At 39.6% G+C, this 54,261-nt stretch carries 49 protein-coding genes and 1 pseudogene; 25 read left to right on the top strand and 25 right to left on the bottom strand.

What is annotated here, in order from left to right; genetic code table 11:
• Positions 1 to 770 precede the first annotated feature (770 nt).
• The gene (locus tag DYI81_RS15250; protein ID WP_117008005.1) at positions 771 to 1,070 is read right to left on the bottom strand and encodes a hypothetical protein; all 300 of its coding nucleotides are present in this window, start codon (positions 1,068 to 1,070) and stop codon (positions 771 to 773) included.
• A gap of 213 nt (positions 1,071 to 1,283) precedes the next feature.
• On the opposite strand from DYI81_RS15250, the gene DYI81_RS15245 reads away from it, so the two are divergent.
• Positions 1,284 to 1,919: a DUF6198 family protein gene (locus tag DYI81_RS15245; RefSeq protein WP_117008004.1), complete on the top strand. Its 636-nt coding sequence runs from the start codon at positions 1,284 to 1,286 to the stop codon at positions 1,917 to 1,919.
• A gap of 436 nt (positions 1,920 to 2,355) precedes the next feature.
• On the opposite strand, the gene tyrS is transcribed toward DYI81_RS15245, so the two are convergent.
• Positions 2,356 to 3,588 carry a tyrosine--tRNA ligase gene (gene tyrS, locus DYI81_RS15240; protein ID WP_171356371.1) on the bottom strand — a complete coding sequence of 411 codons (1,233 nt, stop codon included), beginning with the start codon at positions 3,586 to 3,588 and terminating at the stop codon, positions 2,356 to 2,358.
• A 63-nt stretch (positions 3,589 to 3,651) separates the two neighbouring features.
• Between tyrS and DYI81_RS15235 the strand changes: the two genes are divergently transcribed.
• A complete protein-coding gene (locus tag DYI81_RS15235) occupies positions 3,652 to 4,779 on the top strand; it encodes an anhydro-N-acetylmuramic acid kinase (RefSeq protein ID WP_106986164.1) in 1,128 nt (375 codons plus the stop codon).
• Between the two features lie 61 nt (positions 4,780 to 4,840).
• Here DYI81_RS15235 and DYI81_RS15230 read toward each other — a convergent pair whose 3' ends face one another.
• The 4 genes from DYI81_RS15230 to DYI81_RS15215 form a co-directional block, all read right to left on the bottom strand.
• Positions 4,841 to 6,121 carry a lytic murein transglycosylase gene (locus tag DYI81_RS15230; RefSeq protein WP_106986165.1) on the bottom strand — a complete coding sequence of 427 codons (1,281 nt, stop codon included), beginning with the start codon at positions 6,119 to 6,121 and terminating at the stop codon, positions 4,841 to 4,843.
• Positions 6,122 to 6,774: 653 nt separating this feature from the next.
• Positions 6,775 to 7,896 (bottom strand): 5-(carboxyamino)imidazole ribonucleotide synthase, encoded by a 1,122-nt coding sequence (locus DYI81_RS15225; protein ID WP_117008003.1) that lies wholly within the window; start codon positions 7,894 to 7,896, stop codon positions 6,775 to 6,777.
• 27 nt (positions 7,897 to 7,923) lie between these two features.
• Positions 7,924 to 8,436 (bottom strand): 5-(carboxyamino)imidazole ribonucleotide mutase, encoded by a 513-nt coding sequence (purE, locus tag DYI81_RS15220; RefSeq protein WP_106986167.1) that lies wholly within the window; start codon positions 8,434 to 8,436, stop codon positions 7,924 to 7,926.
• A 193-nt stretch (positions 8,437 to 8,629) separates the two neighbouring features.
• Positions 8,630 to 8,971 (bottom strand): DMT family protein, encoded by a 342-nt coding sequence (locus DYI81_RS15215; RefSeq protein ID WP_106986168.1) that lies wholly within the window; start codon positions 8,969 to 8,971, stop codon positions 8,630 to 8,632.
• Positions 8,972 to 9,214: 243 nt separating this feature from the next.
• Between DYI81_RS15215 and mpl the strand changes: the two genes are divergently transcribed.
• Positions 9,215 to 10,579, top strand: a complete 1,365-nt coding sequence (gene mpl / locus DYI81_RS15210) for a UDP-N-acetylmuramate:L-alanyl-gamma-D-glutamyl-meso-diaminopimelate ligase (RefSeq protein ID WP_117008002.1) — start codon at positions 9,215 to 9,217, stop codon at positions 10,577 to 10,579.
• Positions 10,580 to 10,653: 74 nt separating this feature from the next.
• Here the strand turns inward: mpl and DYI81_RS15205 are convergent, their stop codons facing one another.
• Positions 10,654 to 11,124, bottom strand: coding sequence for a BLUF domain-containing protein (locus DYI81_RS15205; protein ID WP_117008001.1), 471 nt, complete (start codon positions 11,122 to 11,124; stop codon positions 10,654 to 10,656).
• Positions 11,125 to 11,329: 205 nt separating this feature from the next.
• Between DYI81_RS15205 and DYI81_RS15200 the strand changes: the two genes are divergently transcribed.
• A complete protein-coding gene (locus DYI81_RS15200; protein WP_106986171.1) occupies positions 11,330 to 11,677 on the top strand; it encodes a hypothetical protein in 348 nt (115 codons plus the stop codon).
• A gap of 91 nt (positions 11,678 to 11,768) precedes the next feature.
• Here the strand turns inward: DYI81_RS15200 and DYI81_RS15195 are convergent, their stop codons facing one another.
• Entirely contained in the window at positions 11,769 to 12,053 is a 285-nt protein-coding gene (locus tag DYI81_RS15195) for a GNAT family N-acetyltransferase (RefSeq protein ID WP_106986172.1), read from the bottom strand.
• A gap of 410 nt (positions 12,054 to 12,463) precedes the next feature.
• The gene (locus tag DYI81_RS15190; protein WP_106986173.1) at positions 12,464 to 12,745 is read right to left on the bottom strand and encodes a GNAT family N-acetyltransferase; all 282 of its coding nucleotides are present in this window, start codon (positions 12,743 to 12,745) and stop codon (positions 12,464 to 12,466) included.
• 148 nt (positions 12,746 to 12,893) lie between these two features.
• Here DYI81_RS15190 and DYI81_RS15185 point away from each other — a divergent pair, with 148 nt between their 5' ends.
• From DYI81_RS15185 to DYI81_RS15165, 5 genes are all read left to right on the top strand, one after another.
• Complete coding sequence (locus DYI81_RS15185; protein ID WP_117008000.1) at positions 12,894 to 14,075, top strand: sugar transporter; 1,182 nt, start codon at positions 12,894 to 12,896, stop codon at positions 14,073 to 14,075.
• Between the two features lie 331 nt (positions 14,076 to 14,406).
• Entirely contained in the window at positions 14,407 to 15,372 is a 966-nt protein-coding gene (locus DYI81_RS15180; protein ID WP_117007999.1) for a TerC family protein, read from the top strand.
• Positions 15,373 to 15,584: 212 nt separating this feature from the next.
• On the top strand, positions 15,585 to 16,901 hold the full coding sequence (guaD, locus tag DYI81_RS15175) for a guanine deaminase (RefSeq protein ID WP_117007998.1): 1,317 nt from the start codon (positions 15,585 to 15,587) through the stop codon (positions 16,899 to 16,901).
• A gap of 215 nt (positions 16,902 to 17,116) precedes the next feature.
• Positions 17,117 to 17,644, top strand: coding sequence for a hypoxanthine phosphoribosyltransferase (gene hpt / locus DYI81_RS15170; RefSeq protein ID WP_117007997.1), 528 nt, complete (start codon positions 17,117 to 17,119; stop codon positions 17,642 to 17,644).
• A 178-nt stretch (positions 17,645 to 17,822) separates the two neighbouring features.
• Positions 17,823 to 18,080: a GlsB/YeaQ/YmgE family stress response membrane protein gene (locus DYI81_RS15165; protein WP_106986178.1), complete on the top strand. Its 258-nt coding sequence runs from the start codon at positions 17,823 to 17,825 to the stop codon at positions 18,078 to 18,080.
• Positions 18,081 to 18,159: 79 nt separating this feature from the next.
• Here the strand turns inward: DYI81_RS15165 and DYI81_RS15160 are convergent, their stop codons facing one another.
• The gene (locus DYI81_RS15160) at positions 18,160 to 18,861 is read right to left on the bottom strand and encodes a DsbC family protein (RefSeq protein ID WP_106986179.1); all 702 of its coding nucleotides are present in this window, start codon (positions 18,859 to 18,861) and stop codon (positions 18,160 to 18,162) included.
• 234 nt (positions 18,862 to 19,095) lie between these two features.
• Here DYI81_RS15160 and DYI81_RS15155 point away from each other — a divergent pair, with 234 nt between their 5' ends.
• The 3 genes from DYI81_RS15155 (at position 19,096) to DYI81_RS15145 (ending at position 21,847) form a co-directional block, all read left to right on the top strand.
• Positions 19,096 to 19,362, top strand: coding sequence for a metal/formaldehyde-sensitive transcriptional repressor (locus DYI81_RS15155; protein WP_106986180.1), 267 nt, complete (start codon positions 19,096 to 19,098; stop codon positions 19,360 to 19,362).
• A 121-nt stretch (positions 19,363 to 19,483) separates the two neighbouring features.
• Entirely contained in the window at positions 19,484 to 20,668 is a 1,185-nt protein-coding gene (locus DYI81_RS15150; RefSeq protein ID WP_117007996.1) for an MFS transporter, read from the top strand.
• Positions 20,669 to 21,205: 537 nt separating this feature from the next.
• Positions 21,206 to 21,847, top strand: a complete 642-nt coding sequence (locus DYI81_RS15145) for a hypothetical protein (protein ID WP_117007995.1) — start codon at positions 21,206 to 21,208, stop codon at positions 21,845 to 21,847.
• A gap of 494 nt (positions 21,848 to 22,341) precedes the next feature.
• Here DYI81_RS15145 and DYI81_RS15140 read toward each other — a convergent pair whose 3' ends face one another.
• The 8 genes from DYI81_RS15140 to rpmH all read right to left on the bottom strand — a co-directional run bounded on the left by DYI81_RS15140 (position 22,342) and on the right by rpmH (position 31,147).
• Positions 22,342 to 24,777 carry a DUF3987 domain-containing protein gene (locus DYI81_RS15140; protein WP_117007994.1) on the bottom strand — a complete coding sequence of 812 codons (2,436 nt, stop codon included), beginning with the start codon at positions 24,775 to 24,777 and terminating at the stop codon, positions 22,342 to 22,344.
• Positions 24,778 to 24,888: 111 nt separating this feature from the next.
• A complete protein-coding gene (locus DYI81_RS15135; RefSeq protein ID WP_117007993.1) occupies positions 24,889 to 25,122 on the bottom strand; it encodes an AlpA family transcriptional regulator in 234 nt (77 codons plus the stop codon).
• Positions 25,123 to 25,594: 472 nt separating this feature from the next.
• Positions 25,595 to 26,830 carry a tyrosine-type recombinase/integrase gene (locus DYI81_RS15130; RefSeq protein ID WP_117007992.1) on the bottom strand — a complete coding sequence of 412 codons (1,236 nt, stop codon included), beginning with the start codon at positions 26,828 to 26,830 and terminating at the stop codon, positions 25,595 to 25,597.
• Between the two features lie 205 nt (positions 26,831 to 27,035).
• On the bottom strand, positions 27,036 to 28,391 hold the full coding sequence (gene mnmE / locus DYI81_RS15125; RefSeq protein WP_106986182.1) for a tRNA uridine-5-carboxymethylaminomethyl(34) synthesis GTPase MnmE: 1,356 nt from the start codon (positions 28,389 to 28,391) through the stop codon (positions 27,036 to 27,038).
• A gap of 93 nt (positions 28,392 to 28,484) precedes the next feature.
• Positions 28,485 to 30,251: a membrane protein insertase YidC gene (gene yidC, locus DYI81_RS15120; RefSeq protein ID WP_106986183.1), complete on the bottom strand. Its 1,767-nt coding sequence runs from the start codon at positions 30,249 to 30,251 to the stop codon at positions 28,485 to 28,487.
• Positions 30,252 to 30,256: 5 nt separating this feature from the next.
• Positions 30,257 to 30,577 (bottom strand): membrane protein insertion efficiency factor YidD, encoded by a 321-nt coding sequence (yidD, locus tag DYI81_RS15115; protein WP_106986184.1) that lies wholly within the window; start codon positions 30,575 to 30,577, stop codon positions 30,257 to 30,259.
• Positions 30,578 to 30,586: 9 nt separating this feature from the next.
• On the bottom strand, positions 30,587 to 30,982 hold the full coding sequence (gene rnpA, locus DYI81_RS15110) for a ribonuclease P protein component (protein ID WP_106986185.1): 396 nt from the start codon (positions 30,980 to 30,982) through the stop codon (positions 30,587 to 30,589).
• Positions 30,983 to 31,012: 30 nt separating this feature from the next.
• Complete coding sequence (rpmH, locus tag DYI81_RS15105; RefSeq protein WP_000831329.1) at positions 31,013 to 31,147, bottom strand: 50S ribosomal protein L34; 135 nt, start codon at positions 31,145 to 31,147, stop codon at positions 31,013 to 31,015.
• Between the two features lie 660 nt (positions 31,148 to 31,807).
• Here rpmH and dnaA point away from each other — a divergent pair.
• The 5 genes from dnaA (at position 31,808) to DYI81_RS15080 (ending at position 38,602) form a co-directional block, all read left to right on the top strand.
• Positions 31,808 to 33,187 (top strand): chromosomal replication initiator protein DnaA, encoded by a 1,380-nt coding sequence (gene dnaA / locus DYI81_RS15100; protein ID WP_117007991.1) that lies wholly within the window; start codon positions 31,808 to 31,810, stop codon positions 33,185 to 33,187.
• A 112-nt stretch (positions 33,188 to 33,299) separates the two neighbouring features.
• On the top strand, positions 33,300 to 34,448 hold the full coding sequence (gene dnaN / locus DYI81_RS15095) for a DNA polymerase III subunit beta (RefSeq protein ID WP_106986187.1): 1,149 nt from the start codon (positions 33,300 to 33,302) through the stop codon (positions 34,446 to 34,448).
• 24 nt (positions 34,449 to 34,472) lie between these two features.
• On the top strand, positions 34,473 to 35,555 hold the full coding sequence (gene recF / locus DYI81_RS15090; protein WP_106986188.1) for a DNA replication/repair protein RecF: 1,083 nt from the start codon (positions 34,473 to 34,475) through the stop codon (positions 35,553 to 35,555).
• 48 nt (positions 35,556 to 35,603) lie between these two features.
• Positions 35,604 to 38,072 (top strand): DNA topoisomerase (ATP-hydrolyzing) subunit B, encoded by a 2,469-nt coding sequence (gyrB, locus tag DYI81_RS15085; protein ID WP_117007990.1) that lies wholly within the window; start codon positions 35,604 to 35,606, stop codon positions 38,070 to 38,072.
• A 167-nt stretch (positions 38,073 to 38,239) separates the two neighbouring features.
• A complete protein-coding gene (locus DYI81_RS15080) occupies positions 38,240 to 38,602 on the top strand; it encodes a hypothetical protein (protein ID WP_106986190.1) in 363 nt (120 codons plus the stop codon).
• A 431-nt stretch (positions 38,603 to 39,033) separates the two neighbouring features.
• Here DYI81_RS15080 and DYI81_RS15075 read toward each other — a convergent pair whose 3' ends face one another.
• On the bottom strand, positions 39,034 to 40,971 hold the full coding sequence (locus tag DYI81_RS15075) for an ATP-binding cassette domain-containing protein (RefSeq protein WP_106986191.1): 1,938 nt from the start codon (positions 40,969 to 40,971) through the stop codon (positions 39,034 to 39,036).
• On the opposite strand from DYI81_RS15075, the gene DYI81_RS15070 reads away from it, so the two are divergent.
• The 5 genes and pseudogenes from DYI81_RS15070 (at position 40,970) to erpA (ending at position 45,190) form a co-directional block, all read left to right on the top strand.
• Positions 40,970 to 41,158, top strand: a complete 189-nt coding sequence (locus tag DYI81_RS15070; RefSeq protein ID WP_117007989.1) for a hypothetical protein — start codon at positions 40,970 to 40,972, stop codon at positions 41,156 to 41,158. The two genes, DYI81_RS15075 and DYI81_RS15070, sit on opposite strands and share 2 nt — an antisense overlap.
• Positions 41,159 to 41,202: 44 nt before the next feature.
• Positions 41,203 to 42,234, top strand: a pseudogene (locus tag DYI81_RS15065) (putative solute-binding protein).
• 249 nt (positions 42,235 to 42,483) lie between these two features.
• Positions 42,484 to 43,494 (top strand): putative solute-binding protein, encoded by a 1,011-nt coding sequence (locus DYI81_RS15060; protein WP_117007988.1) that lies wholly within the window; start codon positions 42,484 to 42,486, stop codon positions 43,492 to 43,494.
• Between the two features lie 272 nt (positions 43,495 to 43,766).
• Complete coding sequence (locus DYI81_RS15055) at positions 43,767 to 44,732, top strand: putative solute-binding protein (protein WP_162368849.1); 966 nt, start codon at positions 43,767 to 43,769, stop codon at positions 44,730 to 44,732.
• Positions 44,733 to 44,854: 122 nt separating this feature from the next.
• Positions 44,855 to 45,190, top strand: coding sequence for an iron-sulfur cluster insertion protein ErpA (erpA, locus tag DYI81_RS15050; protein ID WP_106986194.1), 336 nt, complete (start codon positions 44,855 to 44,857; stop codon positions 45,188 to 45,190).
• A 58-nt stretch (positions 45,191 to 45,248) separates the two neighbouring features.
• On the opposite strand, the gene DYI81_RS15045 is transcribed toward erpA, so the two are convergent.
• From DYI81_RS15045 to grpE, 4 genes are all read right to left on the bottom strand, one after another.
• Complete coding sequence (locus tag DYI81_RS15045; protein ID WP_162368850.1) at positions 45,249 to 45,632, bottom strand: hypothetical protein; 384 nt, start codon at positions 45,630 to 45,632, stop codon at positions 45,249 to 45,251.
• 103 nt (positions 45,633 to 45,735) lie between these two features.
• Positions 45,736 to 46,647: a matrixin family metalloprotease gene (locus DYI81_RS15040; protein ID WP_106986196.1), complete on the bottom strand. Its 912-nt coding sequence runs from the start codon at positions 46,645 to 46,647 to the stop codon at positions 45,736 to 45,738.
• 170 nt (positions 46,648 to 46,817) lie between these two features.
• Entirely contained in the window at positions 46,818 to 48,764 is a 1,947-nt protein-coding gene (gene dnaK / locus DYI81_RS15035) for a molecular chaperone DnaK (protein WP_106986197.1), read from the bottom strand.
• A 155-nt stretch (positions 48,765 to 48,919) separates the two neighbouring features.
• Positions 48,920 to 49,459 carry a nucleotide exchange factor GrpE gene (gene grpE, locus DYI81_RS15030; protein WP_106986201.1) on the bottom strand — a complete coding sequence of 180 codons (540 nt, stop codon included), beginning with the start codon at positions 49,457 to 49,459 and terminating at the stop codon, positions 48,920 to 48,922.
• An 804-nt stretch (positions 49,460 to 50,263) separates the two neighbouring features.
• On the opposite strand from grpE, the gene DYI81_RS15025 reads away from it, so the two are divergent.
• Positions 50,264 to 50,497: a hypothetical protein gene (locus tag DYI81_RS15025; RefSeq protein WP_106986198.1), complete on the top strand. Its 234-nt coding sequence runs from the start codon at positions 50,264 to 50,266 to the stop codon at positions 50,495 to 50,497.
• A 300-nt stretch (positions 50,498 to 50,797) separates the two neighbouring features.
• Here DYI81_RS15025 and DYI81_RS15020 read toward each other — a convergent pair whose 3' ends face one another.
• Positions 50,798 to 51,283: a hypothetical protein gene (locus DYI81_RS15020; protein WP_106986199.1), complete on the bottom strand. Its 486-nt coding sequence runs from the start codon at positions 51,281 to 51,283 to the stop codon at positions 50,798 to 50,800.
• 197 nt (positions 51,284 to 51,480) lie between these two features.
• Here DYI81_RS15020 and DYI81_RS15015 point away from each other — a divergent pair, with 197 nt between their 5' ends.
• Positions 51,481 to 52,554: an alpha/beta hydrolase gene (locus tag DYI81_RS15015; RefSeq protein ID WP_106986200.1), complete on the top strand. Its 1,074-nt coding sequence runs from the start codon at positions 51,481 to 51,483 to the stop codon at positions 52,552 to 52,554.
• Between the two features lie 25 nt (positions 52,555 to 52,579).
• On the opposite strand, the gene DYI81_RS15010 is transcribed toward DYI81_RS15015, so the two are convergent.
• Entirely contained in the window at positions 52,580 to 53,251 is a 672-nt protein-coding gene (locus DYI81_RS15010) for an acetoacetate decarboxylase family protein (RefSeq protein ID WP_106986202.1), read from the bottom strand.
• A 91-nt stretch (positions 53,252 to 53,342) separates the two neighbouring features.
• Here DYI81_RS15010 and DYI81_RS15005 point away from each other — a divergent pair, with 91 nt between their 5' ends.
• Positions 53,343 to 53,915: a peptidylprolyl isomerase gene (locus DYI81_RS15005; RefSeq protein ID WP_106986203.1), complete on the top strand. Its 573-nt coding sequence runs from the start codon at positions 53,343 to 53,345 to the stop codon at positions 53,913 to 53,915.
• The last annotated feature ends 346 nt before the right edge of the window (positions 53,916 to 54,261 follow it).

Genomic DNA, 54,261 nt, shown 5'->3' with positions numbered 1-54,261 from the left:
TCTACCAATTATCAATGAAAATATATTCGATTGATCAACCAGTAAAAATCCACACAAGTTGTTCTTCATAATCTCTTAATGATCTTTCTAACACCTCGTCAGTGCTAGAAGCTGGACTTTGATATACTTAACAACTCAGCGTCTAGCTTCGTTCGTTTCCGTCTATCTCGTCGGTATGGGATGCATTCTAGACCATTTCGAAATCATTGCAAGTACTAATTAACGATATATTTCACGTATGTACTTTTTTTCTACAGAAATGATAAAAAAAGCGCTTTTTTATCTATTTTTTAACCATTTTTATTTAAAAAAAACCTTTTATTAGGATTTTATTTTTCAAATTATCCATTTCACGCAAAATCATATTCGAGCTAATTTAGCCATAAAATGTATAAGTGATCAAAAAGACATCACATCCAACTATCAGAACGAGTTTTATATCTTCCCACGTGCTTCATAACATCAAATATTCAATCCATTTCAAGTTTTCACTAGACTAAAAACGCTTTGTTTAAATATTTTGAAGACATTGTGCTTTCAAGTCCTATTTTTAAAGCTCATATTTATTCTTCCCACAAATTTAATTTGCCACTCAATCTATACATCACATCCTTAATGCATCTATTCACGTATAGATATTTTTTAGGCTTGATTTGCATCTTATTCAGCTAACTTGATAGCAATAGACATTAAAAAAACAAAAGCATTTTAACGCCCATGTAGCCAAAACGCGTGAATCACCCTTTCTTCTTTATGCCTTCTGACTGACTCTATGTAGTCATCAAACATCGCTCAGCGACCGGTCGCTTACATACATGCGCCATCACTTCCAATACCGTCTGATGCTTGCCTTGATAATCCTCAGCACAAAACATCATTTTTGCCCGCATGGGTAAACGCTCATGAATAAAAGCAAACAGCTGATAATGCGCGCCAACATCCATATTTAAGAAAATTTCCTCTATTTGCTTATATTGCGCCTGTTTGACCATTTCTGGCTGATATTGAAATAAACAGCGCAGAACAGCATCAATCTGCTCATCATTATTGTCTGTATTGTAATAAGCCATATCTCTCCCACTTTTATTGTTTATTTATCTATAAAATGCTTTAGCGTCTACATCAGTGCTTTAAATTATCCTACATTCTAAAGTGCAGACCGAATGTACAATCATCATATATAACAATGATTAGATAAAAACTGCCACGTTTTTATCCTTAAGGCGCATAGAGACGATTTATTTTTTTACATAGACTGGCTTTTATTTTTTGAACCCCGACTTATGCCTGCGCATTTCATTCCCCGTTTGATCCTGCTACTGAGTGGCCTTGCGCTAATGGCATTTGGTGTCACGATTTCTATTCACTCTAATCTAGGCACATCGCCCATTTCATCTATCCCTTATAGCTATAGCTTCATCTTTAATATGAGTATTGGCACATTAACCGTACTGATGCATATCGTAATGATTCTGCTTCAAATGGCTTTGCTGGGTAAACAGTTTCAATGGCACCAATGGCTACAACTTCCTGTAGGCATTATTTTTGGTGCGTTTATTGATGTGTTAATGTGGGCGACACAAGGCTGGTCTATGCATGTTTATGCGCTACAAATTAGCGCCTGCTTGTTCAGTTGCTTAATTACTGCCATTGGTGTCTGCCTTGTCGTGAAAGCAAATTTGGTGTTTTTGGCAGGCGAAGGCTTATATGCAGCTGTCTCTAAGCGTTTTGGCTTTGAGTTTGGTCGCTGTAAAACCTATGGCGATATTGTATTGGTCCTGATCGCAGTAATTAGCGCTTGGTCTGTGCTAGGTGAAATTATTGGAGTTCGCGAAGGCACAATCATTAGTGCGCTAGCAGTCGGCAGTCTGGTGAAACGAATGCTACCGAAGCTCAGTTTTATAAAATTTAATCTATAATAAAAAAATAACCATAAAATCCTCAGCAAGTCTGGGGATTTTTTAAAGATTAAAAATTAAGCGTGTAGAAATTTAAGAAAATAAAAAGGAAGAGATCTCTCCCAAAATCCCTCCCTCGGAGTTGAATCTTTATTCGATCCATCGTGTAGTTATTATAGTTATTCTCTAGTATTTAAAAAAAAGTCCCTTGGGGAAGAGACTGATAAATTGTGGAGTAATTATTATCTATACCCTCTAGATATGGTAAAAATCTCTAGATGAATAAATACTATACATAAGGTATATAAAATGCAAGTGATATGGAAAAATTTAATTGTTGTTTTTATAAGGTTTTTTTGAATTTGCTTATCTAGTTTACTAATATGAATATTCAATAAAAAAAGCAGGCCGAAGCCTGCTTTTTAATTCAATCACTTATACGAACTTAAGCGCGTTATCAGTCTACAAATATCACTTTAGCAATGGCCTTTTTGCTCGATTGAACGATTAAAGTCACGTTTTCTTTCACAGAAAAAGAGGCGTCTACTTCTTTCCAATCCACTTTTACAGCACCACGTGCAACTGCATCTTTGGCTTGCGCAGCATTTTTAACTAGGCCCGCTGCACGCAAAATAGATGCAATAAACATTTCGCCACCAAATTCTGCACGAGACACAGTCACTTCTGGCGTACCTTCAGGTAATTCACCCTCAGTAATTAAATTACCCGCACCTTTATGTGCGCTGGCTGCAGCTTCGCTACCATGGAAACGTTCAACCAATTCCAATGCAAGAATCTTTTTCACTTCTTGTGGATTACGGCCTTCAGCAACTTCTTTTAATAATTGCTGAATTTCTTCAATTGATTTGAAACTTAAAAGATCAAAGTAACGTTCAATCAAAGCATCTGGCATTGAAAGTACTTTTTGGTACATCGCGCCTGGTGCATCAAACACAGCAATATAGTTGCCTAAAGATTTAGACATCTTATTCACGCCGTCTAGACCTTCAAGAATAGGCACCGTAATGCAGACTTGTGCTTCTTGGTCATAACGACCTTGCAATGTACGACCCATTAATAAGTTAAAGGTCTGATCCGTACCACCTAGCTCAACGTCTGCTTGCAATGCAACAGAGTCATAACCTTGTACCAATGGATACAAAAATTCATGAATGGCAATCGGTTGATGGCTGTTATAACGCTTAGTAAAGTCATCACGTTCTAACATACGTGCCACTGTTTGCTGTGAAGCAAGCTGAATTAAATCGGCAGCAGTCTTTTGACCAAACCATTCAGAGTTGAAAACCACTTTGGTTTTTGCTGGATCAAGAATTTTAAATACTTGTTCTTGATAAGTTTTTGCATTTTCCAAAACTTTTTCACGTGACAACGGTGGGCGCGTTGCGCTTTTACCTGTTGGGTCACCAATCATCGCGGTATAGTCACCAATCAAGAAGTAAACTTCGTGACCTAAATCTTGAAATACTTTTAATTTATTAATTAAAACTGTATGACCTAAATGCAAATCAGGCGCTGTAGGGTCAAAACCCGCCTTAATTTTTAAAGGACGATTTTGTTTTAACTTCTTCAGAAGGTCTTCTTCAGAAATAATTTCGTGAGTGCCTCGTTGGATGAGGGCAAGTTGTTCTTCAGCCGGCAGGAAATTTGACATCTCAAAACCCAAATACATCAGTTATTCAATTTGTGCGATATACTAACACTTTTTCAGCACTTTGCAGGCTTAAGAATAATCATGACCGCGATCTATATTGGAGTAATGACGGGCACCAGCATGGATGGCGTCGATATTGCCGCTGCTTCTTTTGATCCCTTGCAACTACATGCCACACTCACCCTTGAGTTTGATCCCGATTTACGTGATGAACTGATGGCGCTCACCTTACCAAGTGACAACGAAATTGATCGCATGGGGAAAGCAGATGTCGCTTTGGCCACCATGATTGGTGAAGGCATTAATCGCTTAATTGCAGAAAATAATTTAGATAAAACACAAATTAAAGCCATTGGCTCACACGGACAAACCATTCGTCACCGCCCTGAACATGGTTTTACCCTACAAATTGGCGACCCCAATATCATCAGTGAAATTACGCAACTCCCTGTTATTTCTGATTTTCGTCGCCGTGATATGGCTGCCGGTGGCCAAGGCGCGCCATTAGTCCCTGCCTTTCACCAAGATGTTTTCCAACACAATAGCATTCATCGTGTGATTTTAAATTTAGGCGGCATTGCGAACGTCAGCCTTCTACCCGCAGGTAATCCAGATGGCGTGTATGGCTTTGATACTGGTCCTGCAAATATTTTAATGGACGCTTGGTGCCATCGTTATACGGGTCAAGCTTATGATGAAAATGGCAATTGGGCGGCCTATGGTACGCCTATTCGTAGCCTACTCGATCGACTTCAAGCACACGACTTCTTTGCCAAAGAACCACCAAAAAGCACAGGCCGTGAAGACTTCAACTTAGAGTGGTTAGACGAACAAGTTGCTGATTGGCGTAGCGATCTTGAATATGATGAATTAGAAGATACACCTGAAAATATTCAAGCAACCTTAATGAAGCTCACCACCCGTGCAATTAAAAAAGCGATTTACCGCTCAGACATGCCTACAGGTGAAGTCTATGTATGTGGAGGTGGCGCGTATAACTCACATTTACTTGAGCAATTACGCTGGCGTTTACGCAAACACCAATGGACAGTACAAAGCACAGCCGATCTTGGTTTAAGCCCAACATGGGTAGAAGCAACTGCCTTTGCATGGCTGGCGATGCGCTTTGTTCAGCAACAATCTGGCAACCTTCCCGCTGTGACGGGTGCAAAAGGCTATCGCGTACTGGGTACAATTACCGCGGTATAAAAGCCAAAATATGGCATAAAAAAGCCTGCTGATGCAGGCTTTTTAAGTTAATGCGAAAAACTCATTTTAAAATGAATTTTGCGTTTTCAGTTCGAAATGCTTTTAAAACCACTTGCCCAGCACGACCCGTCGGACTTAAACCCAACTTCATTTGTTCTTGGCGAATCGCCTGACGGGTTTTATCACCAATTAAGCCATCCACATTGCCAATGTCATAGCCTTTATTGAGCAAATATTGCTGTATTTCACGGCGCTCTGCTCGTGAAGTCCCTGCATCATCTGTTGGCCATGCAGTACTAAACGAACCTTTACCCTGTAAACGATCTGACAAATGTGCAATTGCTAAGGCATAACTTTCAGCTGCGTTATAACTATAAATAGCATCGAAGTTTTTAAAGACTAAAAACAGCGGGCCATTTTCACCTGCTGGCATCATTAAACCGGCTTGTGAGCTTTCAGTTAGGTTGCCTTGAATGAGCGGTGAACCGTCTGCGCGTAATACACCACGATTGACCCACGATGCCAATGATTTTTTATTGCGTCGGCCTTCGCCCCCTAAATAAGTTCCTGCTGGCACTTTAACTTCAAAGCCCCAAGGTTGCCCTGTTTGCCAACCGCGCTTACTCAAAAAATTCGCTGTAGATGCTAAGGCATCAGGCACACTGGAGACCAAATCACGTCGACCATCGCCATCAAAATCAACAGCAAGCTCATCATAAGTGGATGGCATAAATTGCGTATGACCAAAAGCACCCGCCCATGAACCCTTTAATTGGTCTTCACGAACATCACCACGTTGTAATAAACGCAGTGTAGTAAAGAACTCGCCACGGAAAAATCCCTGACGACGCCCCTCACAACTTAAAGTGCCTAAAGCCTGTAATAAAGGATAAGAACCCGCTATTTGTCCAAAATTGCTTTCTACGCCCCACACAGCAACCACAGTTTCAGCAGGAACACCGTAAGCGCTCGCCACTCGGTTTAATACATCTTTATGTTGCTGAAGCTTTTGCAGTCCAACCTGTACACGCTCATCGTCAACCAATCCAGATAAATAATCCCAAATTGGCGTTGAAAACTCTGGCTGGTAATTGAGTTTTTCTAAAACTGAATAATCTGGACTTAAATTTTGAGTATAGCGGTCATAAGTATTACCAGATACGCCACTCGCAAGGGCTTGCCCACGTAATTGGCTCAAACATGCTTGAAAATTTTGAGTTTGGGCTGGAGATTGAAATTCAGTTGAAGCTGTAACGACTTTTTGCCCATTAATAATTAATTCAGCATGCGCTGTCGTCAATGCAAACAATGTGCTGGTACACAATAAAATGAAAGAACGCATATCCGCCTTATTTTTCTGGATTTGTATTTAATTCTTAGCTTAACACCAGATGATGTATTTTTATGAGGGAATACGTAACTTTTGAATTCATTTTTAAATTTAAAGTAAAGTTTCGATTTTAAATTCAAAAAACTTCCCCACAGATCAGACTTAATGTTTTTAAATTCAAAACACCAAAACAAAAATGAATTTAAATTTATTTTTAATAAATTTTTTTAAATTCAAACTTTTATCCACAAGCCATTTAATCACAAGATTTTGATAAATATATTATTTTTAAATGCATTAAACATGCTTTTGTTTTGAATTTAAACTGCAATAAATTTAAATTCAAAACTTTGAATTTAAAAGTAGTGTTTTAAATTTGAATTTGTTTTTGAATTTAAATTCATTGTTGATATTTTGAATTCAAACTTAGCTTTTATTGTTCAATGCGTCTGAATAAAGAGGCAAGTTCGCTAAACAGTCTTTCAATTAAGTCGCACAGCAAGATGCCAATATATATAGCAAATAGGTGAATTTATAATCAATTGCTTTACCAGCAAAACCGACCAAAGGCCTGTCTGCGTAAAAGAGGCGCAATGATGCCCGAAGTTAAGGTATAAAAAAAGCGACCACTGACGTGATCGCTTTTTTTTACAGCAACTGTACGTTTAGATGCTCATATCTTCGCTAAGCGCTAAAGGATTCGGTAAAATCTTCGCCAATTGACGGCATAAAGTGGTCAATTCAGCGCTGTCATTGGGCATTAAGGTAATATGGCCAATCTTACGACCTTCACGCTCTGACTTATTATAAAGGTGTAAATGCGCACCTTCTAAAGCCAAAACATCTTCAGATTTTGGATGTTGACCAATAATGTTCACCATTACAGTCGGACGAACCACAGCCGTTGAACCTAAAGGTAAACCTGCAACAGCACGAATATGGTTTTCAAATTGAGAGCATACTGAGCCTTCAATTGACCAGTGACCTGAGTTATGCACGCGTGGTGCCATCTCATTGGCATACAAGCCTTTGTCAGTCACGAACAGTTCAAGTGTTAATACACCGACATAATTCAAATGATTGAGCAGGCGAGTGATGTAGTCTTGCGCCACAGGCTGTAAATCAACACTGTTGGGTGCTGGAACAATCGAATGCGACAAAATGCCATTATGATGATGGTTTTCAGCCAAAGGCCAAGTACGTACATCACCATCTTGGCCACGCACCGCAATAATTGACACTTCACGAGAGAAAGTCACAAAGCTTTCTGCAATGAGTTCACCCGCAGGGCCAAGCTCAACCCACGCTTGCGCAATTTGATCTGCAGTGCGCAATACAAATTGGCCTTTGCCATCATAGCCGCCACGTGATGTTTTGAGTACGATAGGTAAACCCAATTCAGCCACAGCAAGGTTTAAACCCTCAAGTGAAGTCACGGCTTTATACGGCGCAACTGGAATTGAAAGTTCATCAAATAAAGCTTTTTCAGACAAGCGATGTTGTGCAATTGCCAAGGCTTGACGTGGTGGGTGCAACGTTTTGCTTTTCGTTAGAACATCGACATCCGTTAATGGCGTATTTTCAAACTCAAGACTAAATACATCTGCACTGGCGATAAACTCTTGCAAGCCATTTTCTGCTTTGGTCGAAAATACTGGACCAAGCGCTGCCGATGGGCAATCTGTACTTGCTTCAAAAAAGGTGCATTGCACATTCAGTGGTAGGGCTGCTTGCGCCATCATACGACCCAACTGGCCACCACCAAAAATACCAATGGTTTTATCCATGATATAACTCCCGTATTAAGCTTGCTCTTAGTTCTGACCAGGAATGTTTTTGCTCGCAACTTTTTCAGTTTGAGCCGCACGGAAATCTACAACATTTTTTGCAATTTCAGGACGTGTTAAACCTAAAATTTGCGCTGCCATGATTGCAGCATTGGTTGCGCCAGCAGGACCAATCGCCAATGTACCCACTGCAATACCTGCAGGCATTTGTACAATCGAAAGCAATGAATCAACGCCGTTCAAAATTGAAGACTTCACTGGAACACCCAGTACTGGAAGATCAGTTTTGGCTGCACACATACCTGGCAAATGTGCAGCACCACCAGCACCCGCAATAATTACTTGAATACCGCGATCACGGGCTTGCTCTGCATATTCAAAAAGACGGTCTGGCGTACGGTGCGCAGATACCACTTCCGCTTCAAATGGGACGCCAAGTTGCTTAAGCATATTGGCAGTGTGTTCGAGAGTTGCCCAATCTGATTGAGAACCCATGATAATTCCAACGAGAGGTGTGTCTTGTGAAGCGGCCGCATTCATTGCAATGTTTCCAGAGATTAGTTAAGAGAGATAAATCTCGACTAGAGCCAAGCTTTAATAAGAGCCCCATATTATAGACTGAATTTTCAGCTCACCAAAATCTTAGAGTCAAACTAAGCGCAGATTTTTATTATTTTTTTATCAAGCTTGGCAAAACTTAAATAAAAATAGGGCAGTAGCCCTATGATTTAAATTATTGGCTACGAAAGACAAAATACACACAGCCCAATAGACACAAGCCAGCCCACACATAATCGAGTTTAAATGGCTGTTTAAACAGAAAAATCATAAAAGGTACAAAGACCAGTAAAGTCACAACTTCTTGGGTAATTTTCATTTCCCCCATAGACCAACCTTGTTGGGCAAGGTAGCGCGTTGCAGGAATCATAAAACTATATTCTGCTAAGGCAATGATCCAACTTAATAATATAGCCTTCCATAGAGGCGCATCGTGCGGTAAAAACTTTAAATGACCATACCAAGCCAAAGTCATAAAACAGTTCGCAACAATCAATAATATAAAGGGCAGATACATTGGCTCAAATGTCTAGCAATAAGTGTGGCCATTTTACGTTTTTTCTCACAAAATTTTTAACCTGTTACTATTTTTTTATAACACAAAAAAAAGCGCAAAATCACGCAAGAATATTCTATGTCCAGTGACAAGAAAAACTATCTTTTCCCCAAGAGCCTTGCTATCGTTGCTTTCACATCAAATTAATCACGACAACAGCACCAATAATACGTGATGTGTCTATAAAAGCAGTGGAGTGAGCGTATGCATCTGCATATTTTAGGTATTTGCGGCACCTTTATGGGTTCTTTGGCGCTACTGGCGCGAGACCTTGGCCATAAGGTGACGGGTTCAGATCAAAACGTTTACCCTCCAATGTCGACCCAGCTAGAAAATGCAGGCATTACTTTAATTCAAGGCTATGACCGTAGCCAGCTACAACCACAACCTGATCTTGTAATTGTGGGCAATGCCATGAAACGTGGCATTGATGTTGTGGAATACATGCTCAATGAAGGCATGCCTTATATTTCTGGCCCGCAGTTCCTCGCAGACTATGTCTTAAAAGGTAAACACGTGCTGGGCGTAGCAGGGACGCATGGCAAAACCACAACAACGACGATGCTGGCATGGGTACTCGATCAAGCGGGTCTTGAACCAGGCTTTCTGATTGGTGGTGTGCCTTTGGGCTTTAGCGAAAGTGCACGCTTAGGCGCTGGGAAATACTTCTGTGTAGAAGCAGATGAATACGATTCAGCGTTTTTTGATAAACGCTCTAAGTTTGTGCATTACCATCCAAAAACAGCGATTCTGAATAACCTTGAATTTGACCATGCTGATATCTTTGATGATTTAGCCGCGATTCAAAAACAGTTCCATCATTTGGTCCGTACTATTCCAACTGAAGGTCGCATTATTGCGCCAATTACAGAAAGCAATATTGACGAAGTATTAGCACAGGGATGCTGGACGCCAGTCGTACGTACCTCTTTAGATGCAAATGAAAAAGCAGAACTTTATGCTGAGCAACTCTCTGCTGATGGTTCACATTTTAAAGTGCTACAGCACGGCACAGTCAAAGGCGAAGTGAAATGGAACATGACAGGCCAACACTCTGTAGCCAATGCCTTAGCAACGATTGCAGCAGCAGAGCACGTCGGTGTATCCATTGAAACTGCCTGCGAAGCACTGTCCAATTTTGGCGGTGTAAAACGCCGTATGGAATTGCTTGGTACCGTACGTGGCATTGAAGTTTATGATGACTTTGCACATCACCCAACAGCAATTGACACAACCCTAGAAGGTGCACGCAAACGCCTAGGCGAACGTAAGCTCTGGGCGATTATTGAACCACGCTCAAACACCATGCGTATGGGCAGTCATAAAGATGGCTTAGCACATTCAGCACGACTGGCCGATGAAGTTATTTGGTATCAACCTGAAGGTTTAGATTGGGACTTAGAGCCTGTCATTCAGGCTTCACCGAATAAAGCGATGGTTGCGCGCACATTGGATGAAATCATTCAAAAAGTGACTACAGAAGCAGGCGAGGGTGATGCTGTGGTGATTATGTCGAATGGTGGTTTTGGTGGTCTGCATCAAAAATTAATTACGGCCTTAACAACCTAATCTAAAACATGGTGTAGCCGTTTTAAAGAAGCCCGTGAAGCGGGCTTTTTTTTATTTTTAGATATCTAAATCGATTAAAGATAAGGTTTATATCCTCGTGTGCGGTAACCTTGCATGCGTTTGAGTTTCGGCTCGCTATTCTGTAACCTTAGTAATAATTCTAAAAATACAGGAATTTGTTCTGTCTTCAGTTCATGTGGTAAAAATGCATTCAATCCGAACCTTTTGAACAGCGTTCCGATCGAACTATGTTTATTTACATATTTCATAGACCATTCAGAAAAATGAAGCCGATCAATCACACGATTTTCAAAACGGATGAGATTTGTGTGGCGAGGATCGCTCGCAATTTTAGCGTAGACTTTTTCTAAAATTTCCGCCTCTGCTTCAAGACATTGGAAGAATCTACCTTCCGCATAGTACAGTACCCCATAGATTGCATGTGCCTGATTAAAATTTCGAGCAGAAACTAAAATATCACTCAGATCCTCAAGTAAATCCTTTTGATTCTCCTGACGAGTACTGGCATAGCACAGCTGCATCATAAGTTTAATCCTTAACTGAGCGCGAAGCGCTTCGATTTTTAAAATTCTAATTTGTTTATTTTTTAATCAAATGTAATTTTATACTTACGTCCATTTATGCCAACTACATCTCAATTTTGCAAACAACTTTAGATAAAATAGGCTCAATATTACACACTGGTCTTTGCTGGTGCTTTTACCTCAAAAACAATAAAAGAGGTTATCTATGCTCCCCAACATCTTTAAAACATTTGGATTAATAACAATTGCAGGCATTTTGGTACTGGTTTTTCATCATTTAGGCCTCAATGAACTGCTAAATGTCCTTATTACTTCGATTGCACTCGGTGCATTACTTCGTTATTTCATTGGCCAACGTGGCTATTTGATTGCAACAGTTGCAGGCTTCAGCGCAGTGCTGTTTTATCACAGCGCATTTGATCTGCTTCAAATGATGTTAGCGAGCATACTACTGGGCTACAGCGCAATTGATATGTTGCAATGCTATACTCAATCTCGTAAATCACAACGTCGCTTGCCACTGAGCCCTGACCGTGAGTTTTTAAATTATTAACTGTCGCGGAATAATTTTTATTACGTATATCGAGTGTTGCAACATTTTATGAAGCACCTCTATAAAACCCAGCGCTACTTCCAGAAGCTGTTTAAGCACGCAAATCCGCAAGGCTTTTGTCGCGTTTAAACATCACATCAACATAAGAGCACGCTGGAATAATTTTCAAATGCTTTTCACGCGCATAATTAACCAGACTATCGAGCATTTCACGGGCAGCGCCCTGACCACGTAATGAATGATCCACCCATGTATGATTGGCAACAATTTTATGTTCGTCATTCCATATATAGCTAATTTCTGCGACACGCTCGCCGTCTTCATTTAACTTGAAAAATTCACCCTGCTGACCATTGTCTTGATGCTGAAGCTGCATTGTTATACTCCTGAATGCCGTCCAAATGACATTTTTAAATAAATGAATTAATCGACTAAACCATTAAAAAACGTTAAAAAATACCTGATTTCAGTGATATCAAATCTGACTAATTTTCTCTAAATTCATTAACTAAAGCTGTTCTTTTTTTGTTTTGATATTTTTTGGGGATTTCAATGGATTTATATCTTGCTACTGTAGGATTTCTTATACTGATTGCAATCTTACTGGCTGTATCAATGTACCGCTCACGCTTTTAAGTGAAATGCCTGCGTGAATGCAACAGGCATTTTGCGACCTCATTGATGTGTCAGACTGAATAATAATGTTCAGTTTTATCCGTTTATCTGTCTATTTTTCAAAGACAGTCAACGCTATCAGCTACGTTCAGATCACTGAGACTGCGTGGCTTAAACCAGCACATCACGAATTTCTGGATCTTTGTCAAAAACAGATTTGGCAAAAGGGCATAGCGGTATAATTTTCACCTGATGCTCCCGTGCAAATTGCACCGCAGCATCAACCAAATGTCGACCCACACCTTGCCCACGTAAACTATCGCTGACCGCGGTATGATCAATAATAAATTTGTCTGTACCAGCCCAAGAATACGTCATCTCAGCTAATCGTTCACCCTGCTGTTCCACATAAAAAGCGCCTTTACTGCCATTTTCTAGATGCTGTACGATCATGTATCCGCCTATTTTTGTATGTGTGAAAATATAGAATCATTGATTTGTTCTTTGGTATTTTTTATTGATATTGATGTAGATATTCAATAGCGCTTAACAATTCTTCACCATAACCCTAGAATGGCGAAAATTCCCCAAATACCCGACTATGTCTAGCCCCAATTCCGATACATCTGCTACCCGTCAGTGGATCAGCGTGATTACGCTCGCTTTCGCTGCATTCATTTTTAATACCACGGAATTTATTCCCGTAGCACTGCTGAGCGATATTGGTAAAAGCTTTGATATGCCTGCCACCGAAACGGGCATTATGATTACATTATATGCATGGGTGGTCGCACCAATCTCTCTGCCGATAATGCTACTGACCAAGAATATTGAACGGCGCTTTCTACTCATGGCACTGTTTAGTGTATTTATTGTGAGTCATGTGCTGTCATATTTTGCATGGAGCTTTAATACACTACTGATCAGCCGTATCGGCATTGCATTTTCACATGCATTATTCTGGTCAATTACTGCGTCACTTGCTGTTCGTGTCGCGCCTGAAGGCAAAGCATTTCAGGCATTGGGACTGCTCGCAACGGGTACGGCGCTGGCCATGGTACTGGGTATTCCTTTTGGGCGTATGGTGGGTGAAGCCTATGGCTGGCGTAATACATTTGCACTAATTGCTATCGGTGCCACAGTCGTATGCCTAACACTGGCTAAAACTCTGCCATTGCTCCCAAGTCAAAATTCGGGCTCTTTGAGTAGCTTAAAAGAATTTATACACCGGCCTAGCCTCATGCTGGTGTTTGCACTGACCGTGATTGTGATTACAGCGCAGTTTACGGCTTATAGCTATATTGAGCCTTTTGCACTCAATGTAGCGCAGTTAAGCTCCACAGAAACCACCGCACTCTTATTAATCTATGGCGGGGCAGGTTTTATCGGCTCTTATCTGTTTGGTAAATTTGGCGCCAAATATCCACGTGTCAGCATTCCGATGTTCACACTGCCATTGGCTGCTTCTATGCTATTAATGCTTCCTGCTTCTGCTAGTTTTATCAGCTTTAGCGCATTAAGCCTATTTTGGGGCATCGGCATTATTGGTTTTAGTCTGGCACTACAGTCACAAACCTTAAATTTAGCTTCTGATGCAACGGATGTAGCCATGGCAATTTATTCAGGCTTATACAATGTCGGCATCGGGGGAGGTGCCTTACTGGGTGGCATCGTTTCACTACAATTCGGGCTGAGTAATATCGGTATTATGGGTGGCATCTTGGCTGTAATAGGCACAGTACTGGCCACCGTATTCGCACGGCGCAAAGATTTTCAAACTTAGGCAAACAGACCTACAAAAAATGCACAGATAAAGTTTGCTTCCTCAAGCAAAATCTGAGAAGATCGCCACAGATTTGAACACGCTTCAATCACTAAATTATGCAAGACAAGGGGAGTAGCCTCCTCCAAACCTAATCATTACATCAATGCTTAGGTGTCAGAATATCGTCATTACACTTTGCAAAAAGTCGGTATCTGAGCATTTTAGAGGACAAAATGTCCATACTAAAATGTAGGCAAGACCTTGATCATGTTGTTACAGATGTTTTTATTCATCTGGCAACAGGTCAAGGTTTTTTTATGGCCGGTTGTTAGATGTGGAGGATACACACATGGAAACAATCGGCTCACTCTGGCTGTATTTGGCATTTTTCGGTTTAGTCACCGTGATGCTTATCATCGACTTTTTAGGCTTTAAAAATAACCAAGGCCAAGAAGTTAAAGTAAAAACAGCGGCCTATTGGAGTATTGCTTGGGTCTCAGTCGCAACACTATTTGGTGGCGGACTCTGGCTCTACTTACAACAAACCGCAGGTGTGGCTGTGGCAAATACCAAGGTCATGGAATACTTTGCAGGTTATCTGTTAGAAAAATCTCTTGCTGTCGATAACGTCTTTGTCTGGCTGATGATTTTTGCAGCTTTTGCAATTCCACCCGCATTACAACGTAAGCTTTTACTGTACGGCGTATTAGGTGCAATTGTCCTACGGACCATCTTTATTTTTATTGGTGCGTGGTTTGTACAAGAGTTTTCTTGGGTGCTGTATATCTTCGGTGCGTTCTTGGTTTATACCGGCTTCAAGTTCTTAAAAGGACAAGAGGAAGAGGATACCAATATCGAAGATATGGCCATTTTAAAATGGTTACGCAAGCACATGCGCATTACCCCGCAAATGCATGAAGATAAGTTCTTTGTCCGTCAAAATGGCATGCTTTGGGCGACACCTTTATTTTTGGTGCTTATTTTAGTTGAAGCTTCGGACGTGATTTTTGCGGTGGATTCTATTCCTGCAATTTTTGCAGTCACCACAGACCCGTTTATTGTATTAACCGCGAATTTAATGGCTATTTTGGGTTTACGTGCCATGTTCTTCTTATTGTCTGGTGCAGCTTCAAAAATGCATTATCTACCTTATGGTTTAGGGCTGATCTTGGTGTTTATCGGTTTCAAAATGTTGATGCTTGATGTCTTCCACATGCCGATTTGGATTTCTCTCGGCTTTATTGTGATTACCCTTGCGATTACCGCTTGGCTGTCCATTCGTCATAGTAAAAAATACAACGAAACGACCCTCTAAAGTGCGCAAAAAGCCTTCTTTCATAGAAGGCTTTTTTATGTCTATCTCGTCATCACCCACAGTAAAAAAATAAGATACGCCTGAAATCCCATACCAATAATAGGCCAATCATTTAGGCCATACCGAAGCATTAAAGATTATGTGATGAATCCTCGTATGCTTGAGTTTTTCAGGTACAATCAATTGAAAAAATTCAAACATACAGGTTTAAAATGTCTTCTGTAATTGCAACGACAGCGATCCGTGGTCGCTTCCTCGACATTCAGAATACAGTTGCCCAAGCACGTGATATACACGACCAAGTGCGATATGTAGAGGATGGTCTACTCATCAGCCAAAATGGCAAAATTCAGTGGTTTGGCACTTGGCAAGACGGGCAGGCACACTTACCTGCACAAGTCGACGTTCAACATTATCCAGATCAATTGATCGTCCCTGGTTTTATCGATACACATATTCATTTTCCACAAACTGAAATGATGGGCGCTTACGGCGAACAACTTTTGGAATGGTTAAATACCTATACTTTCCCAACCGAATTACAATTTTCAGATCCTGCTTATGCTAAAACCATTGCAGAATTTTTTGTGCATGAACTCCTTAAAAATGGCACCACCACTGCTTTAGTGTTCTGTACTGTACATCCCGAATCAGTTGATGCCTTATTTGAAGCTGCAAGCAACTATCAAATGCGCTTGATTGCAGGTAAGGTCATGATGGACCGTCATGCCCCCGATGATTTATGTGATACCCCAGAACGTGCTTATAGTGAATCAAAAGCTTTAATTGAAAAATGGCATGGCAAAGGCCGTAATCTGTACGCCATTACACCACGTTTTGCCCCAACATCGAGTCCTGAGCAACTGCAACGGGCAGGGGAGCTTAAAGCAGAATATCCAGATGTGTATGTGCATACACATCTGAGTGAAAATAAAAGCGAAATTGAATGGGTGAAAGCACTTTTCCCTGCGCAAAAAGGCTATTTAGATGTCTATCATCATTTTGGTTTAACTGGCAATAAATCAGTCTTTGCACATTGTGTGCACTTAGAAGATGACGAATGGAACTGCATGCATGACACTGATTCTGCCATCGCTTTTTGCCCAACCTCTAACTTATTTCTCGGCAGTGGTTTATTTCCCTTACATACCGCATGGGAAAAACAGGTCAAAGTGGGCTTAGGCACAGACATTGGTGCAGGGACTTCCTTCAACCAACTACAAACCATTCAAGAAGCCTATAAAGTTCAACAGCTACAAGGCAATAAACTTTCTGCATACGAAGCGCTGTATCATGCAACATTAGGTGGTGCAAAAGCTTTAGATTTAGATCAGACCCTAGGTAACTTTAATACAGGTAAAGAAGCCGATTTTGTGGTGTTGGATTTAAAAGCCACAGCATTACAGCAGCTACGCCAATCACGTGCCAAAAGCTTAGAAGATGCCCTATTTGCGCTTATGCTGATGGGAGATGATCGGAATATTCACGCAACCTATGTGTATGGTCAGCGGGTTTATTCGACCTGTTAAATTTGCATTTCCTTATAGCATGGTTAGGCATTCATCAGCGTGCAAAGTATTTTGACCTGATTAAATATGAGTAAAATCAATGTGCCTAACCATATTGCTTACATTTTCAACAGAAAAAATAATGCAAGGGCATCCAAGTTGTATTAAAATTAAGGCATATTTTTAGGTGTTGCTGGTCAACGCCTTTTTTATTTTTGTATTTTAGGTATCTACCCATGACAGTTCAAATGAGCGTGTTGATCTCCACTGAAGAAATTCAAGCCAAAGTTAAAGCACTAGGTGCGCAAATTGATGCACACTATGCCAACAGTGATAAAGAATTAGTTCTGGTGGGCCTGTTACGTGGGTCTGTTATTTTTATGGCAGATTTATGCCGTGCAATTAGCAAAGTTCATGAATTAGATTTCATGACCGTATCAAGCTATGGCAGTGGCACAGTATCAACACGTGACGTAAAAATTTTAAAAGATTTAGACGGCGAAATTCGTGGTAAAGATGTACTTGTGGTTGAAGACATTATTGACTCAGGCAATACCTTGAGCAAAGTGTTAGAAATTTTAGAAACACGCGGACCGAACTCAATTGAATTATGTACTTTAGTCAGCAAACCTTCACGTCGTGAAATCGACCTCGATGTCCGCTTTTTAGGTTTTGAAGTTGAAGATAAGTTCATCGTGGGTTATGGCTTAGACTATGACCAAAAATATCGCCACATTCCATTTATTGGTGAAATTGGTCTGTAATTCTATACCAGACATTTAAAAGTGGCCGAAGGCCACTTTTTTTTATTTCTTAAATTAATATGAACAAAAAAACAACAGTTTTTAGCTAAATTCAACTATTTATAGATGACCAATTAACTCAAGATGAAATAGAAACATGATGTAAAAACAATTACATGATAAGAAAAGGAGCTCACTTATGTGGTCACTCATTGTCGCGATTGTTGTTGGTTTTATCGCAGGTTTAATTGCCCGTGCGATCCATCCAGGCGAAGATAAAGCCGGCTTTATAGTGACGACTTTATTGGGTATTGCGGGCTCACTACTCGCCACGTACGGCGGTCGCTTACTCGGTATTTACGGCGAAAACTCAGCAGCTGGCTTTATTGCCTCAGTCATTGGTGCAATCATTATTCTCTTCATTTATAACATGGTCACCAAAAAATCCAGTGCTTAAAACGCAAACTGACGAAGCAAAAAAATACCCGTTTCGCACGGGTATTTTTTATCGTGTTTGCTCAAGCTAAATATTCAGCTTATTGACCAATTTGCTTTAAGCGCGCTTCGATCTCTGTAGCAGGATAAGCACCTAACATTTTCGCACCATCCGCAAAAATAATAGCAGGTGTACCATTTAAACCCAAAGTACGCGCCAATTGAATATTACGCTCAATCGGATTTGCACACGTTTTACTACTGGTGGGTTGTACGCCTTTACTAATCAAATTAGTCCAAGCATAAGCTGGGTCTTTTTCACAAAACACTTGTTTAGACGGCGCTACAGATTGTGGCTTTAAAGGCAAAATAAATGTGTAAATAGTGACATCATTCAGCTTATTCAATTCTACTTCAAGTTGTTTGCAATACGGGCAATTTGGGTCAGAAAAGATCGCCAACTGGCGCTTACCAGTACCTCTTACAGTTTTAACTGCATCTTTGAATGGCAGGGCTTTCCAATCCACTTGTCCTGGTCGATACATAAGTGATTTGGTTAAGTTTTCCTGATCCTTAAGACGAATCATATTACCTGCCAATACATATTCTGCATCTTCAGTGATATAAACAACCGTGTCTCCAGCATAACCGCTATAAATTCCAGGCACTTCAGTTTTTTTAACTTGTTCGATATTTAATGCAGGATAGTTTTTTACCAGCAAAGCTTGTACAGAAGCTGCATCTGCCAACGCCCATTGCGACATTATACCCGCAATAATTAAGGCACAGGTCTTTTTGATCATTACGTTCACCACGTCATTTTTATGTTAAAGATTCTACTGATATTTATTGATTAGTTCGAAGTTTATTTTCAAATCCTTACCCAATTGCAACATCGTTTCACGTGGAACATACTGCTGTAGCCAAAACTTGAATAAAAATATGCATCATAAAAATAAATCCAAAGAAGCAGAGACTTGTTCATTTGAAAGAATTACTCATATACTCCCTTATAGTATATGAGTAAGGAATCAAACATGAGCCATTTACACCAAGATAAGAAGCTTTTAAACCGTGTCAAACGACTCCAAGGTCAAATGAATGCGGTAGAGCAAGCACTGCAGCACCCAGAGGCCGAGTGTATCAGCGTACTGCAACAAGTTGCTGCCATTAAAGGCGCCGTACATGGCTTAATGAATGAATTAATAGAAGCGCATTTACGCCATCATGTAATTGGCACACAGACTGAAACTAATGAAGAAGAATTGGCTGAGTTTATGCAACTCCTGAAACGCTATAGTTAAGATTTTACACAGGATAAATTGACCCTAGACACAGATCGCCAGTACACTGAGCAAACACCCGCCCATTTCTCATGTTCTGCATTTTTTAGTCAGAAATGAGCCTATAAATGCGACCTGTTTCATGACAAATTCTCAATCTTGGCGCCCATTTATAATGGTTAGCCTTGCCCTGATTATGGGTACCATCGGCACAGCACTTGCCAGCCCGTTGTATCCAATTTATCAGGAACTTTGGCATTTGCTACCGAGCCATATCACCTATATTTTTGTGGCTTATATGTTTGGTTGTCTGGCAACACTGCTATTTTTAGGCCGCGCCAGCAATAGTTTTGGCTTTCTTAAAACTTTACAAGCAGGCATGATTTTTGTCATTGCTGGCTTAGCACTCTCTGCCATTGCCCCAGATGCACTATTTTTATCCTTTGCACGCTTTTTAGTGGGTATTGCTTCTGGCCTCATTAGTACTTCAGCGATGCTCGGTCTGATTTACACCATTCCAACCAGCTATAAGCAAAACGCACCACAAATGAGTTCGATTATTACCGTTATCGGTTTTGGACTTGGGCCATTGATTGGCGGTGTAATTGCTCAGTTTTCTGCTCAGCCACTCATCACACCTTATCTTCCTGTCATCATTGGGGCAATTCTGTGCTTGATCGGGCTTTTTACGGTGAAGCATGTCCCTGCAGAAAAACAACCATTTTCAATTGCACCACATCTAGAATTGCCAGAAAAAAAATATCATGGCCTGTTTTATATCGCAGGTTTTACAGCATTCAGCGCATTCGCATCTTTTAGCTTATTTGCCTCTTTAGCACCGTCTTTTGTGAAAGATATTATTCCATGGCATGGCCCAGTTGTCAGTGGTACATCTCTTGCCAGCATTTTATTGGTATCAGCACTGTCGCAATACGCTGCCAAAAAAATGCCACCACGTAAGTCGTTGAGATTTGGTTTTTCTACACTCATCGTGGGCTATATTCTGTTATCGCTATGTGTTTCATTTCACTGGAGCGCACTGTTTTTTATGAGTGTGTTCAGTGCTGGAATTGGACACGGTTTGAGCCTACTGGGCGCATTTGGCATGATTCATGGCATGACCCAAACAGAGAATCGGGCTGCGGTGATGTCGACTTATTTGTTTATTGGCTATTTAGGCACAATTCTACCGATTATTGGTGTGGGGTATCTATCCGACCATTTTGGCTTTAGCGTCGGTATTATCGTTTTTTGTATCTCAGTCGGTGCCCTGTGCCTCAGTTTATTGTTCTGCCAACGCAGCATGACCACGCCACTACAGCACTAAGCACAAACATACTTTCAAATAAAAGCCCTCCAATGAGGGCTTTTATTTTTTAAAACAGCGAGGGAAACTGGCTTACTTTCCAATACAGAATGTATTATTAATATTTTAAATTATTAATATCAATAATTTATAAATTTAATTTAAAGTCAGTGACTAAAAGGTGACTATTAAAAACAATGATAGGCCAACTTTCTCATTAAGCGACTACCTAGTGTCAGCATAAATTGCCAATCATTATTATGGATAGCCAATTACTTAGAAAATCACAATATATAGCCCCAAATAAGTACTAGTTAGCGTATATACATTTTTCATCTTTTACCATATAAAAACATAATATTAGACTCAAATCATTTATGCGCCTAATTTAAAGAGATTTATGCTAAGTAAAAAAGTGGTCCTCCACATTTGAACCCTATGCATATTATTTAATTCAGTTAATTTACAAGTGATGCGAAAGAACACTTAAAACTTATTAAACTGTATATACTTTGTGCATAAAATTGAGTATTTTATCAACTTTATTAAGGGGTTATTATGAAAAAATTATTAGTAATTGGAACTTTATCAATATTTTCATCGTTAGCTTTCGCCAACAAACCACTCTTAGTCCAGTATGGATCACCAGCTCCACTTGGTGAGCAAACTGTACAAAACAGCTATGCGCCTGCATCTCAATCAGCTTCATACTTAAGCAAGATTTCTATTAACGCAGGATATGTTGGGGGTATGCTTGATGAGGACGATGTCAAACTTCGTTTAAAGGGCTGGGAGTTAGGTGGCATCTACTCTTTAGATAATAATTTTGGCCTGTTTGCTAAGTATGAGCAACAAAAAGATGAATTAAAATTCAAAGAATTTTCTGCTGGCGCTATATATAAGTTTTATGAACACAAAGATGTTTATATTACAGGTTCTGCTGGACTTGGCTACTCATGGGTAGACGGCAAAGACGCAGGTGATGAGCTAGAACTTGAATATTTAACTATCCCTGTTGGCTTAGAAATGGGTTATAAATTTACTCCAAATGTAGCAATCTATGGGGGTCTTGGTTATAAATGGATGTACAACCAAGATTCTAAAGTATGCTTAAATGGCATTTGTTATAATGCAGGCAACTTAAGTGAGCTTGATGTGAATGGCACAACTTACCGCGCAGGCTTCCGCTTTACATTTTAATAAAAGAATCTAATAAATTGCGATTTTTTTAAAACTTATTAACAATCTTAGCTTTGAATCTAAACCCTGCTTATGTAGGGTTTTTTAAATGCGTGCGAAAAGTATAACAATTCATTCACTATAAATAATCGAAACACCTAGATTAATGATTATGAGATAAATTGACTAAGTGCTTTCAAGAGAAACTAACTAAGAACAGGAAATATATTATTTATATATTTTTTATCTTAGTTTAAAAATAATAAGGCATTAAATTTTATTTTTCTTTAGAAATGGTGCTAATTTGCTAATTTTACGCTCCAAGCCTTATAGATAAAGACTTTCACATTAGCAAACGGTTTGCTAATCGTTGCTAAAATTGCTAATTATTTGCTAAAAATTGATAAAATTAGCAGTTTCTTTAGCAAAATTAGCAGGCATTAGCAGATGGATTGCTAAAACCAAAACCTTATACAGTAAGGCTTTGGCTATGATTTTAGCAAATTAGCAGGTTTTTAGAGGGTTGGATTTTTTTCTATGTACTGCCTACCATTAATTAAGATATTTTTTATATAATTACAGTCCTCTAATTCCTGTAATGCTAAATTTAAAACATCTTTATTTTTTCTAAAAACCATAGGGGCATTAGTCTGTAACTTAGAACGCATGATCTTGGAATCCTTTTGCTTTGCTAACCAGTTCCATAATAGTTGGCTATGGGTTATTTCATTGGTTTCTAAATCAGCATATCTAATCCATTCAGCCAAAGAATGCCGTAACATACTGCAAGCCGACTGCATAATATGCGCCGTGATATATTGTTCTCCCTCAAAATAAGCCAATACCGTAGCCAAACGCCGTGCTAACTGGCTCGCACGACTCGCAAAAGGCTTAATAGATTCATACGGCTTACCTTTGGCTTGATTCAATTCACACTCATTATAAAAGTCTAAATCAATCTGATATGCCTCTGTGTCAAACTGTATGACACGGCGTTTAAACACATCTATCGTGCCTGTATCATCCAAAACACGAGGTATCCCATCAGTATTAGCTAATTCCTTGCACCGTTCCCAATATCGGGTTAATCGGAGATCTTTATTCATCAGTTTGGATTGCTCTCTAAACACTGCATTCTGTTGTCTTTCACCTGCTAGGCTATCAGGTGCAGTGAATAGAAAACGAGGTAAAAAGCCTTGTTCACGCTTAATAGGATCTTTTAACTCACTGTTTAAAATTTCCCTTTGTCCTTGCAAGTTAAATGTTAAACGAACGCCATAGGCTGAACCGCTACCGTTCTCATTTGACTTGGATCGCTGTCTTTGAACAAAGCCATCATCAAACAACTTGGTAAAGCCTCCCAATACACTATTCGCCGTATCGCCTTTCATACTATGCCCCCCAAAGAATTGAGCAGCTTCATCAGTATTAATTGAGCCATCACGGATGACTCTATCAATGTATAAGCCAGCTAATGATTCAAAGGTAATATCATTAAACATTGTATTAGGATCTTGAGGTCGTGGATTCTCTTGTTCAAATGCCTCTCTATTCGTCTTACCCTTTACAGATACAGATCTTTGCTTCCATTTTTGCAAATCATCACCATACTGCTGCAATTGCATCTTACGAATATCTTTTAAAACCCTATCAGCTATATCTTTGCATGAGCTTTTACGGCTTCCACTTCCGCCCTCAGTAATAAGAAATAAACTACAAGGCTCACCTTGTCCGTTAAAATCCATTGGCTTTGGTGCATTTACTTCCGCTTGAGCTAAATGCGATAGCGTTCCTAGTACACACATTACCGCCATTGCTATAGGGGCTTGTACATATTGAGCAATCGCCTCACTTGCTTCTCTAACAATGATCGGCAAATCTTGAATAGGAAAAGGCGTAGCTTTTGATATGCTTTTTGATAAAGGAATGACCGCTTGCCAAGTATTGGTATCTTTCGCCTTAGATGGCTGTATAAGCCCCATAGAGGCAAGTACATCATTTACCGCCTGTAGTGCTTGGGCTTTATCCATACCACCATGTACAAGTAAATCAAAGCCATCACCGCCTATGGTTTCACACTCTGCACCTTGACCACAAATAAACGTACCATTACCGCCTTGATTATCAAATCTAAAACGATCTTTACCCCCACACATCGGACACGGCGCATGTTCATTTTGATTGGTTGGCAATACATAACCCAACTTTCTAAAAATCTCATGCCATTGCCCATTTGCTTGTGATTTGGCTTGCTCAAAACTAAGAGGTATAATTGATAATGTGTTTAAGGTCGGTTGTGCTTGTCGTGCAATCGGCTTTTCTTTTTCTTCAATTTCTTGAACTGGCAATGACTGTACAAAATTAATCACTTCCTCAGCCGTGTAATGTCTTTTATCCACATGAGCGACTCTAGTGATAAATGCTTCACCTTTTTGATGTTTAAACCCTGCAAGGCGCATAATTCTTGGTAAATCATGTATCCCCTTATCCACACCATCATCCAAGAAATACGCAATCAATCTCTTTTGTAATGCTGTGAATTGATCAAGGGGAATATTGCTATTTTTATCTAATACCCAATAAGCATGATGCTTACCTTTAGATGACTCAATAACCATATTGGGTGGCAAATCTAGGTTAACTAAATCACCAACACGCTCCATATTGACCGTATCAAAATCAACAAATAGCGCACGTACACGAATAATATTTTCTGTTTTACGCCCTTTGCCATCGGTTTGATTAACCGTAACAAATACTCCTGCACCTTGCTCATTATTACGTGCCAGTAGGCTATAGCATTGGGCTAAAGTTCCACTGACAGTTTTTACAAGCGTTTTATCTTTGTGGTCTGCATGATCAGCCAAAGTCTGGAATGTAAAACTTTCACATTGACCAAGAAAATCAAGCATGTATTCCATTTCGTTTCGATCTATTAAAGGGGTAGTCATTTATTCACCCCCATAACGTAACTAGGCGATGAATCCCTAGAATGATAAGAATAAAAATTGTCCCATAAATCAGCCCTAAAGCTAAATCCAATAAAACCTGTTTCATGAGAATTAGCCCTCCATCTTTTCGATAGAGGTACGGCTTGCTATACGCTCTGAAATCCATAAATCAATCTCTGATTCAAGCCAAGCGACACGGCGTTCAGATATTTGAATTGGCTTAGGGAAATTGCCTTTTGCCATTTCTGCATAGATAGATGAAGCTCCAAAGCCTGTTTTGGCTTGTACTTCTTTACGGCGGATTAAACGTAGATTTTGAGCGGTTTGCTCATTTAAGATATTCATAATATCTAAGCTCCCAAATAGGATATGCCTAGACACAAAATAAGAAATGAAATGTAATTTTTAGATAAATAGCTGATTAATAAATATAAGAGTGCTAGTCACTCAATTCGAGTAACAATTAATATTTGCAATTCTAGTTGCAAATCCGTACACACGGTTATACTATAAAAATCAGTTTTAAATCGTTTACATTTCTAAGATTCCTTAGTTTTGTGCCTTTCAAGGGCGTTTTAAAGCATTCAGCAATAGGGAAGGTAGAAGATTCCTAAAGCTACGAGTTTCATAAAGAGGGTTAAGTATGTCGAAGTGCTTAACCTTTTTTTATTGTTCATTGATTTCTATAGAACCCAATGAACTAAGTGCATCATGTGGGACATTTTTCTCTTTTGCAACATTAAAATTAAAAAATATTTAATCTAAGTTACTGTATTAATTGCAATTATAATTGCAATAGGTTAAATACCAACTACATCTATTTGATTTTTCTAGCTTCATTAAAAAACACGAGGTTACTTTCATAGATAATATTAAAAATATATTCACTCCATTTTTTCATCATCTCTATACGTTCTTTCTCATACTTAGCCTTATTGTAGACACCTCTAACGCCTTTCATGGTGTGATTTAAACAAGCCTCAATTGCATCACTATTAAAGCCTTGCTCATTTAGATGTGTACTCGCTGTACGGCGTAAATCATGCACAGTGAAATCAGGTATTTCTGTTAATTTTAATGCCGACTTTTGCGCCGTATTAAAAGCGTTATGACTGATATGCGTACCACTCTTGCGCCCAACAAATACATAAGGCTCATTGCCTGCAATGGTCTTCAATTCCTTAAATATCTCTATAACTTGATCAGACATATAAACAACCATTTCACGGCTATGACCAGTTGCACTATCCGCCTTTGTTTCAGGGATTAGCCATAAACGTTGTTCAAAGTCGATATGCTCCCATTTCGCCCTCAGTAGCTCTGATTTACGCACTAAAGTAAGTAATGACAGTAATAAGCCTAATTTACGTGGACGGTAAATACGTGAGTTTAAAAGGGTAGTGTAGTAAATGCGGATTTCACTAATACTTAAATATCTGTTTCTAGGTACGGCTTTATAAATATGTCGTGTTGGGATAGCTAACACTGGGTTGTATGGGACTAATCCAAGCGTCATTGCATAGTCAAACATACGCTTTAATAAGCCTCTGACTTGATTCGCTGCGGCATCATAGCCTTGCTCTTTCTTGCGCCATATCACACGACGTACATCATCAACACTGATCTTATCTAATGCAATGTGACCTACCATCGGGTAAATATCATTGTTTAAACATAAAACCATGTTGTACGGATTTTTACGTTCTTTAGAAATGACCTCTTTTAAATAGCTTTCGCCATAGTCTTTAAACAATATCCCTTGTGGTTTGTTCTTTTCCTTTTTAGGTGAAAACCCTTTCGCTACCATTGAAGCCGATTCATCACGTAACTGTCGGGCATCTTTAAGAGATAGATCAGGATAACGACCTAAAACAAGCCGTTCTTGTTTGCCATCCAGTGAATAACGATAGTGCCAAGACTTTACTCCCGATTCCTTAACCTCAATGAATAATCCGTTATTCAGCTTGTCTTTAACTGAGTATCTTTTTTCTTGTGCTTTAAGGTTTTGTATTTCTCGATCTGTTGAGAAAAACAAGCCGTTTGTCTTTGGCATTATTCTAGTCACTCAAATATAAAAATAAGATTCTATTGTCACGTAACTATTAGGTGACTAAAAAAATCATAGCACTAGATGAACTAATAGAACATATAGGAACAATATTAAGGCATAAAAAAAGCACTAAGTTATTAAAACTTAATGCTATTTAATTAAAGTTAAAACTTATTGGAACTTATTGGAACATTAGCTTAAATTGAAATTACTTTCCAATACAAAACGATCCAAAGATCTTGCCCAATAAGTCATCAGCACTAAAATCACCGGTAATTTCACCGAGTGCATTTTGTGCAAGGCGAAGCGACTCTGCGACCAATTCACCTGCGTGGTAAACCACTAATTGCTCACGTGCCTCTGCAAGATAGTGCTGAGTGCGCTTCATTGCGTCCAAATGGCGTGTTCGTGCAATAAAGGTATCTTCTTCTGGTTGGAAGCCTGCATGCGCTGTAACAGCATCTATCAGTGCTTGAACGCCTGTTTCTTGCTTCGCAGACACCGTAATATGGCGAAAGCCTTGATAATCGCTCAATGCTGACGTTGTTGCAGTTAAATCACATTTATTCCCAATCAACATTAAGCGCTTAGGCTCAATGTGTTCTGCAAAATAATCTTGCGCTAATTGTAGTGGATCTTCACCCTGACTTAAGTCATAAACCAAAAGCAATAAATCCGCCTGCTCAATTTCCTTAATCGCACGGCGGATGCCTTCTTTTTCAACCACATCACCCGTTTCACGCAGACCTGCAGTATCTGTTAGCGTAATAGGTAAACCATTCAGCGTGATTTTTTCATGTAAAACATCACGTGTCGTGCCCGCAATATCGGTCACAATTGCACGTTCAACACCTGCTAGAGCATTGAGTAAAGATGATTTACCAGCATTGGGTTTACCCGCAATCACCACTTGTAGGCCTTCACGGAGCAACTGTCCTTGGCGTGCTGATTGTTGCACAGCGCTGACAGAAGCACTCACCCCATCCAATAAACCTAAAATTTTACCATCAGCCAAAAAGTCAATTTCTTCTTCTGGAAAATCAATGGCCGCTTCTACATGCAAACGTAAGTGAATTAGATTTTCTAACACCGCATTCACTTTAGTTGAAAATGCACCTTGCAAAGAACGTACGGCCGAACGTGCTGCAGCTTGTGAGGTAGCATCAATCAAATCGGCAATGGCTTCTGCTTGTACCAAGTCCATTTTGCCATTTTCAAAGGCACGCATTGAAAACTCACCCGCTTTGGCAGCTACCGCACCGAGCTCTAGTAAGCGTGCAAGGAGTGCATTTTGAATAACAGGTCCACCATGACCTTGCAATTCAACAACGTCTTCACCTGTAAATGAATGCGGATTTGGGAAGCAAATCACCAAGCCCTCATCCATAATTTCGCCGTGAACATCTAAGAACTTACGAAAGCCTGCATAACGTGCTTTAGGCAATTCAGATTGGCACAGCGCCTCTGTAATTGCATACGATTTTGGCCCAGATAGGCGAATTACACCGACACCACCACGACCGGGCGGGGTTGCAATGGCAGCAATTGTGGTTCGGTTTTGCATAACATTCACCTAAAAAATTCTCAAATTACAAGCAAAGAAAAATCCGCCTAAGATTACCATCTTAAGCGGATTTATTCAGCCCATCAGCACTGCTTAGTTTGCTGAATCTGCGCCTTCACGTTTTAAACGGTCTTTTTCAACGCCTTTATTAATCAGGCCTTGTTGCAAGATCGTAATACTGTTGTTACAGATCCAGTACAGCACGAGGCCTGCAGGGAAGAACAACATAAATACCGTAAAGATGATTGGCATGATTTTGAACACTTTAGCTTGCATAGGATCTGCAGGCTGTGGGTTCAAACTTTGCTGGATAAACATCGTCAAGCCCATCAACAATGGCAGGATAAACCAAGGGTCCATTGCAGATAAATCTTGAATCCAACCTAACCATGGTGCATGACGAAGTTCAACTGACTCCATCAATACCCAATACAACGCAAGGAAAATTGGCATTTGTAATAACAATGGTAAGCACCCAGAAAGAGGGTTAACTTGCTCACGCTTGTACAAAGCCATCATTTCTTGAGAGAAGCGCATACGGTCTTCACCGAACTCTTCTTTCATACGTTGCATTTCAGGCGCAATCACACGCATTTTCGCCATAGAGCGATAGCTCTTCGACGACAACGGCCAAAGAATTAATTTCACTAGAATCGTCAATAAAATAATTGACCAACCCCAGTTGCCCACTAAACCGTGGAAGAACTGTAAGCCTAAGAATAAAAGCTTCGCAATTGGCCACAACCAACCATAATCTACAGTTTGGTTTAAACCAACAGCTAAATCTTTTAATTCAGACTGAATTTTTGGTCCTGAGTAGAATGTTGCATCTAATTCAGCAACCGTACCCGCAGGAACGTTAATTGTTGGCGAAGTAAAACCAATGATGTTCATGTCATCTGTTGATTTACGTGATTCCAACTTCGCTGCATAAGGCTGACCATTGGCTTGCGTTAATTTAAGCTCGCCCGGAATCCATGCACTTACAAAATAATGTTGTACCACAGCAACCCAACCGCCTTTTGCTTCAACATTCAACTTTTCTTCATTGAAGTTAGCAAATTTTAGCTTGTTGTAATGCTCATCCGGTGTACCCCATGCGCCGCCAAGGAAGGTGCCCAAAGTGAAAATCCCTTGATCCGATTTACCTGGATCTTCTGAATTATCACGTTTGATTTGACCAAACATTTGACCTTGCCAATTTTGTGCACTGCGGTTCACCACTTTGTGATTCACAATAATCGGGTAATCACCTTGAGTGAACGTAAATGACTTGATAATTTCAATGCCATCTGCAGTTTTATACACCATTGGTACAGTAAGGACTTTGACCGCTTTACCATCTTTATCTTTAGACGCTTTTGCATCAGCTAAAGTATATGCTGATTTTTCAATCTCATAAGATGGTCGACCTGCACGGCTACTGTCGGGACCGTTTAGACCAATTAAGCCTGATTGTGCTACATACGTACGTTTTGCATCACTTTCGAGCATTACAAAAGGTTGGTCACTGTCTTTATTCTTGTCATGGTTGAGTAATTCAACACGAACAATATCACCACCCTTTGGATTAATCCAAAGATGATAAAGGTCAGTTTTTACAGAAATAAGCTGTTGGCTTACTGGTGCTGTTGCATCTGCTGTTTGTTGTGCTGGCACATTTGCTTGTGGCACATCAGTGGTCGCTGACGCCGCTGTTTGAGCATTTGGCAAATCGGCAGAGACTTCATGCGAAACAGCAGCAGCGGTTGGCTGTGCTTTAACTTCTGCATGACCGTAGTCTTTTTGCCAAGCCAAAATAAGCAAATAAGCGACAACAAACATGGCTCCTAGAATGGCAATCCTGGCCCATTGTTGCATATCTATTACCCCAAGTGGTTAGAGTGTTTTTGGTTCAATAAACGATCACGAAAGGGTACAGCAACGTGACGCGTTTGAGAATCTATTTGCTGAAATGAAATAAAACGAACTGCTTTGGCTGGCACTGGGTCATACCCTGAGCCACCCCAAGGATGACAGCGACAAATACGATGAACAGACAGCCAGACACCACGCACAGCACCATGCCGATGGATTGCTTCCAAAGAATACTGAGAACAGGTTGGAATATAGCGACAACGAGGCCCAAGTAAGGGACTAATCACTATTTGATAGAAACGAATGAACCAATGCAGTAGACGTACCATTGGTTGTCTCTACTTTTTCTGTGAGGAGGGAGCTGTTTTTGAATGCTTTTTGGCAATACGTTGAAGCTTTTGCCAAGCAAATTGTAATTGCTGATGCAATTCTGCATTTGGGACTGCTTCTATACCTACTTTAGGCATCACCACAATATCCAATACATCTAATTGCTGCTGATGCAAGCGAAAGCTTTCGCGAGCCAGACGTTTTACTCGATTTCTTTCATGTGCACGACGTACTTTTTTCTTAGCAACAACAATACCCAAACGGCTTTTAGGCTGTTCGGAAATTTTCGCAAGAAATAAGAAATGGGGCTGATGCACTTTAAAAAGCGCACCATCGAACACACTTTTATAGTCGTCAGCACAGTGTATGCGAACATCTGTGCTAAACCCATAAAGTGTTGTCATAACACCCAAGTCGTGTATAGCTTTAACAGATTAAACAGTTAAGCTATGACGGCCTTTTGCACGGCGACGAGCTAATACTTGACGACCAGCTTTAGTAGCCATACGAGCACGGAAGCCATGAACGCGTTTACGTTTTAGTTCAGAAGGCTGGAAAGTACGTTTCATATCGAAACTCCAAAAATGATCTTTCTATGAAGGTTCGCGATTTTAGTGCTCATTGCTTGAGCTGTCAATTAAAAACCAACTTTCTTTTAAAAACAAATTAAGTTAAGACAATAAAAGTGATCAAAATAAAAATGTGTTGTTTTATCGAATATCGGTTTACACACAGGATAAATCATTGTTTATTATGATAAAATAAGATATTAACAACTTTAACCACAAAGTTATCCACAATAAGATTTAAATTTAAATTCCAACTTAGTTTTAAATTTGAATTTAAATCGCAATCTTAGTTATCCCCAGAAAATCGAGTTTCTATAAATAAATTCAAATTTATAAATTTAAATTTATTATTATTAGTGTTGAGTTTTTCTGTGGAAATCGTATTTTAAAATATAAAAAACAAATGTTTAAATTGTGAATAACTATGTTTTTATTTTTTTGATACATTGTGGATAACTTTATGTTATATTTTATCCACAGCTTGCGGATAAACTTATCCACACACGGTTTAAATTTAAATTTATGATCTAAAAATGGCTTATTTGATTAATTTCTGCTGAATTGTTCATGACAGATGTGGATAACTTGGTTAGAATGGCGACCCGCTTTGCGGGCTAGCATATTTTTTTATTGGCACAATGGAATGAATAGGGGTTTCACATGCTTTGGACAGACTGCTTAAATCGCTTGCGACAAGAGCTTTCGGGAAATGTCTTTACGATGTGGATCCGTCCGTTGGTGGCTGAAGAGTCAGAAGACACATTGCGCTTATATGCGCCCAATCCGTATTGGACGCGTTATATTCAAGAACATCATCTTGAGCTCATTACTATTTTAGCGGAGCAGTTGTCTGAAGGTCGGGTACGTAAAGTTGAAATTCAAGTCGATTCTCGTCCTGGGGCTATTTTATCTGCCAGTGAGCAACCTGCGACAACAACAGCAGCTTTAACACCTAGTCCTGCACCGATTGCGAAACCTAAAAAAGAACGTGAAGACAGTAGTGCAAAACAGATTCGTAAGCGTCAATTAAACCCTTTATTTAGTTTCTCTTTATTTGTCGAAGGTCGTTCGAACCAAATGGCAGCAGAAACTTGTCGTAAAGTGTTAACGCAATTGGGTGAATCTCAGCACAATCCATTATTTTTATATGGCCCGACGGGTTTGGGTAAAACACACTTAATGCAAGCTGTGGGTAATGCCCTATTACAAGCAAAACCGAATGCGCGGGTCATGTACATGACAGCTGAAAGTTTTGTGCAAGATTTTGTGAGCTCATTACAACAAGGCAAAGTTGAAGAGTTTAAAAAGAATTGTCGTTCATTGGATTTACTGTTGGTCGATGATATTCATTTGCTTGCAGGTAAAGAAGCCAGTTTGGTGGAATTCTTTTACACTTTTAATGCGTTATTGGATGAGTCAAAACAAATTATTCTAACGTCGGATCGTTATCCTAAAGAGCTTACTGAACTCGATCCACGTTTAGTGTCACGTTTTTCTTGGGGCTTGTCTGTGGGTGTGGAACCTCCAGATATTGAAACTCGAATTGAAATTTTGTTAAAAAAAGCCGAAAGCAATGATGTGGAATTACCACGAAATTGTGCTTTGTTTATTGCACAACAAGTTGTAGCCAATGTTCGTGAATTGGAAGGCGCTTTAAATAAAGTCGTTGCGATTTCACGTTTTAAAGGGACGCCAATTGATTTAGATGTTGTGCGTGAATCCTTAAAAGATGTTTTGGCCATTCGCGCACGAACTATCAGCACTGAAAATATTCAGCGCGTGGTGAGTGAATACTTCCGAATCCCATTAAAAGAGTTAGTCGGTCCAAAACGCACACGTATTTATGCGCGACCTCGTCAGCTTGCAATGGGGCTTGCACGTGAGTTAACAGGGGATAGTTTCCCTGAAATTGGTATGGCTTTTGGTGGGCGTGATCACAGTACTGTGATGCATGCGTGTGAAAAAGTTCAAAGCCTGCGTGAGGAAGATCCAATCTTTAATGAAGACTATAAAAACCTTCTTCGCTTGCTTCAAAGTTAAGGTGTTTTTGGTTAAATTCTATTCTTGCAATGCGACCTTATCTGCCGCATAGTACACTGCTAAAAAATTAATTTTATTTGTTCTTAATCTTCAGTTTTTAGAGGAATGCATCGTGCGTTTAAAAATCGCGAAAGAAAGCTTACTGAATGTTCTATCACATGTCGTAGGAGCGGTTGAACGTCGCCATACCCTCAACATTTTATCAAACCTAAAAATTCAGGTGACTGAGCAAGCTCTGACCATTACTGGGTCAGATCTTGAAGTTGAACTTGTGGCATCAACCACTTTATCTGAGGGTGCATGCTTACAAGCAGGTGAGACCACTGTTCCTGCACGTAAGTTGGTAGATATCTGTAAATCTTTGCCATCTGCAGCATTAGTTGATTTACAAATCACAGAAGATCAACGTTGTATTTTAAAGTCTGGAAATAGTCGCTTTGTGCTGGGTACTTTACCTGCAGAAGATTATCCATTGTTGACTACAGAAAATACGCAAGGGACAGAAGTTACAGTTACACAGCGTGAATTAAAACGTTTATTTGAAAAAACCGCATTTGCTATGGCGGTGCAGGATGTTCGTTTTTATTTAACGGGTACATTGTTGGAAATTGATCAAAATCAATTGCGTGCAGTGACGACAGATGGTCACCGTTTAGCATTGTGTGAAACGACTGCTGTTTCTAATGCGTCACAGTTGGTACAAGCGATTGCACCGCGTAAAGCAGTAGGTGAGTTACAACGTTTGTTGAGCGTTGAAGATGAGCAATTGGCTTTGTTAATTGGTCGTGAATTGTTAAATGTGACGATTCGTATCCCAAGCCGCGACAAAGAACAACATGACATTATGGTGCGTTTCACGACCAAATTGATTGATGGTAAATTCCCAGATTATCGCCGTGTGATTCCACGTGGTGGCGACAAAAATGTACGTATTGCACATGATGTATTTAAGCAATCATTGCAACGTGTTGCGATTTTAAGTAACGAAAAACTGCGTGGTGTATTCTTGCATTTTAATGAAGATTCATTGCAATTGCGTGCGAATAACCCAGAGCAAGACGAAGCTGTTGAAGACTTAGCGATTCAATATTCAGATGCATCGATGGAAATGTCGTTCAATGCACAGTATTTGTTGGATGTATTGAGTGTGCTGGATGGTGATGATGTATTGATGACCATGACTGAGGCGAATCAGTCGGTATTGGTACAAGATCCACTACATCAAGATCAAACTTATGTTGTGATGCCAATGCGCGTTTAATTGATTTTTTAGACGTCCATTTATATGCATATTACGCGTTTACATATCGAACGTGTACGGAACTTAAAAACGGTTGCACTCTCAGGATTGCAGCCGTTTAATGTCTTTTATGGCCAAAATGGCTCGGGTAAAACCTCTGTTTTAGAAGCCATTCATTTGTTGGCAACAGGGCGTTCTTTTCGCACGCATATCCCCAAAAACTATATTCAAAATGCCTGTGCTGATGCCATTGTTTTTGCACAATCTGATACTGATAAAATTGGTATGCAAAAAATGCAAAGCGGTGAGCAACTGATTAAGGTGAATGGGGATCTGGTTGCAACTCAAGGTCAGTTGGCCAAAATCTTACCTCTACAACTGATTGACCCACAAAGTAGCGATATTATTGACCACGGTGCTAAGCCAAGACGACAAATGTTGGATTGGATGATGTTCCACGTGGAACCCGAATTTTATCCTGCTTGGCAATACTATTCACGAGCACTCAAACAGCGTAATAGTTTGCTCAAAGCACAGCGTCATTTAAGCCTCAGTGATTTAGAGCCGTGGAACCAAATGCTGAGTGATTATGGCGAAATTTTGCATCGCCAGCGTCAGGCTGTTGTGGAGCTGTGGAAGGGATATTTACAACAGGATTTAGCGCAGCTCTTGCCTGATCTGGAAATTTGCATGGAATACAGTGCGGGCTTTCATAGTGAAACTGGATTGTTAAATGATTTGACCAATGCGCACTATAAAGATCTAGAAAGACGTTATACCGAGCATGGTCCGCATCGTGCAGATTTACGTTTAAAAACCCCGATGGGGGATGCTGATGTGGTGCTGTCGAGAGGGCAAAAAAAGCTCCTGATCATGGCTTTAAAACTGTCACAGATTGCAATGCTACATGCGTGTAATAAGGAAACTGTGGTATTATTAGATGATCTTACAGCAGAATTAGATTTAACCGCACAACAACGTTTAATTGAGCGATTAAGCCAACTTGGTAGCCAGGTTTTTATTACCACTTTAGATTGTGACGCAGTGCAACAGCACATGCATGATTTGTCTATTTCTTATCAATTATTCAATGTTAAAGACGGTAGCGTTCAGCTTGCTGTGCAATGACGATTTACCCATTTTTTGGATAGACCTATTTTTCACTAGGGAGAAACCATGAGTTCAGAAGAGCAATCTGTCTCTAATACAGAACAAACCAATGAAAAAGCTTATGATTCCTCTAGTATCAAAGTATTGCGTGGCCTAGATGCTGTTCGTAAACGTCCAGGCATGTATATTGGTGATACTGATGATGGCACAGGCTTGCATCACATGGTGTTTGAGGTTGTCGATAACTCTATCGATGAAGCTTTAGCGGGCCATTGTGATGAAATTCAAGTGACCATTCATGAAGATGAATCGGTTAGTGTATCGGATAACGGCCGTGGTATTCCAACCGATATTCACCCTGAAGAAGGTGTTTCAGCTGCAGAAGTTATTTTAACCATTCTGCATGCGGGCGGTAAGTTTGACGATAATAGCTATAAAGTTTCTGGTGGTTTGCACGGTGTTGGTGTTTCGGTTGTAAACGCTTTATCTGAAAAACTGCTACTTAATATTAGCCGTGCGGGTAAAACCTACGAACAAGAATATCACCATGGTGATCCTGTTTATAAGCTACGTGAAACAGGCGTAACAGATGCTTCAGGCACAACTGTACGTTTTTATCCGAGTGCAGAAACGTTTAGCCAAACGATTTTTAATGTCGATATTTTGGCACGTCGTTTACGTGAATTGTCTTTCTTGAATGCAGGTGTGCGCATTGTTTTACGTGATGAGCGTATTAACTTAGAACATGTGTATGACTACGAAGGTGGCTTGTCTGAGTTTGTTAAATATATTAACCAAGGCAAAACGCATTTAAATGAAATCTTCCATTTCACCACCCAAGCAGAAAACGGCATTGGTGTTGAGGTTGCATTGCAATGGAATGATACCTACCAAGAAAATGTACGTTGTTTTACTAATAATATTCCACAAAAAGATGGTGGTACACATTTAGCAGGTTTCCGTGCGGCATTAACGCGTGGCTTAAATAGCTACATGGAAAGCGAAAGCTTACTCAAAAAAGAGAAAGTTGCAGTTTCTGGTGATGATGCACGTGAAGGCTTGACGGCGATTGTTTCGGTTAAAGTTCCAGATCCAAAATTCTCTTCACAAACCAAAGAAAAATTGGTGTCGAGTGAAGTGAAAACTGCGGTTGAGCAGGCCATGAATAAATCGTTCTCTGAATATCTTTTAGAGAATCCTCAAGCGGCAAAAGCCATTGCAGGCAAAATCATTGATGCTGCCCGTGCACGTGATGCTGCGCGTAAAGCACGTGAAATGACACGTCGTAAGAGTGCGCTTGATATTGCAGGCCTTCCGGGTAAATTGGCAGATTGCCAAGAGAAAGATCCTGCACTTTCAGAATTGTACTTGGTCGAAGGTGACTCTGCAGGCGGTTCTGCAAAGCAAGGCCGTAACCGTAAGATGCAAGCAATTTTGCCATTGAAAGGTAAAATCCTTAACGTGGAACGTGCACGCTTTGACAAGATGATTTCATCGGCTGAAGTGGGTACGTTAATCACAGCGTTGGGCTGTGGTATTGGCCGTGAAGAATACAATCCTGATAAATTGCGTTATCACAAAATCATCATCATGACCGATGCTGATGTCGATGGTTCGCATATTCGTACTTTGTTGCTGACCTTCTTCTTCCGTCAAATGCCTGAGCTTGTGGAACGTGGTCATATCTATATTGCGCAGCCACCGCTGTATAAGTTGAAAAAAGGTAAGCAAGAACAGTACATCAAAGATAATGATGCGCTTGAAACTTATTTAATTTCAAATGCGATTGATGAGCTCGAACTTCACGTGAGTGCAGAAGCGCCAGCCATTCGTGGTGAAGCTTTAGCTGGTGTGATTGCGGATTATCAAACCTCACAAAAAAGCTTGCACCGTTTAACTGTGCGTTATCCAGCAAGCTTATTAGATGCTTTGATTGCTGTGGAAGGCTTTAAGCTAGATCAAACTACTGATCGTGCTTATGTGGAGCAATGGGGCGAGAAAATTTGTGCTGCAGTTGCACAGAAACAGCCAAGCTTGCGTCCAGAGTTAACGCTTGAAGTGTTTGAAAAAGAGCTGGCAGATGGTCAAAAAGTTGAAACCTATTTGCCTCGTATCACGATTTATATTCATAACTTACCGCACCCTTATTTATTAGATGCAGGTCTGTTGGGTTCTGGTGAATACGCTCGATTATTGAAGAACTCTCGTAGTTGGTTCACGCTGTTGGAAGAAGGTGCATACTTGCAAAAAGGCGATCGTAAAATTACGGTAAGTACTTTCCATCAAGTATGGCAACACATTTTGCAAGACTCGCGTCGTGGCATGATGATCCAACGCTATAAAGGTTTGGGTGAGATGAATGCGGAGCAACTCTGGGAAACTACGATGGACCCAGAAAACCGCAACATGCTACAAGTGACTGTGCAAGATGCAATTGAAGCAGACCGTATGTTCTCTTGCTTAATGGGTGATGATGTAGAGCCTCGTCGTGCCTTTATTGAAGAAAATGCTTTAAACGCAGATATTGACGCTTAATATTCAAGTAAAGAAGTTAAAAAAAGCACCCAATATGGGTGCTTTTTTTATGCTAAATTAATCTAAATTTGTATAAAATATAATCATCTTGATTTTATCAAACTGACGCATTGCTATGTCATGATGTTCTTAAAATGAACGCAATGCTGTAAAAATGAGAGGTTGATATGATGGATAATCAGTTAGAACACATACGTGATATTTGGGTAAATGCTTTTTTTATAGGCAATTATGAGGTGCTTTTGCAGTATGAGGATGAGCATTTTAAAGTTGTTTATGAGCAAGACGGGCGTACTGAAAGCAACTTCACACGCTACGATCGCATTGCACATGCTGTTAAAAATGGTGTGTGGAAACCTAAAAAACCCGATGTCGAATTTGAAGCTTATGAGTTTGATCGTGACCAAACCTCATGTAAAATTTTGATTGGGCTTGCCGAAAACCAGCAACAAATACAAGAATTATGGCAATTTGAAGAGACATGGAAAATAAAAGAATTGCGATTTTTAAAACAGAAAAGAGCAAAATAAAGCCTTAAAATCTATGTTTAGATCATTTTATTAAAAGTAATATGTGTAAAAATTGTGGATATGTATAATAGTTATCCATAGAATTATTATGTGAAAAATAAAAAATATCCACAACATGAGGGTGTTTTGAGTAATTTTTATTGTGATTTATTTTTTGAATTTAAAAGTATGTTCACTTACGAAAAGATTTGAATTTAAAACTCTTTACTTGGCACTTTTTAAATTCAAAAGATTTTTTAAGGATGAATGGGTTTGTGCTTATCTTTGCTTGGTGAATGGATTGAGATGTAATGGGTCAAAAATAGCTGAATGAATTGTCTATATTGAGTCTTTATTTGGGTGAATTTTATTGTTTAGTTGAATTAAAAAACCGCCGTGGAACATTAATTTCACGGCGGTTTATTTGTTTTAGTTAGACTAAACAATAGGTTTTAATTGTCAAAACTACTTTCCAATTCCTCTAATTCCATCATTAATTCAAGCATTTGCTCTTCTGCTTGTTCTAATTTGGCTTTGAGTTCAGTTTGTTCATTCATTAGCTTCAGTAAATCGTCCTTACGGCTAGCATCATATAAGCCGGCATCACCCAGTAAATTTTCAATTTCTGTTAAGCGTGGTTGTAGTTTCGAAATTTGGCTTTCACATTTTTCAATATTTTTACGAATCGGGCGAGTTTGCTCACGTCGTTGTGCAGCTTCTTTACGTTGAGCTTCTTTATCACCTTTAGAGCTAATGACTTTGTTTTGTACTTCCGATTTGATTGGTGTAGCAGGTACATTCGCGGTTTTAAGCATTTCAGCTCGGGCTTGACGTAACCAATCTGCATAAGCACTTAAGTCGCCATCAAATTCACGGCATTTGCCTTGATGCACAAGTAATAGCTCATCACAGACACTGGCAATCAATTGACGTTCATGCGATACCAAGACCACAGCGCCTTCAAAATCAGTCAATGCCATCGTGAGGGCATGACGCATATCTAAATCTAAATGGTTAGTCGGTTCATCGAGAATCAGGACATTTGGACGTTGCCAGACAATCAGTGCTAAGGCTAAGCGTGCACGCTCACCGCCTGAAAAGCTTTCACTTGGCGTGTCCATCCGTTCACCACTAAAGCCAAAACTGCCCAAGAAGGAGCGGAGTGTTGCTTCACTAATGGTTTTTCCTGCAATACGTCCCAGTTGTAACATTGGGCTAGCATTGCCATCTAAGGCATCCATTTGATGTTGGGCAAAATAACCAATATTTAAAAGTTCAGAGGCTTTGCGTTGACCTTTGAGTAAGTTTAGATCGCCCACCAAAGATTTAATGAGCGTTGATTTACCTGCACCATTCATACCCAGTAAACCAATGCGACTATTTGGCGTAATTTGTAAGCCAACATTGGTCACAATGAGTTTATCTCCATAGCCAATATCTGCATGTTCTAGTTGCAATAGTGGTGAACTCATTTTAGTGGGTTCACGGAAGCTGAAGGTAAATGGAGTGTCCACATGTGCCGCAGATAGTTCCTGCATGCGTTCTAATTGTTTAATACGGCTTTGTGCTTGTTTTGCTTTGGTGGCTTTGGCTTTAAAACGGTCAATAAACTTTTGTAAATGTGCACGAGCTTCTTGTTGTTTTTCAAAAGCTTGTTGTTGTTGAGCTAGGCGTTCACTACGTGTAGTTTCAAAAGTTGAGTAGTTGCCTGTATAGAGCGTTAATTCCTGATTTTCGATATGTAAAATATGATCGGTGATCGCATCCAGAAAATCACGGTCATGTGAGATAAGCACCAAGGTGCCTTCATAGGCTTTTAACCAATCTTCTAGCCATAAAATCGCATCTAAGTCTAAGTGGTTGGTTGGTTCATCAAGTAATAATAGGTCTGAACGGCTCATTAACGTACGTGCCAAGTTCAAACGCATACGCCAACCACCAGAAAAGCTTGAAACATTCAATTGTGATTGATGCTCAAAAAAGCCTAAACCAGCCATAAGTTGCGATGCTTTAGACGGTGCAGAATAGCCACTGATTTCATCAAAACGACCATAGAGGTGCGCAAGTTCGTCATTGCCCAATTGTTCTGGATGTTCGAGTTTATGCTGAATATCCCAATACTCTTCGTCGCCAGACAATACAAAGTCGATGGCTTTCATATCTAACGCTTTAATTTCTTGAGCCATGTGTGCCACGGTCCAGATTGCTGGACGGGTTAAAGAACCATTATCAGATTCAATTCCACCCAATAAGGCTGAAAATAAAGTGGATTTACCTGCACCATTGACACCTGTTAGGCCAATTTTCCAACCTGGGTGAAGTTGCATGGATGCTTTTTGAAATAAAACACGGCCACCGCGACGTATAGAAAGTTGGTCTAACTGAATCATGAAATTAAAAACACAGCAAAAAGATGGCGCTATTCTAAAGGAAGCCTTCCAAAAAACAAAAAAACCGCAAGGCTTTGTAGCGAAAGTTGCAAGTGAATGTAAAAGTGGGGTGATTCAACAGATTTTAATAAAATATGTGAAATCCTCTAGGTTTATTACAAGAAGATGCTTATATTGTGAAAAATAAGTTTAAAAAATAAACAACACACATCAGAAAATAGGATAAAGCGTATGCAAAAAGGATTTTTGGCATTGTCTGTAACCACAATATTCATGTGTTCAATGGCTGTGCAGGCGAAACCCACGGTTTGTGTCTTCGATTTATTAGGTAAATCTGGAGAGTCTTATAAATTGTTGGAGGAGTGGTCGCTTGCCAGTAAAACTTGGGGTACAGATATTCAATTGGTGTCTTATCAAGATGAAGCGAAAGTAGATAGTGACTTTAAAGACGGTAAATGCGATGGTTTTTATATGACCTCCATGCGTGCACGGGCCTATAATAAATTTGCAGGTTCTATTGATGCTTTGGGGGGAGTGCCAAACAATGAAATTGCTCAAAAAGCCATTAGTTATGTACTTGATAAACGTAATAACCGTCGATTAATTAGTAAAGTGGGTAAAGAGAGCTACGAAGTTGCAGGCATTGGTCAGATCGGCTCAGCTTATATTTTTGTGAAAGATCGCAATATGAATCGGGTTGAGCAAGCCAAGGGTAAAAAATTCGCCATTTTACATTATGATCGCGCACAAAAACGCATGGTTGAACGTATTGGTGCTGTGCCTGTTCTGTCTGATATTTCTAATTTTATTCGTAAATTTAATCAAAACGAAGTGGATATTGTGGCGGCACCTGCCTATGCCTTTAAACCTTTAAACCTTTAAACCTTTAAACCTTTAGAAATTGCGAAAGGCTTAGGGGCACAAGGTGCAATGATTGATTTTCCAGTAGTCAATGTGACTGCAGATTTGATTATTCGTCCTGAAGCTTTTCCAGAAGGTTATGGGCAAAACTCTAGAGCATGGTTTGTGAAGCAACTCCCGAAAAGCTTTGCGATGGTCAAACGTATGGAAGCTGAAATTCCTGCCAAATATAAAGTTGCGCTGAGCAAAGAATCACGAGATGAATATCAAAAACTTTTACGAGATGAACGTATTCAGTTAACTCAAATGGGAATTTATGATGCCACTATGATGACGGTGCTAAAAAAAGCGCGGTGTACAGTTGAGCGGACTAACTTTGAGTGTTCACTCGGTGGTGAGTAGTCATCATGTATTTTCTTTGTAAAGATTCATGAGCATCTTATAAATTTTGCTTTTCGATAAAAGTGCTAAGTATATTGATTTAAAATATATTTTATTTTTTTGCTGTGATGAAAATCATTAAAATTGGCAAAAGAGACCAAAATGACATGAATTAATTGAGTAAATGCTCTATTTTTTTAAAAATAACTTGCTTAAACTTTGTCATGAATGGATACCCATGAACAAAAAAATCTCAAAAGGATAAATACAATGAAAAAAGCCCTTCTGTCTTTGGCAACTTTCTCTGTGATTGGTTTCGCTAGTACAGCACAAGCAGAAAAAGTAGATATTTGCGTATTCGACTTGCTAGGTAAGTCGGGTGAGTCTTTCCAAATGGCGCAAGAATGGGCGCTGGCGGCGAAAGGCTGGGGCGCAGATATTAATCTGATTGCACGTCAAGATGAAGCAGTTGCAGATAACGACTTTAAAGCTGGAAAATGTGATGGCGTATTTATGACCGCAATGCGTGCGCGTCAATACAATAAATTTGCAGGCTCAATTGATGCACTCGGTGGTGCACCAAGCAATGAAATTGCAAAACGTGCCATTACTTTTGCTTTAGATAAGCGTAATGAAAGCAAAATGATTAGTAACTTAGGTGGTAAGAAGTATGAAGTTGCAGGGATTGCACCTTTAGGCTCAGCATTTATTTTCGTACGTGATAAGAGCATTAACTCAATTGAAAAAGCTGCGGGTAAAAAATTCGCAGTGTTAGGTTATGACGATGCACAAAAAATTATGGTGCAACGTGTAGGCGCTCAAGCGGTAATTTCTGATGTATCTAACTTCGTAGCGAAGTTCAATAATGGTCAGGTTGATATGGTGGGTGCACCTGCTTATGCGTATAAACCTTTGGAAATTTACAAAGGCTTAGGTACGAATGGTGCGATGTTTAACTTCCCAGTACTTCAAGTAACCGCTGACTTTATTATTCGTCCTGATCAATTCCCAGCAGGTTTTGGTCAAAAATCTCGTGATTGGTTCATTCAAAACTTACCAAAAGGTTTTGCAATGATTAACCGTTTAGAGGCGGGAATTCCAGCAAAATACAAAATGAATTTGACTGCAGAAGACAAAACCAAATATCAAAAACTTTTACGTGATGGTCGTATGGATATGACTAAACGTGGCATTTATGATCCTGCGATGATGAGTGTATTGAAAAAAGCACGTTGCTCTGTCGATAAGGCGAATTTTGAATGTTCACTTGGTGGTGAATAATTTGATTTTTAAGAAAAAAGCCTAGTTGTTCTAGGCTTTTTTTTATGCATATTTAAAGGCAGTTTTGCAATTGTATCTGGCCCAAAATTCTTAGATGATGCAGTTAAACAGCGTCAGTCCTATAGATGAATTGGCGAACTTGTCTGGCATGGTTTGGTTGTTTTAAGCCATGCATATAAACACAATAATGAACTGATAAAAACAATGTAACAAGGATGAAAAAAATGCATAAAGTAAAAGCATTAAAAGTGTTAGGCCTCGGTGCAGGTTTAATGTTTGCCATGAATGCAGCTCAAGCTAAACAAGTCATGTGTGTATTTGATTTGGTTGGTAAAAATGGCGATGTATTTACACTCATGAAAGACTATCAATTGGCAGCCAAAAATTGGGGTGCTGATATTGAGCTACGTGTCGGCCAAAATGAAGCGGTAATCGCAGAAGATTTTAAAGCTGGAAAATGTGATGCGATTAGTGTGACAGGTATGCGTGGCCGTCAATTCAATGGATTTACAGGTTCATTAGATGCGATTGGTGCAATTCCAGACTTAAAATTAGCGGTAAAAATCATGCAAGGTTTGGCGAGCCCGACATTTGCCAAAAGCATGGTGAATGGCCGTTATGAGGTCGCTGGGGTTATTCCTGTTGGTGATGCATATTTATTGGTAAATGACCGTAGCATTAATACCGTTGCTAAAGCAGCAGGTAAAAAAATTGCGGTTTTAGACTATGATGAAGCACAAAAAATTATGGTACAGCAAGTTGGTGCACAAGCCGTAAGTGCTGATGTAACAAACTTTGGTGCTAAGTTTAATAATGGTCAGGTTGATATTATTGGTGCACCTGCAGCGGTGTTTAAACCTTTAGAATTATATAAAGGTTTAGGAACTAAAGGCGCGATTGTCAATTATCCAATCTTGCAGGTTACGGGGAATATTATTATTCGCCCAGATAAATTCCCAGAAGGTTATGGGCAAAAGTCACGTGAATGGGTGAAAACACAATTACCACGTGCATTTGGTATTTTGGGTAAAATGAAGTCGGATATTCCAAGTAAATATTGGATGGATGTACCTGCAGCAGATCGTCCTGGTTATCAAAAAATGATGCGTGAAGCGCGTATTGATTTAACCAAACGTGGTGTATATGACAAGCGCATGATGAAGCTATTATGGCAATTCCGCTGTAAAGAAGATGCGAAAAACTTTGAATGTGCATTGCAGGATGAAAACTACAAATAAACCTGATAAATTTACTCTGATTTAACTTTGTTTTGCAAAGTATGACTATAGTTCGAGTATGCTATACTTGAATTATGGTCTTTTTTGATTTAAGACATCCCATTCAATTAGAGGAATCCACCATGAATGCACCTGCACTTGTGTTGACTGACAATGCCGCAAATAAAGTGCGCCAATTGCGTGACAGTGAAGGAAACCAAGACTTAATGCTCCGTGTATATGTTACTGGTGGCGGTTGTTCAGGTTTCTCTTATGGCTTTAACTTTGCAGAAAGCCAAAATGAAGATGATGCAGAATTTTTAAATGGCGACGTAAAAATGTTGGTGGACTCACTCAGCTATCAATATTTAGTTGGCTCAGTGGTTGATTATTTAGAAGGTTTGGAAGGTTCGCGTTTTGTGGTGCAAAACCCAAATGCGACGACAACTTGTGGTTGTGGTTCTTCATTCTCTATCTAAGCCTTTTTTGCATTAAGATTCGCATAAAAAAGCCCTCTTCATGAGGGCTTTTTACTTTTTAATCTTTGGCATCAAATTTGATGGCTTCTAAAAGATCCAGCACAATGGTAGTGACATCTTGACTAAGGTCACGATTGTTAAAAATTTCATAGGCTGTAATTGAAACATCGGTATCACTTGGTAACAGCTTTTGTTCTTCTTCAATCAAATCTTGAATTGGCAATAAGGTTTGTTTGATTTCTAAATGCAAAATATCCTTAAATTCAATATTTTCATCTTCGAGTTCAATCATTTGCTCATTAAAAAATGGCAATAAGATTGAGTGGAGATATGGTTGAATTTCTGTGATATTAAAAATTTCGATATCACGAGTCTGTTCAATTGTGCTGATGTGGTCATTCACTTCAATAAGAATATGGTAGTAACTCACATTGCTCTCCAGTTATATATTCAGGCGGTGTGTATGATTTTAGATTAACATGAAATATAGGCTTTGTTGTGAAAGCTTATAGAAAACCTTATAAAAAATAAGGAATTTATAACTGCTAACGCGCCGTTAAGAGTGCTAAATCTGAAGGCTGTAATTGAAAATGCGCCAGATCTTGTGCCCCAAGCATCGGATACATTAAAGCTTTAGGATCTGAGTTATGCCCAAGTCCAAGTGCATGCCCTAATTCATGTGCTAGCGTTAAACGTAAATCATCTTGATTCTCAAATTGATAAATTTGAATTTCTTGCCCCATAAATACACCTTTGTGAAATTCGCGAGCAGGGAAACGCTGTTTAGCATGCGTAACATCTTGGTTAAAGCGATGAATATTGTGATTGTATTGCTCGACTTGTTGATTGTATTGAGCATTCAATTGATTGAAGTAATCAATATCATTTTTGAGTTGCTGACTTTTCTCTTTGAGTTGTTGATATTGCAGGTCAATGCGTCTGCGATTTTCCCCCTGGCTGTCTTCAAGGCGACTCCAGCTCAGCCGTTGCTGATTCAGGCTTTGATATTCAGCATCGATCAGCACACGGCGCTGTTGAATGCTTGTGTGAAGTTGCTCTAAATAGGCTTGTGACGTGTTTAAGTTTTCAGAGACGCGTTGGTTTTTATTTTGCTCAGTATTGAGCGTTGTCTCCATTTTTTTAAATGCATTAAAGTTATCTTGTCGTTCATCATACACAAGATGAATTTTGAGTTGTGCGTCAGGGTCATAGACAAAGAGCTTTTGCCCAGAGGCATTTTGCCAGAGATCGGCGGCTTGTTGAGTCAGTTCAATCAGTTCTTGCTGGCTAATACCAAAGCGTGGATCGACTTCGGCAATTTGATAGCGTAAGCGCGTGTCAAAAGGGTGGAGTATACGATCGGCCAGCGAGTTATAACGCAATTGATCATGTGTTTTGAGTTGATAACTCAACAGTCCAACAAATAACAGCACAATAGCAAGAATGAAGAAGCGCATAATGCAAGCACATGAACAATATAAGCTTAATGTATAATATTTAAACAAAAATAAGTAGTGATACCTCGCTTAAAGCATCGCTTTTTAATCGGCCTTACGATCATTCAGTACCGATATATTAGGCATAAAAAAACCGCGCTTTCGCGCGGTCTTTTATTTAAAGCGACAAATTATTTTTTGTCATCTTTAACTTCAGTGAACTCAGCATCTACAACGCCGTCGTCTGCTTTTTGCTGTTGTTGGCCAGCAGCATCACCTTGGAAAGCGTTCGGGTCGAAACCTTGAGCGCCACCTTGGCCTTGAGCAGCTTCATACGCACGTTGCGTAATCGGCATGATGATGTTTTGAAGTGCTTCAGTTTTTGCTTTGATTTCTTCTACGTCATTTTCTTTCGTAGCCGCTTCAAGCTCAGCTGATGCAGTTTCAATTGCAGTTTTTTCGTCAGCAGTTACTTGCTCGCCAAGATCTTTCACTGCTTTTTGAGCAGAAGATACAAGCGCATCAGCTTCGTTACGTGCTTTCGCTAATTCTTCAAATTTGCGGTCTTCTTCAGCATTCGCTTCAGCATCTTTAATCATCGCTTCAATTTCAGCATCGCTCAAACCTGAGTTTGCTTTAATTTGAATTGATTGTTCTTTGCCAGTGCTCTTGTCTTTCGCAGATACTTTCAAGATACCATCAGCGTTGATGTCGAAAGATACTTCAATTTGTGGCACACCACGTGGAGCAGGTGGGATATCGCCTAATTGGAAGTTACCCAACAATTTGTTTTGCTGCGCCATTTTACGTTCACCTTGGAACACAGAAATGTCTACAGCTGGTTGGTTGTCAGCAGCAGTTGAGAACACTTGAGATTTCTTCGCAGGAATCGTTGTGTTTTTCTCGATGATTGCAGTTAACACACCACCCATTGTTTCAATACCAAGAGTCAATGGAGTTACGTCAAGAAGAAGTACGTCAGTTTTGTCACCTGAAAGTACCGCACCTTGAATCGCAGCACCCATCGCTACAGCTTCGTCAGGGTTCACGTCTTTACGTGGTTCACGACCGAAGAAGTCTTGTACTTTTTGTTGTACAAGTGGCATACGAGACTGACCACCCACCAAGATCACGTCAGAGATGTCAGAAGTCGAAAGACCTGCGTCTTTAAGCGCAATACGGCAAGGCTCAATAGTACGTTCAACTAAGTCAGCAACTAAACCTTCAAGTTTTGCACGAGTTACGTTGATCACTAAGTGTTTAGGACCAGTCGCATCTGCAGTGATGTATGGCAAGTTGATTTCAGTTGCGTTAGAAGAAGAAAGCTCGATTTTCGCTTTTTCAGCAGCTTCTTTTAAACGTTGAAGCGCAAGAGGATCTTGTTTCAAGTTTACGCTTTGTTCTTTCTTAAATTCTTCTACAAGGAATTCAATTAACGCGTTATCGAAGTCTTCACCACCAAGGAATGTATCACCGTTTGTAGACAACACTTCGATTTGTTGGTCGCCATCAAGGTCAGCGATTTCAATGATTGATACGTCGAAAGTACCACCACCCAAGTCGTAAACCGCAACTTTACGGTCGCCTTCTTTTTTGTCCATACCGAACGCAAGAGCCGCAGCAGTTGGTTCGTTGATGATACGTTTAACTTCTAAACCAGCAATTTTACCAGCATCTTTAGTCGCTTGACGCTGAGCATCATTGAAGTAAGCAGGAACGGTAATTACCGCTTCAGTTACTGTTTCACCAAGGTAGTCTTCAGCTGTTTTTTTCATCTTTTTCAAGATTTCAGCAGAGATTTGTTGTGGTGCAAGTTTCTTGTCGTTTACGTCAACCCAAGCATCGCCATTGTCAGCTTTGATGATTTTGTAAGGTACAAGACCGATGTCTTTTTGAACCGCTTGGTCTTGATACTTACGACCGATCAAACGTTTGATCGCGAATAATGTGTTTTTAGGGTTTGTTACTGCTTGACGTTTTGCAGATTGACCAACAAGGATCTCGCCATCTTTATACGCAATAATAGATGGAGTTGTACGAGCGCCTTCAGCGTTGTCGATTACTTTAACTTTGTCGCCTTCAAGTACTGCTACGCAAGAGTTAGTTGTACCTAAGTCAATACCAATGATTTTCGCCATTTGGATGTTTCCTCTAAAATTCTTTTGTTCCCAAACTTTTCCCTTTATCAAAGGGAAATTAAAAGGGATTTACTTGTTATCCGATATGAGAGCCAATCAAAAATTTTCAAGTTTAAATTCAGAAATATTTTTAAAAACTCTCGAATTTCTTGGGCTTATGCGCCAACCATAACCATAGCTGGACGTAATAAACGACCATTTAGGCTGTAGCCTTTTTGCAAAACAGTACCAATTTCATTGACTTTTGCAGTTGGATCAATACCTACAGCTTGATGAAGATCTGCATTGAAGCCATTCGCAGTATCTACCGCCACCACACCAAATTTCTCTAAAGTAGTGAGTAGAGATTTAAGTGTTAGTTCAACACCTTCAGACAGTGAGTTTTTCTCATCGCCTGCTGCTGCAATTGCACGTTCAAGATTGTCAACTGAATCAAGAAGTTGTTTAGCAAATTTTTCAAGCACAGTATCTTTGTGCTTTTCAGATTCACGCTGAATACGCTCAACACTTTTTTGTGCTTCATATACGGCATTTGCTGTACGTGCTTTTTCAAGCTTTAAGTTTTCTTCTAAATTGGTGATTTGCGCTTGTAAATCCTCAACTGAAACTTCTGCTTGCTCGTTTTCAGCTTGAGTTTGCGCTTCTGCTTGCTCTTGCTCTAATTCTTGAGCGTTTGGGTTTTGCTCAGTTGTCATTGATTTACTCCGTTTAAAAGGGTTCTTAAACATGTACAGTCCTTAGGCGTCAGGTCTAACCTCGTTAATTCTGAACTGCCATGATTTACTAAATGTCATGATTAAAGAAGAAATCGGGGCTGCTGTTAAAAATTCAAGCAGAGGCATGATAATTTTTACGCATCTTGTGAGAATTTATACAGAAACGAGCGATTTATTGATAACAACGCGATCTTAAAAATTACAATTTAGATTAAAAAGCATAAAAGGATCTAATAAAACGATTAATATCATAATTTTTATCAGTTTTCATTTTACTGTCATACAAGGCAATATAATCGAATCAACAGTCGTCATATTTTGAAGAGAGAGCGAGATATGACTTCTGTTTCCTTATATATGGCGTATAAATTTTGCTCTGGTTAATATTTATACATAAAAACGATTAAAACTATTTTATAAAGTATTTCTCAAAATTGTTATACATCTCTACTATAGATCTCAGATTCTATCGCTGTAGTTTCTTCTTTTAGTATATTTTGAATGTGTTTTTCAATGCTTATCCAACCTCTGGATAAGCTTTTTTTTTGCTTCATGTAAATGTCATTGGTATTGCAGGCGGTGCAGGCTAGGTTTGGTAGAGCTTTAACAAAATCATGCGAATACAGATGAACTATAGAATTAATATAACGTTGCAGAAGGTGTACTGGTCTACCTTCAAACTACTACTCAGCAGGTGGGTAGTAGGGCAATATTTTTTTCATAATCAGCATCGCAAAGAAACAACTTTGCGCTTTATTTGAATATGAAAGGAATTAAATAACGATGAAGAAAACAATGTTTATGCTGTCATTACTCACAGGCTTTACTTTATTTGCTGTGGGATGTTCATCTCAAGATACGGTGTCAGCACCTGAAACTTCACAATTAAATAGTGCACCTGCTCCGCAAGCACAATCAACAGCAACCGTACAAGCCGATCCGAGTGTGCAAAGTTCAGATGGTATTCAATCTGCACCTGCTTTAGAGGGGCAAGCACCACAAGCGACTGCGCAATAAACCGCATTTATCTCCGCATCAACTTTAATTTATTAGGTTGATGGTCCATTCAAAATAGACAGAAGAAAAGATGCCTCTTCTGTCTATTTCGCTCTGTATTATTATTATGCAATTCATACGAACCTAAACACTACGCTGTCACATAGGATAAAAATACTCGGCACTTTTATACGATTGTAGTGGCCATTATAAAAGTGATAGACCAATTATGGCCTAATGGTGGTGTATGAGAATGAGGCAAGGTTGCCATAAAAAAGCCTATAGCAATGCTATAGGCTTTTTTTGAAGTAATAACGCGATTTAATCTCGATTATCTTGTCGACGATCTTCCCAACGTTTACGTTGTTCATCACGTTGCTGATCTAGACGTTGACGGCGTTGATCAGCAGTTTGTTTGCGTTGCTCATAGTTACGGTCTTGTTCACGTTTTTTACGCTCCCATTCGGCACGCTTTTCACGTTCTTTTTGGGCTTGTTGGCGTTGTTGTTCATTTCGTTGGCGCTCAAGCTCATTTTGTCTGCGCTCCTGAATTTGTTGTTGCTGACGCTTTTGTTCCCATTGCTGACGTTCATAGAGCTGTTTACGTCGTTCTTGTTCTAGACGGTTACGTTGCTGTTGATATTCCCAGCGCTGGCGGTCTCTTTCACGATCGTATCGTGCATCATAACCGCGATCGGATTGGCGTTGATCGTAACGACCATCGTAATAACCATCTTCTGGAAATGCCACACATCCTACAGCCATAAACGCAGTGGCCAATGAAACTGCAATAATTTTAGTCGTCATAGTGATGTCCTCTATAAATGGGAGCAGCAAAATAACTCCACAAATTAAGAAATAATTGTCAATGACAAGTGATTTAAATAAGCTTAGCTTAATGAAATGATATCTGTGTATGCAGATGTTGTGACTTGTATACAAGTATGGTCACATAAGCATTGATCATGTAGAAAGTATGAAGAAAGCCAAGGAAAAAAATAGCAATGACCGCTTTTAATCAAAACTTGCAACAACTATTAGAAAAAGGCCAAGGCACGGCTGCACGCGCACTCGATAAACTTCCGAGTTTCGTACAAGATAGTTTAGCCAAAGCATTGGGTTATCCTTATATATTTCCAGATCTTGATCCTTTCATTAAATGCATGATGGCAGCTCAGCTGAAGCAGGGTCGTCAGGGTTTTATTGGCGCAGATTATGAAAAATCGCGTAAGCAATTTGATTTACAAATGCAGTCGTTACGCAATAAAGTTACTGCGGTGAAACATGTAGAGGACTTACGATTACCATTACAGAGCGGCACTGTTTTTGCGCGCCATTATCATCCTGCGCCAGGCAAAAAACTGCCTTTAATCGTGTTTTACCATGGCGGTGGTTTTGTTGTTGGAAGTTTGGATACACATGATGAAGCATGCCGTTTATTGGCTGTCCATGCGAAAGCACAAGTGTTAAGTATTGATTATCCGTTGGCGCCAGAAGCGAGTCCAAAGCAATTAATACAATGTTGTGAAGATGCATTGGCTTGGGTATTTCAAAACAGCAAACAATTAAAAGTTTTAAAAGGGCGTATTGCTGTTGCGGGAGATAGCGCAGGCGCTAATATTGCAACAGTTGTTGCACAGCGTACAGCGCAAAAAGCTTATGCACCTCATGCGCAATTGTTGATTTATCCTGTTGTTGATTTTAAAAGCCGTCATCCTTCATTTTTTGCTTATAAAGATGGTTTAGTGTTGACGGGTGGCGATGTTGATCACGTCACTGCTTTTTATGCAGAGCAGCATCAAGTTGAACTTGATGATCCGCTGATTTCACCGACTTATGGCAAATTAAAAGGGCTTGCGCCAGCTTTTATTGTTACAGCTGGGCATGATCTATTGCATGATGAAGGCGAAATTTATTCACACAAATTACGCCAACAGGGTGTCGCTTTACATTATCAAGAATACTTAGACCAAACTCATGGTTTTATTAACTTAACGACTGTCTCTACACGTGCGAAAAAATATCACATCGAGCTGAGTAAGAATTTCCGTAAATTTTGGGATAAGAAAAATAGCTAAAGACATGGTTTCACGTGAAACCATGTTATCTGTCTTTTATTTTAGCTTCAGGAAATAGCAGGCTAAATTTCGGCACAAAAAAGCTCTGTAATAAGCGTGCTTGAGAAAAGTCTGGAAATAGCCCTTGGCTATCTGACCATTTTACGCCAGCTAATTTTGCAATATGCCCTCTAAACTGGGGGGCAAAGCTGTAGCGTTTATTTTGCCAAGTTTGTCGGATTTGCAAAATTGAAGATGGAATGTGATGACTATTAATATAAAACAGCTTAGGTTTTTTTGCTTTATATAGGGTTAAGGTGAAGTGTTGGCCTGCAACACGAACTGTACACGTGAGGCCAAGTTTTGTATCTCGCCATTCAAATTGTGCCAGTTCTTTTGGAATTCCCCAAAGAGTCTGTCCGTGAGTGACTGAAGCAAGTGTAGAAACATAGATTTTAGGAATAGAACTTAACACTCTCTTACTAATCAGTGGGTGATCCAAAATCAACAATTCATCATAAGCACCAACAGGTGAGCTTTCATAACGAACCAACATTACTTGAATCATTCTCCCAATTGGGGAAGGGGAGTGATGGAGGATAGCTGATTGTTGAATAAAACGAGGCGTTACCCAGTAATTTAAAATAAAACCAGCGCCTTGTAGTTTCCAAGGAGGCGGGGATTGAATCACTTCTGTAGTGATTGCTGGTATCTGCATTTTTTTTCTCATTTTGATTAATGCTTTATTTCTCATGAAAGACTAAAATACATACAGTGACAAGCACAACTTCATATAGATGAGTGAGCAAATGTTAAAACATACTTTTATTGTATTGACGGCAACGTTAAGTAGCTTTGGTGTATTCGCACAAAATACATTGGTTGAAATGAATACCAACGTGGGGAATATTGAGATTGAATTGTTTAACGACAAAGCGCCAATTTCAGTAAAAAACTTTGAAGATTATGCAAAATCCGGTTTTTATAATGGCACAGTGTTTCATCGTGTCATTCCAGGCTTCATGATCCAAGGTGGTGGCTTAGAAAGTAACTTGGTCGAAAAGACGATAGAAAAAGCCCCTATTAAAAATGAATCTTCAAATGGTTTAAAAAATAAACGTGGCACATTAGCGATGGCTCGTACAAACGATCCTAACTCCGCACGTAGCCAATTCTTTATTAATACCGTGGATAACGACTTTTTAAACAAAAGTGCGATGAATGCTGGATATGCCGTGTTTGGTCAAGTGACAAAAGGTATGGATATCGTCGAAAAAATTGAAAAAACAGCAACTGGCAATCGTGGCATGTACCAAAATGTACCAACACAATCGATTGTTATTCAGAGTGTGAAGATAAAAGCACCAAAAGAGAACAAGTAGCCAAAAAAAAGCCCATTCATAAAAAATTAATATTAAATTATTAAAATCATGTGTTTGGGCTTTATTGTGTATAAATATAAAACAAAACAGTGCGTAAAAAAGAAACACACGATAAAACAATTGATTAAAAGCACTTGCAATGATTTCGAAATGGTCTAGAATGCATCCCATACCGACGAGATAGACGGAAACGAACGAAGCTAGACGCTGAGTTGTTAAGTATATCGAAGTCCAGCTTCTAGCACTGACGAGGTGTTAGAAAGATCATTAAGAGATTATGAAGAACAACTTGTGTGGATTTTTACTGGTTGATCAATCGAATATATTTTCATTGATAATTGGTAGA

Origin of the sequence: Acinetobacter sp. SWAC5, from assembly GCF_003419885.1 — a bacterium.
Taxonomy (GTDB): domain Bacteria; phylum Pseudomonadota; class Gammaproteobacteria; order Pseudomonadales; family Moraxellaceae; genus Acinetobacter; species Acinetobacter cumulans.
This window is presented reverse-complemented; position numbering and strand designations above follow the sequence as displayed.

Coding starts and splice junctions, on each gene's coding strand:
- DYI81_RS15250 (WP_117008005.1), bottom strand. CDS start 1,070: ATGGCTTATTACAATACAGACAATAATGATGAGCAGATTGATGCTGTT.
- DYI81_RS15245 (WP_117008004.1), top strand. CDS start 1,284: ATGCCTGCGCATTTCATTCCCCGTTTGATCCTGCTACTGAGTGGCCTT.
- tyrS (WP_171356371.1), bottom strand. CDS start 3,588: ATGTATTTGGGTTTTGAGATGTCAAATTTCCTGCCGGCTGAAGAACAA.
- DYI81_RS15235 (WP_106986164.1), top strand. CDS start 3,652: ATGACCGCGATCTATATTGGAGTAATGACGGGCACCAGCATGGATGGC.
- DYI81_RS15230 (WP_106986165.1), bottom strand. CDS start 6,121: ATGCGTTCTTTCATTTTATTGTGTACCAGCACATTGTTTGCATTGACG.
- DYI81_RS15225 (WP_117008003.1), bottom strand. CDS start 7,896: ATGGATAAAACCATTGGTATTTTTGGTGGTGGCCAGTTGGGTCGTATG.
- purE (WP_106986167.1), bottom strand. CDS start 8,436: ATGAATGCGGCCGCTTCACAAGACACACCTCTCGTTGGAATTATCATG.
- DYI81_RS15215 (WP_106986168.1), bottom strand. CDS start 8,971: ATGTATCTGCCCTTTATATTATTGATTGTTGCGAACTGTTTTATGACT.
- mpl (WP_117008002.1), top strand. CDS start 9,215: ATGCATCTGCATATTTTAGGTATTTGCGGCACCTTTATGGGTTCTTTG.
- DYI81_RS15205 (WP_117008001.1), bottom strand. CDS start 11,124: ATGATGCAGCTGTGCTATGCCAGTACTCGTCAGGAGAATCAAAAGGAT.
- DYI81_RS15200 (WP_106986171.1), top strand. CDS start 11,330: ATGCTCCCCAACATCTTTAAAACATTTGGATTAATAACAATTGCAGGC.
- DYI81_RS15195 (WP_106986172.1), bottom strand. CDS start 12,053: ATGCAGCTTCAGCATCAAGACAATGGTCAGCAGGGTGAATTTTTCAAG.
- DYI81_RS15190 (WP_106986173.1), bottom strand. CDS start 12,745: ATGATCGTACAGCATCTAGAAAATGGCAGTAAAGGCGCTTTTTATGTG.
- DYI81_RS15185 (WP_117008000.1), top strand. CDS start 12,894: ATGTCTAGCCCCAATTCCGATACATCTGCTACCCGTCAGTGGATCAGC.
- DYI81_RS15180 (WP_117007999.1), top strand. CDS start 14,407: ATGGAAACAATCGGCTCACTCTGGCTGTATTTGGCATTTTTCGGTTTA.
- guaD (WP_117007998.1), top strand. CDS start 15,585: ATGTCTTCTGTAATTGCAACGACAGCGATCCGTGGTCGCTTCCTCGAC.
- hpt (WP_117007997.1), top strand. CDS start 17,117: ATGACAGTTCAAATGAGCGTGTTGATCTCCACTGAAGAAATTCAAGCC.
- DYI81_RS15165 (WP_106986178.1), top strand. CDS start 17,823: ATGTGGTCACTCATTGTCGCGATTGTTGTTGGTTTTATCGCAGGTTTA.
- DYI81_RS15160 (WP_106986179.1), bottom strand. CDS start 18,861: ATGATCAAAAAGACCTGTGCCTTAATTATTGCGGGTATAATGTCGCAA.
- DYI81_RS15155 (WP_106986180.1), top strand. CDS start 19,096: ATGAGCCATTTACACCAAGATAAGAAGCTTTTAAACCGTGTCAAACGA.
- DYI81_RS15150 (WP_117007996.1), top strand. CDS start 19,484: ATGACAAATTCTCAATCTTGGCGCCCATTTATAATGGTTAGCCTTGCC.
- DYI81_RS15145 (WP_117007995.1), top strand. CDS start 21,206: ATGAAAAAATTATTAGTAATTGGAACTTTATCAATATTTTCATCGTTA.
- DYI81_RS15140 (WP_117007994.1), bottom strand. CDS start 24,777: ATGACTACCCCTTTAATAGATCGAAACGAAATGGAATACATGCTTGAT.
- DYI81_RS15135 (WP_117007993.1), bottom strand. CDS start 25,122: ATGAATATCTTAAATGAGCAAACCGCTCAAAATCTACGTTTAATCCGC.
- DYI81_RS15130 (WP_117007992.1), bottom strand. CDS start 26,830: ATGCCAAAGACAAACGGCTTGTTTTTCTCAACAGATCGAGAAATACAA.
- mnmE (WP_106986182.1), bottom strand. CDS start 28,391: ATGCAAAACCGAACCACAATTGCTGCCATTGCAACCCCGCCCGGTCGT.
- yidC (WP_106986183.1), bottom strand. CDS start 30,251: ATGCAACAATGGGCCAGGATTGCCATTCTAGGAGCCATGTTTGTTGTC.
- yidD (WP_106986184.1), bottom strand. CDS start 30,577: ATGGTACGTCTACTGCATTGGTTCATTCGTTTCTATCAAATAGTGATT.
- rnpA (WP_106986185.1), bottom strand. CDS start 30,982: ATGACAACACTTTATGGGTTTAGCACAGATGTTCGCATACACTGTGCT.
- rpmH (WP_000831329.1), bottom strand. CDS start 31,147: ATGAAACGTACTTTCCAGCCTTCTGAACTAAAACGTAAACGCGTTCAT.
- dnaA (WP_117007991.1), top strand. CDS start 31,808: ATGCTTTGGACAGACTGCTTAAATCGCTTGCGACAAGAGCTTTCGGGA.
- recF (WP_106986188.1), top strand. CDS start 34,473: ATGCATATTACGCGTTTACATATCGAACGTGTACGGAACTTAAAAACG.
- gyrB (WP_117007990.1), top strand. CDS start 35,604: ATGAGTTCAGAAGAGCAATCTGTCTCTAATACAGAACAAACCAATGAA.
- DYI81_RS15080 (WP_106986190.1), top strand. CDS start 38,240: ATGATGGATAATCAGTTAGAACACATACGTGATATTTGGGTAAATGCT.
- DYI81_RS15070 (WP_117007989.1), top strand. CDS start 40,970: ATGAAATTAAAAACACAGCAAAAAGATGGCGCTATTCTAAAGGAAGCC.
- DYI81_RS15075 (WP_106986191.1), bottom strand. CDS start 40,971: ATGATTCAGTTAGACCAACTTTCTATACGTCGCGGTGGCCGTGTTTTA.
- DYI81_RS15060 (WP_117007988.1), top strand. CDS start 42,484: ATGAAAAAAGCCCTTCTGTCTTTGGCAACTTTCTCTGTGATTGGTTTC.
- DYI81_RS15055 (WP_162368849.1), top strand. CDS start 43,767: ATGTTTGCCATGAATGCAGCTCAAGCTAAACAAGTCATGTGTGTATTT.
- erpA (WP_106986194.1), top strand. CDS start 44,855: ATGAATGCACCTGCACTTGTGTTGACTGACAATGCCGCAAATAAAGTG.
- DYI81_RS15040 (WP_106986196.1), bottom strand. CDS start 46,647: ATGCGCTTCTTCATTCTTGCTATTGTGCTGTTATTTGTTGGACTGTTG.
- dnaK (WP_106986197.1), bottom strand. CDS start 48,764: ATGGCGAAAATCATTGGTATTGACTTAGGTACAACTAACTCTTGCGTA.
- grpE (WP_106986201.1), bottom strand. CDS start 49,459: ATGACAACTGAGCAAAACCCAAACGCTCAAGAATTAGAGCAAGAGCAA.
- DYI81_RS15025 (WP_106986198.1), top strand. CDS start 50,264: ATGAAGAAAACAATGTTTATGCTGTCATTACTCACAGGCTTTACTTTA.
- DYI81_RS15020 (WP_106986199.1), bottom strand. CDS start 51,283: ATGACGACTAAAATTATTGCAGTTTCATTGGCCACTGCGTTTATGGCT.
- DYI81_RS15015 (WP_106986200.1), top strand. CDS start 51,481: ATGACCGCTTTTAATCAAAACTTGCAACAACTATTAGAAAAAGGCCAA.
- DYI81_RS15010 (WP_106986202.1), bottom strand. CDS start 53,251: ATGCAGATACCAGCAATCACTACAGAAGTGATTCAATCCCCGCCTCCT.
- DYI81_RS15005 (WP_106986203.1), top strand. CDS start 53,343: ATGTTAAAACATACTTTTATTGTATTGACGGCAACGTTAAGTAGCTTT.